Raw genomic sequence first — 43,018 nt, 5'->3', positions numbered from 1 at the left:
ATTTCACCGAGTAAAATGACTAAAATCAGCGAGTAAGGTTTGTTTTTTACAAATATTTCCATTACATTTGGAATGTATTTTGTAAAATCTCAAAATAAGATTCATCATTCATTAAAAATACCTAAACTGCTACTGCTATGAAAGTATCTGCATTGAAACTGAAAACTTGGAGCGAGGAGGTAATTTCGCCACTTGCTTGGCAAAGGATTGTTTTGAAGGCTTTGCCTACACTCAAAGAAATGGGCTTTGAGCTAAATACCTTGATGAATCCTTCTGAAACACTTATGCTTTCAGAGAAGGCTTTTGTAGTAATTGATGCAGTCGTAAAGGAGTTGTACCAAACCGAAGTTTTACCCGAACTTGTAACCGCTTAATAACAACAAAAAATGAATGCTCTCAAAATTAAAGAATGGTGTGATGCGAACATTACACCTATGGCTTGGCAAAGAATAGTGATGAAAAACCTAGACCTATTCAAAGCCAAAGGCTGGGGACTGGCAGAAGCCAATAGCCCCAATGCGGCAATGATATTGGATACAGCAATGGTAGAAGCTATCAAAAACTCTATCAAGGAAATGTATCAAATGGAACTTCCTGAAAGCGTACTCGCTTAAAGAAGTCTTCTGCAAGCATAGTTTCGTAATATTGGTTCTCACAGGAAGCATTTTCAAGAAATTGCTTCCTTTTTTGCTTTATATGTGAGGATACATTTTTCTTTTTTGTATTTTTGCCCAAAAACTTGCAAAATGGCTGAAATTATACCTTTCAGGGCTTGGCGATACGCCCCTCATTTACCTATTGATGAACTCACTTCCCCCCTTTTTGATGTCGTTTCTGAAAAGCAAATCAAGGCTTTGTATGCCCAAGAGTTCAATAGTATTCATCTTTCTGTACCTGCTATGGGTGTTAGCTATGAGGAAATTGCTATTCTACAAGAAAAGTGGAAAAAAGAGGGTGTGCTTCGCCAAGATGAATTGCCTGCTATTTATGTGTATTATCAATATTTTTCTTTACCCAATTCTAATAAAACTTTTTGCCGAAAGGGGTTTATTGCAATGGTACGCGTGTATGAGTGGAACGAAAACCAGATTTTAAGACACGAAAACGTACTACCCCACTCTGTTAGCGACCGCATAGAACTTCTGCGAGCTACTCATATGAATATTGCCCCTACTCACGGACTTTACACCGATGCCCTTCACGAACTTGAACCTTTTATGGACGAAAGTATGCTCGTCCCTCTCTATGAAACCGAAGATTATCAGGGTGTTAGAGATGTGCTTAGCGTAATACAAGATGCCAAAATAATTGCCAAATTTCAGGAAGTTATAGCTAAAACTAAAATTATCCTTGCCGATGGACATCATCGTTATACCAGTTCTTTGGAGTATGCCAAAGAACTGCGAAAGAAAAACCCCAGCCATACAGGCAACGAAATGTACAACTATCATCTGATGTATTTTACCAATACCGAAAGCGATGATTTGAAAATCCTGCCTACTCACCGATTGGTACAGGATTTGCCCAACTTCAACGAGCAGAGCCTTATTGATAAACTGCACCAATATTTTGATATAAAGCCTGTGATTGAACCCGAAACATTGGAAGAAGTTATTGCAGGTAAAACTTGGACTTTTGGCTTGCTTACGCAAAATATTTCTTGCAAAATTCGCTTGCGAGATGAAGTGTTCAAGCAAATGACTTGGCACTTTCCCGAAGTGGTAAAACGCTTGGATTTAACTATTTTACACTATTTTTTGCTTTACAAAGTATTGGGTATCAGCAAAGAAGAACAGCAACAAGGCAAGTATCTTTCTTTTGTTCGGAATTTTCACGAGTGTTTGGAAAAAGTTGAACATCAAAAAGCCCAAATCGCACTTATCACGCAAGGGGTAAGTATTGAAGAGGTCAAAAAAGTTTGCGAAAGTGGCTATACAATGCCCCAAAAATCAACTTATTTTTATCCGAAAGTAGTTTGTGGCTTTGTATTTGCAAGCATTGCCGAAAACGAAAATAACACTATGGCAGATAAGTTTTTTAGAAAAAACCCTTAAAAACCTTCTAAGTTGGTATGTCTGTTGCATTGATAGAAAAATATTTTCCTAACCTATCCGAAAAACAAAAAAAACGTTTTGAGGCACTTTTGCCGCTTTATCAGGAATGGAACGCCAAAATCAATGTGATTTCACGCAAAGATATGGACGAATTTTACACACATCACGTCCTTCATTCTTTGGGCATTGCCAAAATAATAACCTTTGAGCCTATGACAATGGTACTTGACGTAGGCACAGGAGGCGGCTTTCCGGGCATACCGCTGGCTATTTTACAAGAAAAAGTTGAGTTCCACCTGATTGATTCAATTGGTAAGAAAATAAAAGTGGTAGAAGGTGTTGTAAAAGAGCTTGGTCTTGAAAATGTGCAATATCGTCAAGTTCGTGCCGAGCAAGTGGAAAACAATATGTACGATTTTGTTTTGAGCCGTGCCGTAACGCAGGCTGATATTTTTTGGGAGTGGGTAAAAAATAAATTTAGTAAAAACGAATACAACCCGCTACGAAATGGCATTTTGCACCTCAAAGGTGGCGACTTGACCGAAGAGCTATCCAAACTCAAACGCAAGTATCAAATTTTCAATCTTTCCGATTTTTTCCAAGAAACTTTCTTTGAAACCAAAAAAGTAGTGTATATTCCAAGATTTTAATGAAATTTCAAAAACGCAAACAAGAAGAATGCACTTTACTTAGCCAATGCCATATTTTTTAGAATGATCTTTATGCTGAAAGTCTAAAAGGTAGGTTAGCCTCATTCATTAGCTCTAAAAGGTCTTGCAAATATTTTTTCTTTAATTCTTGGTATTGCTCCATAATAGAGGCACCATCATTGATTGACTGATGAACCCTAATGAGATTTTCGGTTCTTATTACCAAATCAAGAGTTTGATGTACAGCTTGTAATAGTTCCTCATAGTTCCATACTGCTTTTTCCATAAAATTAAAATTTAAGTTCCAAAAAGCCTTTGAATTGCACCGACTTTCTTTTATTTTGCAAAATTCCTTGAAGCTCACGCAAAAAAGCCTCAAAATTGCACCAAATTTCATTTCTTGCCTCATTCCACACCAAAATATCTTTCGCACTTGCCAAATCCGTTTCTATTGCCATAAATGGTTCTAAATAGCCTTCTGTGTTGAAAGTCATAATTTTTTTAACTCTTGGGAGCGTGGATTTTTTATGCTGAAAGTTTCAAAGGTATGTTCATTTTATTAAATATTTCAGCTAATTGTTCAAAATATTGCATTTTTAGCCTTTCGTAATTTTCTATGGAATTTGTATCTGGTTCAGAAGCCTGCAAGTGAAATGCAATTGCTTTGTTTGCCCTTTCTATCATTTCAAGCAAATTTTGTATTTCCGCAAGATACTCCATAAAGCTAAAATTTAAGTTCCAAAAATCCTTTTTTTTCTTTATTACGTGTTTTGGTAAATAAACTAAACCATTCTTTCGTATCAAATTCCTCAAATAACTTTCTTTCGTGTATTTCAGGATAAACTTTTACGAAATATACATCTAATTTTTGAATTTTCCTATACGAAAGTGTTTTGAATTTAGCAAGGTCTTTTTCGTTTGCTAAATACTCTTGAAAATCTATAAAAACAACCAAATCTAAATCATTAGGGATTTCTTTCTTGGTAGCAAAACTACCATTGAGCCAAATAGTAAAGGAACTTTGCAAAATCCCTTGAAGCTCACGCAAAAAAATCTCAAAATTGTCCCAAATTTCATTTCTTGCCTCATTCCACACCAAAATATCTTTCGCACTTGCCAAATCCGTTTCTATTGCCGTAAATGGCTCAAAAAAGCCTTCTGCATTGAAGTTCATAAATTTTTCTTGTAAAAAGGTTACAGAAACCTATCCCAAAATTACAAAAATTTTAACGAATTTTTGCAGAAAAACGGATAACTGCAAGTAAAAAAAAGCCCTTCAAACTGATGATTTTTTGAAAAAAAACGGAAAAACTGCAAGTAAAAAAAAGCCCTCCACGCTATCGTAGAGGGCTTTTTTGGCGGATTTTCGTTGCCCGAGCTGGATTCGAACCAACACACGCAGAACCAAAATCTGCAGTCCTGCCATTAGACGATCGGGCAATCATTTTTAGTGGTGCAAAGGTAATGGAAAAAATTATTCCAACCAAATTTTTAAGCAAAAAAATTTAATCTTGCTTAACAATTCCTTGATTTTCAAATCCAAAATAAAAAATTTTGCACAAGGTTTTTGCGAATTTGATTTTCTCCTAACTTTGCACTCCATAGTAAAAGACCAAACCCTCACGCAAACTTTTATTATGGCACAAGCAAAACATATTTTCGTAACAGGAGGTGTTACCTCTTCACTGGGTAAAGGCATTATCGCTTCCTCACTGGCTACCCTTCTGCAAGCACGAGGCTTTTCAGTAACTATTCAAAAATTTGACCCTTACATCAACATAGACCCTGGCACGCTCAATCCTTACGAACACGGAGAATGTTATGTAACCGATGATGGTGCCGAAACAGATTTAGACCTTGGGCATTATGAAAGATTTTTGAACATTCCCACCTCGCAAGCCAACAACGTTACTACGGGCAGAATTTATTACAACGTTATCACCAAAGAACGCCAAGGAGCGTACTTAGGCAAAACCGTGCAGGTAGTTCCACATATCACCGATGAAATCAAACGCAATATTCTTTTGCTTGACGAAACAGGCAAGTACGATATCGTAATTACTGAAATTGGCGGTTGCGTTGGCGATATTGAGTCGCTTCCTTTCATTGAAGCCTTGCGTCAGCTCAAATGGGAATTGGGAAGCAATGATGTTGTAGTCATTCATCTTACACTTTTGCCTTATCTTGCCGCCGCAGGCGAGCTCAAAACCAAACCTACACAACACTCCGTAAAAGCCCTTTCCGAAGCTGGTGTGCAACCTGATATTATTGTGTGCCGTTCCGAAAGACCTATCCCTTTGGAAATTAGGAAAAAAATTGCCCTTTTTACAGGGGTGAGCGTCAATTCGGTGATTGAAGCCATTGATGCTGAAACGATTTATGATGTACCCTTGCTGATGCGTAAAGAAAAACTTGATGAGCGAGTGCTTGCCAAATTACGCTATCCTTACAAAAAAGAACCCAACATTGAGGCTTGGAAAGAGTTTTTGGGCAGACTCAAAAACCCCACCGAAAATGTAGATATTGCTCTTGTAGGCAAATACGTAGAGCTACACGATGCTTACAAATCCATTGCCGAAGCCTTTACACACGCAGGAGCTTACAACGAATGTAAAGTAAAACTGCACTGGATACACTCCGAAAAAATTGACGAAAGCAATGTCAAAGATATTTTAGGGCAAATGCACGGCATTTTGGTTGCCCCCGGCTTTGGGGAAAGAGGTATTGAAGGCAAAATTACAGCTGTTCGTTTTGCTCGTGAGCAGAAAATCCCTTTTTTGGGAATTTGCTTGGGTATGCAATGTGCTGTCATTGAGTTTGCTCGCAACGTTTTGGGTTTAGAAAACGCCCATTCTACTGAAATGAACCCACAAACCCCCTACCCTGTCATTGACCTAATGGAAGAGCAAAAGAAAGTAACTGCCAAAGGCGGCACTATGCGTCTGGGGGCTTATCCTTGCAAGTTGCAAAAAGGTACAAAAGTACATCAAGCCTATGGTAAAACCCTCATTAGCGAACGCCACCGCCACCGCTACGAGTTTAATAACCAATTTTTAGAACAATTTGAAAAAGGAGGTTTGGTATTTAGTGGCTTTAACCCTGATAGCAATCTTGTAGAAGTGATTGAACTGCCCTCACATCCTTGGTTTGTGGGCGTGCAGTTTCACCCTGAGCTCAAAAGCACTGTTGCCAGCCCGCATCCGCTTTTTATGCGTTTTGTAAAAGCCGCTATGGAGCATAAAACAAGCCAGAAAATGATTTAAGCAAACTATTTCGCAACAAGATTTCTTTTTTTGCGTTAAATCTTGTAAGTTTGAGGCTTAAAACCGCAGTTATGTACGAATACACGAGCAGTGATACCGTAATACTCAAAGAGTACGGCAGAAACATTCAGAAAATGGTGGAATATCTCAAAACTATTCCCGATAGGCAAGAACGTACCGAAAAAGCCTATCTGGTAGTAGAAATGATGAAGCAAATCCACCCAAATTTCAAAGAATTTCAAGAAACACCAAGCAAATTTTGGGACGATTTGTTCATTATTGCCCAATTTGATTTAGATATTGATGCCCCCTACCCTATGCCCGAAAAAGATATGCTTGGCAAAAAACCCGAACGCGTAGCGTATAGCACCAATAATATCAAGTTTCGGCATTATGGGAAAAATATTCAGTTGCTTGTGCAAGCCGTAGCCCACTTACCCGAAGGCGAAAGAAAAAAAGAGTTGGAAGCACACCTTTTCAATCTGATGAAATCCTTTCATCAGGCTTGGCAAAAAGATAATATTGAAGATAGCGTACTCGTAGAGCAAATCAAAGACCTTTCTGACGGAGCTATCCAATGCAATCTTGACGAACTCTATGGCAACCCTATCGTGAGCAGTTCGCAAGAAACGAAAAACCTAAAAGCCACAAACACAAGCAGTAGCAATCATAACAAGAAAAACAAAAAAAATGCCTTCAATGGCAATAAAAAAAATAAAAACTGGAACAACAAAAACAAGGGGAAATATTAAGAGGTTCAAAAGGCTTAAGGGCTCAAAGTTTGAAAGTTCAAGGTTTGAAACTTTGACTACTAACCTCAATCTTCCAAACATACGTAAGTTTGCTCATCAATGTCCGATGCACTGATAATTATTCCTACATACAACGAAATAGAAAATATTGAGGCTATCATTCGTAAAATTTTTTCGCTTGTATTGCCTTTCGATTTACTTATTGTAGATGATGGCTCTCCCGATGGTACTGCCGAAAAAGTAAAAGATTTACAAAAAGAATTTGCAAGCAGGCTTTTTTTGGAACAACGTACAGGTAAGCAAGGTTTAGGCACTGCCTACATTCACGGCTTTCGGTGGGCTTTACAGAGAAGTTATGAGTATATTTTTGAAATGGACGCTGATTTTTCGCATAATCCCGATGATTTAGTACGCTTATATCAAACAGCCTCGCAAGAAGGTTACGATTTAGTGATAGGTTCGCGTTACATTTCGGGGGTAAATGTTGTGAATTGGCCTATGAAGCGAGTTTTGATGTCTTATTTTGCAGGAAAATATGTGCGTTTTATTACAGGTATGCCTATTTCCGACCCTACGGCAGGTTTTAAGTGCTATCGCCGAAAGGTTTTAGCAACCATTGACTTAGAGAAAATCAAATTTGTAGGCTATGCTTTTCAAATTGAAATGAAGTTTCAAACGTGGAAATATGGCTTTCGTATCAAAGAAATTCCTATTATTTTCACCGAAAGAGAGCGAGGTACTTCTAAAATGAGTTTCAAAATTTTCAAAGAGGCTTTTTGGGGAGTTATTTTCCTGAAAATCAGCAGTTTTTTCAAAAAATATCAAGCCCCACAAGTAACCTCAATTACTTTGAGCCAATAAGTACAACACTGCCATACGGATAGCTACCCCATTTTCTACTTGGTCTAAAATAATAGAATGAGAGCTATCGGCTACATCGCTACTTAATTCTATACCTCTATTGATAGGACCTGGGTGCATTATGATAATTTCCTTATCCAACTCTTCCAATAGCTTTCTGTTGATACCAAAATAAAGTGTATATTCTCGCAACGAAGGGAAATACTTGATTTGTTGCCTTTCCAATTGAATACGAAGCACATTGGCTACCTCACACCAACGCAAAGCCTCGCGTACATTGTAAGTAATTTTCACGCCCAAATCCTTGGCATATTTGGGAATAAGTGTAGCAGGAGCACAAAGCATTATTTCTGCCCCCAGTTTTTGCAAAGCAAAAATATTAGAAAGAGCGACACGAGAGTGTAAAATATCGCCAATAATTGCCACCTTTCTGCCTGCCACCGAACCCAACTTTTCTTGAATGGAAAAACAATCTAAAAGAGCCTGCGTAGGGTGTTCGTGTGTGCCATCGCCTGCATTGATGATATTGGCTTTGATATGTTTAGCTAAAAAATGAGGCGAACCCACGCTACTATGACGCATCACAAGCATATCTACTTTCATTGCCAAAATATTATTCACCGTATCCAGCAAGGTTTCTCCCTTTTTTACCGAACTCCCCGAAGCCGAAAAGTTGATAACATCAGCCGAAAGACGCTTTTCAGCAAGTTCAAAAGAAAGGCGGGTACGGGTAGAATTTTCAAAAAAAACATTGGCAATGGTTACATCACGCAAAGAGGGTACTTTCTTGATAGGACGATTGATAACCTCTTTGAAGGAACGAGCTGTTTCAAAGATTTTCTCAATATCCTTTTCCGTAATGTTTTTTATCCCCAAAAGATGTCTGGTGGAAAGCATACAATTTTCTACTTTTCCTTTTTAGGTTTGGGTTTTACTTCAACGGGTTCGGTGCTTAAAGGATTTGCCACCACTAACTTTTTATCTGCAAACTTCAAAATAGGCACGTATTGGTTATCCCTTTCACTTTCGGTAAAAAGATAGCCCCTGAAAGTTTTTTTGAAATCCTCACTTTCAACAACTTTTTTGAAAAAATCTCTTGGATAAAGATGCAGGTATTTCACAAAGGAAATCATCACATCATAGCCTTTGTGGCTGGCAACAGGTGGGGCAACCATATTGCTGTATATCTCTACAAATTTTACTCTTTGGTTGTATTCTACTCTGAAAGGCTCTCTATCGCCACTCAGACGCGTATAATCGGCATCTATAAAATGAACATTTTGCTTTTCTAAATCCGCAGGTTTGAGTTCAGGAATTTTACGCCACGCAAGCGTTGTAAGAATAGGCACATTGGGTAACTTTTCCTTCATTATTTCCATTATTTTTTCGGCGGCGGCTTGGCTGGAGCTCGTTACAAAAATATAATTTACGTCTTTGTATTCAGGATTGGAAAGTATTTGCTCAATTTGTGGTATAGTAGTAACAGAAATTTTGTGTTGGTACAAAATTTTACCTCCTACTTTTTCTAATTCGCTTTTATGAGCATTGAGCAATTTCATTTCTTCGGGCAATTCGCTATGAAAAATAATTACATTTTTACCAAAAGTACTTGCCGCAAACCGAGCCGACTGCTTGCCTTGGGTTTCTATGGAAGGTTGCAAAAAGTACGCATTTTTACTTTTCAAAAATTTGGGGTTAGTCAGAAAAGGGTTGATAATAGGAATATCCTTTTTTTCAGCGATTTCAAGGGCTTTGGCAAAATCTTCATCATAAAAAGGTCCTACAAACATATCAACTTTCACAAATTCATTGTTTTTGTACATCAGCTCTAAGGTATCGGGATTCTGATAGACATCATACACAATAAGGCGAGTAGGCTTTTTGAGCGTAGTATCCAAAATGCGTTGAGCTATTCGCATTCCTTGATAAAAATCAATGGAAAGATTGGTAGCAGGAGTACGCTTTTTGGGGTCTTTGTATTCTTTGAAATTGATTGGCAAAAATAAAGCAATATTCAAGGTATCTGACTTTCGGCGATAGACGTTCTTTTCTACCCTTTGCAAACGCACTTTTTCAGGCTTTTCCAAATTATACTTTTGTACAAGTTCTTCCAAATACTCCAAATCTTTGATATTATCAACTTCGGTGGCTAATTTATCCACTAAAATTTGAGCTATGGTTTTATCGTTGGGATACACAGCCTGCAAGTTTTTCAGCACCGCAATCTCTCTTTTACCCAAATAATGGGCTTTCATTGCTTCGGCTTTTGCTTTCAGCGAACCTTTTATTTTTTCGATATAGCTCAAAGCAATATTATCCTCTTTGCGTTCAAAAGCAATATTGGCTTGTAAGTATAAAACTTCTTGGTTTTTATCCCATTGCGGAAACTGCTCCGAAAGTTTTTCAAGCAATTTTTCAGCTTCTTTCCACTTTTTCAAGTAGAAATAACACAATGCCGAATAATAATGAGCATACTCCTGATAGATATTCCCTTTGGCTTTTTTCAGCAGAGGGTCAAAAGCTAAAATAGCTTCTTGGTAGTCTTTGTTATTGAGAAAAGTTTTGGCTTTCTGATACTGCTCTGTAAGTTTTTTGTTTTGGGCAACTACACACAGCGAAAAAAAGCTCAAAAAAAGAATAATTGAAAGTTTTTTCATTGGTTGAAAATTTATGGCTCAAAGTTACAACAACTTCAAAAAATTTGATAATTCTTTGAACCTAATTTTTCAAAATTACAAAATTTTGACAAATCCGAACAAAAAAGCTAATTTGCAAGAGTTTTCTTTGAGTTAATAGCCCTATTCTTGGTTCAAAACTGCACAAAAACTATGCAAAAATCTTTGTTTTTTTCGTTTTTCTTTGCTTGCTTTTTCTTATTAGGGAAAACTTTTTCGCAAGAAATAGAAGTTTTTTTACAAAATGCTGTTTCAGAAAGTAGCTTTCGGGGCTTGTGGATAGTAGATGAACAAGTGGTTTGGGCAAGTGGCACCAAAGGAACTATTCTCAAAACTACCAATGGCGGGAAAAATTGGCAAAATTTACAAATCAAAGGATTTGAAGACAAAGATTTTCGGGATATTGTAGCCTTTGATGAGAAACGGGCTTTTGTTATCAATGCGGGTTCGCCTGCTTATATTCTAAAAACCCTGGATGGGGGCGAAAGTTGGCAAGTTGTCTATCAAGATACTTCTAAAACTGCTTTTTTGAATGATATAGGCTTTTTTGGCGAAAAAATTGGCTTTGTTTTTGGCGACCCTGATGAAGAAAGAAATTTCACTTTGCTCAAAACCGAAGACGGGGGAAATACTTGGATAAATATCGGTAAAAATTTGCCCAAAGCTCAAAAAAATGAGGCAGGTTTTGCCGCAAGTGGTACGATTATGCGTTTTCGTGAGCCTTCGCATATCTGGATAGGCACAGGCGGTGGCGAAAAGGCTCGTATGCTTATTTCCACAGATTTGGGAAGCACTTGGCAAAGCGTAGAAGTGCCTATTTTGAGTGGAAAAGCCTCGCAAGGTATTTTTTCAGTTGTTTTTCAGGATTTGAAAAATGGCGTTGCCGTAGGCGGCGACTATACACAACCCAATTGGGCAGAAAAAACAGGTGTTTATACCTCAGACGGCGGAAAATCTTGGAAAATCGCCAAAATTCCTCCCAAAGGTTATCGGTCTTGTGTTTCGTACATACGCAAGAAAACCTATGTTGCCGTTGGCACAAGTGGTATAGATTTTACCAAAGATGGCGGAAAAAAGTGGAAAAATATTTCTACCGAGGGGTTTCATACGGTACGCTTTATCCGTGAAGGAAACATTGGTTGGGCAATCGGAAACAAAGGAAAACTCGCAAAACTTGTATTGAAGTAAAATGTTGATATTATGCAATTTGCAGATGTAAAAAACGATATTGCCTTTCGTAAAATTTTCGGGAACGAAAACAAAAAACAAATTCTGATTTCGTTCCTCAATGCGATTTTGGGGCTGGAAGGTGAGCGAAAAATTGCAGATGTGCAAATCCTAAACCCTTATCAAGTTCCCATAGTATTAGGAGCGAAATCTACCGTACTTGATGTAAAGGCTCGTGACGAAGCAGGTAAAGAGTATATCGTAGAAATGCAAGTTACGGATAAAATCGGTTTTGCTCAAAGAGTAGTGTATTATTCTGCCAAGAGCTATATTTCGCAACTCAATGCCAAAGAGGAATACTACCAACTCAAACCTGTAATTTTTATTGGTATTTTAGATTTTACCTTTTTGGAAACTCCTCATTACCTTTCCCGACATCTCATTTTGGACGAAAAAACCCAAGAACACAAACTCAAAGACCTTGAATTTAACTTCATTGAGCTACCCAAATTCAATAAAACTGAAAAGGAACTGCACACACTCACAGAAAAATGGGTGTTTTTTATCAAAAACGCAGAAAATTTAGAAGTTATTCCTGATAGTGTTGATGATGAAGGTTTGAAAACTGCTTATTTGGAAGCTGATAAGCACCTTTGGAGCAAAAAAGACCTTGAAGCCTACGAATATGCTCGTATGCGTGAAACTGATGAAAAAACCGAAAAAATGAAAGCAGAAGAAATGGGTATGTTGAGAGAGAAGCAATCCGTGGCTTTCAAAGCTATCCAAAAAGGTTTTGATAATGAAACTATCAGCGAACTGACGGGGCTTTCTGTGCAAGAAATTGAAAAATTACGAAAAGAAATTTCATAGGCTATGCAAAAAAGACCATTAGAAGGTATCAAAATTTTAGATTTGAGCAGGCTCTTGCCCGGTCCGCTGGCTACTATGCTTATGGCTGATATGGGGGCAGAAGTGATTAAAATTGAAAATCCTGTACAGCCCGACTATGTACGCAACTTTCCCCCTGTCTATGAAGCCGAAGGGAAAGAATTTTCAGCAAATTACTTAGCTTTCAATCGCTCCAAAAAAAGCCTAACATTAGATTATACCCAACCCGAAGGCAGAGAGATTTTTTGGAAACTTGTGCAAACTGCCGATGTAGTAGTGGAGCAATTTCGCCCAGGATATTTGGATAAATTGGGAATTGGCTACAACGAAGCCCAAAAAATAAATGAAAAAATCATTTACGTTTCTATCACAGGCTACGGACAAACAGGCTCTTATAGCCACTTGGCAGGGCACGACCTCAACTATTTGAGCTATTCGGGTATTTTAGGTTTGATAGGTGAAGCAGGCAAAGCCCCTACCCTTCCCGCTGTACAGCTTGCTGATATTGCGGGTGGCTCTTATATGGCAATTATCGGAACACTTGCCGCTTTGCAGGCTCGCACCCATACACACAAAGGGCAACACGTGGATATTTCAATGACTGAAGGGGTTATGCCCCTTCTGGTTGTACCTTTTACGCATTATCAGGCTACGAAGCAAGCTCAAAAACGTGGCGAAACGCCTCTTTCGGGAGCCTTCCCCAATTACAATGTGTATATGTGCAAAGATGGCAAGTACATCTCTCTTGCCACATTGGAGCCGAAATTTTGGATAAAATTCTGCAATGTAGTCCAAAAACCTGAGTTTTTAGGCTTTGCAATGCCCCAAGAACCCAAGCAAATGCAAGAAAATAAAGCCACCTTGCAAGCATTTTTTCTTTCAGAAGAAAGAGAATACTGGCTCAAATTAAGCCAAGAACACGATTTACTCATTAGCCCCATATACGAAATAGACGAAATTGAGCAAGATAAGCATTTGCAAGAACGAAATATGTTCCTCAAAATGCAACACCCCAAAATTGGAGAAATCCTTTCTTTGGGCTTCCCGATTAAGTTTTCTGCTACGCCTGCTATGCCTCAAAATATTGCCCCCGAGCTGGGTGCAGATACACAAAAGATTTTGCAAGAAATAGGATTTTCACACACCGAAATTGAAAAGCTAAAAAGTCAGAATATTGTTTGAAATGTAAAAAAAATTCAGCAGATATGAACTATTTTATTCACTTTTTCGTTTCGTCTATAAAAATACGCTTATGAAAAAAATCGCATTAGCTTTGTCCCTTTTCGCTTTGGTAAGTGGAACAGTAGTGGTGGCTTCAACTTTCAACAATGCTGAAAGCACCGAGTTTATCTTCAAGAAAAAGAAGAAAAAGAAAAAAGATTCTTGCTGTACAACTACCGAAAGCAAGGCTTCTTCTTGTAGCACAGAAAAGAAAGATGCCTCTGCTACTACTGAAACCAAAGACGGAAAATCTTGCTCTACTGCCACCACCGAAAAGAAAAGTGGTTGCTGTTCAAGCAAAAAAGTGCAGTAAAAAACTCAAAAACCTTCAAGTTTGAAGGTTTTTTTCTTGATAAGCAATGCGTTTTGCCTAAATTATTTTGACCATAACGCCGTTTTTTGGGTGGCAAGAGTTCAAAAACAAGCCTCAAAACCTCAAACTTCAAACTTTTTCACCTCTGCTTTCATCAATTTCGGATAAGTTCCTTGTATGCAAGATTTAAGCGAGCTTCAAACACTACTTAAACACTACTTAAACGTCCCTCTTTCCGAACTTCCTTTTGCTTTGCAGAAATATCCTACTTCTCTGCGTACATTGCTAATGCAACAAATAGAAGGTAGAAGGAAAATCCAAAACAAAGTCCCTCATTGGTACGAAAACTACGCATTAGTATTCCCTCCCGCCCTGAATTTGGAACAAAGTTCTTCCGAAAAAACAGCTTTTTTCAAAGCTCAATTGCTTTCAGGCAATACCATTCTAGACCTCACAGGTGGCTTTGGTGTAGATACTTGGGCATTTGCACAAAAATTCAAAAAAGTTTGGTATGTAGAAAAAAATCCCGATTTGTTTCAAATCGTCAGGCAAAACTTTGAAGCAATGCAACTAAACAATGTTTCCCTGCACAATGCAGAAGCTCAACATTTCTTACAAAACTTTTCCGAAGCCGTTGATTATATTTATTTAGACCCTGCTCGCCGAAATTTACAAGGGAAATCTATTGCCCAAATCACTGAAACCGAACCGAATATTTTACAGCTTCTGCCACTGCTTTTTGATAAAACAGAAAAAATTTTGCTCAAAACCTCACCTATGTTTGAAATAAAAGAGGCTCTGAAAATTTTGCCTAATGTGGCAGGTGTTTATGTGGTAAGCGTTCAGAACGAGTGCAAGGAAGTGCTATATCTTTTAGAAAAAAATTTTTGCTCCGAATGGCAAAACATTCCCATTTACACTTACAATTTGCTTGAAAATAACTCACAGATTTTTACAAGTACCTTCGCTGAAGAAAGCAAAGCCAATGTTCATTTAGCCCCTTTGGTGCAAGAATATTTGTATGAGCCAAATAGTTCTATTCTCAAAGCAGGATTTTTCAGGAGCATAGCAGAAAAATTCAACTTATACAAACTGCACAGCAACTCGCATCTATACACGCAAGGCAAATTATTGGAAAATTTTTCGGGTAGAGTTTTTAGAATAAAAAAAGTTTTGCAAAATCCGCAGAAAGAACTGCCCGAAATGGGTTCTGTCTTTAATATCATTGCCCGAAACTATCCGCTTTCAGTGTCTGAAATTTGTAAAAAATACAAAATCAAAGAAGGTGGAAAAGATTTTTTGATAGCTACCACTCTTGCCAGTAATCAGAAAGCAATCATTTGGGCTGAAAAATTGTAAGCTATCAGAAGTACCCTTCTTTTTTTCTATCTTCCATAGCGGTTTCGGAAATTTTGTCGTCCATACGCAAACCTCTTTCCGAAATGGCAAGACTTTCAATTTCTGCAATAACTTTTTCAATGGTATCGGCAGTGCTTTCAATAGCGGCGGTGCAGGTCATATCGCCTACGGTGCGAAATCTGACGTTTTTTTCTGCCAAAATGTCGTTATTATCGGTAAAAATAAAATCGGCATAAGGCAAAATTTGCGAGCCTCTGATGATGCACTTGCGTTTATGGGCAAAATATAGCGAAGGCAAAGCGATATTTTCTCGTAAAATATACCGCCAAACATCTAATTCTGTCCAGTTGCTCAAAGGGAAAACACGCATATTTTCGCCTTTGTGGAGCTTGCCGTTGTAAATATTCCATAATTCAGGACGCTGATTTTTAGGATTCCATTGTCCAAATTCATCGCGAGGCGAAAAAACTCTTTCTTTGGCACGGGCTTTTTCTTCGTCGCGTCTGGCACCTCCTATGCAAGCATCTAACTCGTACTTTTCAATGGTTTCCAGTAGTGTAACACTTTGCAAAGTGTTTCTACTTGCTCCTTTTCCCTTTTTTTCTACTACCGTGCCTCTATCAATAGAATCCTGAACATAGCCTACTATCAGCTCGGCACCAACATTTCTAACCAAATTATCACGAAAAACAATAGTTTCAGGGAAATTATGCCCTGTATCTATATGCACAAGCGGGAAAGGGAAGGGCATAGGATAAAAAGCCTTGCGTATCAGATGAACCAAAGTGATAGAATCTTTACCACCTGAAAAAAGCAGTGCTGGTTTTTGAAATTGCCCTGCTACTTCTCTAAGTATGTGAATAGCTTCTGCTTCTAAAATATCTAAGTAGTTCCAAGTGTTTGGCATAATGTTTGTTTTTACAAAAGTAGAAATTTTTTTACAAAAAAAATTCTCAAAAAAATTTGTTTGTCTGAAATAAAATTTGCAAGATTGCCAAAAAAAGAAAAGAAATGTTAAAACGCTGTAATCATATTGCCGAAAGTATTTACAAGACTTCAAAACGTGAGGTGCTTGTGCCTTTTGGTTCGCCCTTTGGTTCAGGAAATTGCTGATGTATTTGGAATAAAAATCTTTATTCATAAAAGCAAACCTGAACCGCTCAAAGTTCAGGTTTTTTTGTTTCACCCTTAAATGTTACCGCTATGGAAAACTTAATCAAAACCAACAAATGCCCTACAATTTGGCTCGGTGTGGATACTATGGTACAAAACCAAGCACATAGCGAAGCCCTTATCGTAGAAACTCGCCCCGATTTAGATGATAACAATCTAGATACATCTATTGAGGGGGGAGATGGCGAAAAGGAAATAGCCTGCTTAGAAAGTAAAGTATAGATGGATTTGCAATAATAAACTAAAAGGTCGCTGTTATAGCGACCTTGTAACTTCTTGAAAAAGTTTAAGATTTTTAACTTTTGAACTCTTGAACCCAAAAACAAGAGCCTGTTAAATATCATCTTCGGCTTCGTCAAGCAACATATCTTCAAAATCGTCATCATTTTCAAGAAAGCCTGTATCTTGCTTATTCATTTTTTTACGAAACTTTTGGCGTTTTTCTATTCTTTGTCTCATACGCTCTTTTTGCTCTTGTTTAAGTTTTTCGTATTCAACTTTTTGTTGGGCATTGAGCGTAGTAGAAATGCTTTGGTCTCTTTGCTGATTTAATTCTCTGATTTGTTTGGCATAAAAACCTTTTTCAGGTTTTTCACCTCTTTCACGCTTGGCTTTGACTTCGGCACGGAGTTCATCAACTCTTTGGGCAGTTTGCAAATTTACTTTGTAAATTTGTTGCTTTTGCTCGCCGTTTAGATTTAGGCGTTTCGTAAGTCTATTGGTAATAGCGGTAGCTCTCTGTTCAGGCGTTTTGGGTTCTCTCATTTTTCTTTGACGCATAGGGCTTCTTTGGGCTTCTGCGAAAAGTAAAAAGGCAAAGAATACAAGAAACAAACTAAAAATTTTCTTTTTCATAAAATTAGATGTTTGGTGAATGTATTGCTTTGACACCACAAATTGACAAAGGTTTAATCAGGCTTTTCTAAAAAATTAGCAAGTGGCAAGGAGGCTACTCTTACAACAAATCTTTACCAATATCTCGGCGGAAGTATTTGTTTTCAAAACTGATACATTCAGCGGCTTTTTGGGATTTTTCAATAGCTTCGGGTAAAGTTTTGGCAAGGGCAGTCAGAGCCATTACCCTACCACCATTGGTGAGCAGTTTCTCATTTTCCAACTTTGTACCTGCGTGAAAAATCAAAGCATTTTCAACTCTATCCAAATCCTTTATCTCCTTGCCTGTTTCGTAGGTTTCGGGATAGCCTGCCGATACTACAATCGTTGTAACAGCCGTTTCAGGCTTAATTTTTAGTTCTACTTCGTTAAGTTTTTGAGTAGCGGTAGCCAAGAGCAGTTCTACGAGGTCGTTTTCAATTCTTGGGAAAACTACTTGGGTTTCGGGGTCGCCCATTCGGCAGTTAAATTCAATCACATAAGGTTCATTTCCTACCTTCATCAGACCAATAAACAAAAATCCTACATAAGAGATATTTCTTTTCTGCAAAGCCTGCAAAGTAGGAACAATGATTTTCTGCTCTACTTTTTGCATAAAAGTCTTATCGGCAAAAGGCACGGGGGAAACTGCACCCATTCCACCTGTATTCAAACCTGTATCGTTTTCGCCTATGCGTTTGTAGTCTTTGGCTTCGGGCAAAATTTTGTAGTTTTTGCCGTCAGTGAGTACAAAAACTGATAGCTCAATACCTTCTAAAAATTGCTCAATCACGATTTTTTCACTTGCTTTGCCAAATTTTTTATCCAAAAGCATTTCTTTAAGAGCCTTTTCAGCTTCTTTGTACGTGGGGCAAATTAGTACGCCTTTGCCTGCGGCAAGCCCATCAGCTTTGAGCACAATAGGCAAAGAATGATTGTAAATGTATGCAATAGCTTTCTCAAAATCCTCCGCCCAAAAAGAATGATAACTTGCCGTTGGAATTTGATATTCAAACATCAGTTGCTTGGCAAAATCTTTACTGCCTTCCAACATAGCTCCTTCCTTTGAGGGAGCTATGAGATGTATCTGTCCTAAATCCTTTTGCTCCCTGAAAAAATCCCAAATACCCGCTACAAGTGGCTCTTCATTGCCAACTACAAGCATTTGTATATTTTTTTCTCTGCAAAAAGAAGCCAAAGCAGAGAAATCTGTGGGTTTGATAGCTACATTTTCAGCAATTTGGGCTGTACCTGCATTGCCTGTGGCAACAAACAACTTCTCACAAAGAGGGCTTTGAGTTATTTTCCACGCAAAAGCGTGTTCTCTCCCTCCTGAGCCTAAAAGCAAAATGTTCATAGTAGTACAGAGTAGTTAGTAATGAGTAATGAGTAGTTAGTAATGGGTAATCAGTTAATTTGACCAAAGTTTGCGAAGCCACTCGCTAAAAAATACATTCAAGACTTCCACTAAAATCAGAATAATGATAATCCACTCCAAACGAGAGCTTTCTCGGTGTTGGAGCAGGTCGGTAAGCAGAACCAAATTTTCCTCTACAATTCGCAGGCGGTAGTCCAAATCACGAAAACGCGGACTAATATCAAAATTATCTTTGAGCTGTCGGTGCAGGCGTTGCAGTTCCTCATTATCCCAAACAATATTAGGGTCATCAAGAATGTAAAGGTTATCAATGATGCTATTTTTTATATTTTTAACCTTCCCGATAAATTTCAGCAAATCACGCTTGGAAATTTTCACTTTGCCAAACTCCTCCAATTGGTCAATATAGACTTTACTGGCATTGAGAATTTCAAGGCTAATGATTTCGTAATAATCCATCGCCACCGATTGAGCAACATTGAGCGTAATAATGCGAATAGCATCTAACTGAATTTGCGGAAGTGTAATGGAATCATTTTTTACAAGTGCCTTGGGCAAAGATTTATCTACTAAAAGCGTGAAATAGTCATTTACATCAAGATTAACGGGGTTTTCGGCGTATTTTTTAATAAAATCCAGCAAATTGCTCTTGCTCACGGCATCATAGCCTACAAAAACGACTACTCCATAGCTAAAAACGTGCAAAAAGCGTTTCTCTTCTTCCTCTACATAAAAAATATCCCAACTGCTGGCGTGAGCAGGCTCGTGTAGGAAGTCGTTACGAAAACGCTTCAAGTGAATAGTTTCAGCTATTTGGTAGGCATCAATGAGCATAAATCATTGGTTTGAAGGTTGAATGGTTTGAGCAAACAAAGATACATAAGATATTTTTAAAACCTTAACAAAGCTAAAAATTAGCAAAATTGAGCGTAGTTTGAACAGATAAGTTCTTTTGGAGCAATATTTTTTTGCTATCAATTTTGAAGTTGGCTATAAAAATTTCTTTGCCTAATTGCTTTGAAACTGCCGATTGATTTGGCTTTGCCGAACTCACATTACGCATACCATACGTTAAATTCCATTCTAAAATATGAGCAAAGGAAAATAAATTTTTGATATAATCACTATTATCGTAGGTTATTAGCCATTTATGATTGCAATTTTTCATTACTTCGGCAAATCTTTCGTGGTTAAAACTTTTGTGTAATTTACCATTTTTGCCATAAAGTGCTGATTTTGTAGCAGAAAAATAAGGTGGGTCAAGGAAAATAAATACATTTTTCCCTTCCGCCTTTACTACTTCTTCATAATCTAAATTGGTTATTTTTATATCTTTGACAACACTTTCCAAAAGCCCTAAACGCTCAATGCTACTTGTTGTAAATCTTTTTTGAAAGGCTTGCTCCGAAAACCCGCCTGCTTCTGTTGTGCCTGAAAATGTAATTCGGTTGAACACAAAAAAAGCACTTGCTATTTTCAAATCATCAAAACCATTTATATTTTCAATTAAGAACTTGTGTAGTTCTTTTCCATTATCAAAATCTTTTTTCCATGCACTTACTTGTCTGATAATGCCTTGCAAATCTTTTTGTGTATATTCCCAAAATTTATACAATTCAAAATATAAGTCGTTAATCCAATATTTTCTTTCGGGAAAAAGTTGTTTTAATGCCAAAAATACCGAACCACCCCCAACAAAAGGCTCTCTAAATTCTTCAAAATAAGGAATTAAGGGCAATATTTGCTCTAACGCCTTGCTTTTTCCTCCTGGATACCTTAACGGACTTTTTATCATTATGTTATACTTTTTTCAAAGTTACCAAAAAGCCATTTGTGTTAGCTTCTTCAAAAAGGTTTTTTAGGAAATTTTGTTGAGTTTTATTCAACTTATTTTGGTCGCAAAATTTTTCAAACTCTACATTACTTGTTTTTGAGTTTAGTTCTGATTTCAATTTTGAGGAGGTCAAAAGTAAAATAGGCATTGGATTTTTAGGTTTATCATTTACTTTTGTATCTTTCAAATTGGTATATAGAATCATTTTCAGCAAACCATCTTTAATATCACTTTTACTTGGTAAAATACCTGATTTTGAATGTTTCCCTTCTATCAAATACACTTCTTTATGCTCTATATGTACTTCATCAACCGTCAAGAAATACTGTCCACCCAAATAGTTTGTAATCGCAATTTTTGCCTTCGTCAAAGAGGATAAAACCTCCTTAGGCTGTACAGTTACAAACTCTCTGCCTTGTGCCTCTCTTGCTTTCTGGCGTGAGAACTCCATAAATTCCCTAACATTTCTACTAATTATCTCCACAAAATCATCTATGCTTTTCTCGCTGTGCATTCTTACATTGGTTTTCTTACTAATTTTTGCATAACTATCTTTTGCTTTTACAATAACGTCTAAAAAGTTATTATTTAACTCTTGCAAATTCCAGTGTAAAGCTGAACTATGATAAGTTGAAATTTCTTGAATTTTCTCCAAAACATATTGATTATCAAACTTCTGATTAGTAATCTTATTATCATAGAGGTTGTTTTTTTCTGCATCATTATAGTATGCCAAAATCACATACACATCAAGTAAAGACATCATAGAAACTGTATCCCACTGAATAAAGTCCCTATCACCATCAAGACCTTCATCTTTTACAACGGGAATGATTGTTATCTTTTTACCACTCGCCAACGTATTATAAACCCTTTCATAAGGGTACGACCTTGTACGCTTTGGTGAAATCCATTTTGAAATAGCAAAAGTTTGTTTGTTGTTAGTGAAAATACAACAGGAAGGACAGGTGTTAATATCAAAATCACTGCTTTCAATGATTGGGAGTTCATCAGCCAGAAATATTTTGTATTGTAATCCTGTTATTTGAGCACTAACTTGCATTATTAGATTTCTTGAAAAAGCAACTACAATTCCCCTAAATTTTTACTAATAGCCAAGCAAGTAAGCCCTCTGCGGGCAAAGCCTGCTCTTGTAAAAGCAACTTCATAACCTTTTACCCTGAAAGCCAAACCTCCCGAAAAACCTGCCAGTGCCGTTATATCCTTAAATTTGAGTTCTTGGTTACGTAAATGATTGTATCCTATCCGCAAGTGAAAGTTTTTGTGAAATATAACTTCTGTACCAAAAACAAAGTGACGGAATAGGTTATTGGCGAAGCTAATTTTTCGTGTTTGTGTTTGCCCCGTAAAAGGGTCGGTGGTAGTTGCAAAGGCAGGGTCGTTGTAAGAAATATTCCAACGATACAAATGATAAGCCGTAACCGAAAAGCGGAAAGGCATTTTGTAGGGTTTGAAAGATAGCCCCAAACGTACATCAAAAGGCATTCGCAAAGCATAATTGGGCAGATATTTTTTGAAAACACCCCCTAAGTTAGCTATTACCAAACCTGCTCTAAAATCCCTTTCAGGGTGCTTGAAACTTACGCCCAAATCGGTAGCTACGCCAAAAGCATTGTAAGAGGCTATTTGTGAGCCAACTAATTTCAAATTTACTCCAAACCGAAAATTATCAGCCTGAAAAGATTTACCCATCGTAAGGGCATAATCGGCGGCTAAAAACTCGCCTATAACGTTACCCGCTTCATCAGTTTCCTGAATTTTACCATAACGAATATACTGCAAACCTGCACCCAGCACGCCTATTTTGCCGCCAAAATCGTGGGCATACATGAGCAAGAAATGGGGTGTTCTGCCAAAAAAAGGGCTATAATTCAGTGAGGCAACGCCTGCCATTGAGCTATCCAATACAGCAGGATTATTGAGAAACATATTCACATCTTCCTGAGCCAAGCTCACGTTTGCTCCTCCTAATCCCATTGTACGCGGATTAGCAGAAATATCTAAAAACTCAAAAGATGTTCTGCCCCCAATTTGTGCTGAAAGCGAATGTATGCCAAAAGTTATCAGCAGAATCGTGAAATAAGTCTTCAAGGTTTTCAAGCAATTTTTTGTCAAAGATACAAAGAACTTGCAAAATTTTGCCAAACCTTGAAGCAAATTCTATGAATTTGTATTTTCTTGCAGGGCTTCCCAATACTCTACGGCTCTACGAAGATGTGGAATCACTATCGTTCCGCCTATGAGGTTGGCTATGGCGAAAACTTCAAAAACCTCTTGGGTACTTAATCCTAATTCTTTGCATTTGCCTAAATGATACCTCACGCAATCATCACAACGCAAAACCATAGAACAAGCCAATCCAATCATTTCTTTGGTAGCTACGCTCAATGCTCCATCAGCATAGCAATTCATATCCAAATTAAAAATCCGCTTGATAACCAAGTTATCGGCATCAAGGATTTTTTGGTTCATTTTGCTTCGGTAGGCGTTGAATTCTTCTACTAATTTGCTCATAGCTGAAAAAAGTTTTTAGGTCAAAGTTTAGACTAACGAAAGTTATTCTTTTTCTTCGGCAATTACTTGCATCATCAAATCCAATGCTTTGGGTTTGGTAGTGCGTTCTAAAACCATTTGTCGTAGTAGTTCTATCCAAGTGGGGCTATCGTTTAGGCTTTCTACAAGTTTCCAATGCTCGCCGCCGTATTCTTCAAAGAGTTCTTTGTACTCCTCCCCTACCTCAATGGTCGTTTCCAAGCAATCGGCAATGAAAGAGGGTGAAAAAGCCAGTACATTTTTTTTGCCTTCTTGGGCAAGTTTTTTTACAACATCTTCTGTGTAAGGTTGTATCCAAACGGCTTTTCCCAAACGCGACTGAAAAGCCGTACTATAACTGCCTTCGGGCAAATTTAGAGCTTTTGCCAGCAGTCTTGTAGTAGCAAAGCACTGGCTTCGGTAACAAGCGGCATTTTTCTCTTGTAGCAAACTACAACAGCCTATTTCGGCTGGGTTAGCGTGTGTAAGGCAATAATTATGCCTATCTGCCTTACGAATTTGCCTTTCGGGCAAGCCGTGATAGGTAAAAAGATAGTGGTCGTAAGGGTGGGCTTCAATATATTTTTTGCCAAGTTCGGCAAATGCCCTGATAAAAAGCGGGTGCTGATAAAATTGTTGCACAAATTCTACCGCAGGAATAGTTTGCCAGTGGCTCAACTCTTTCATTACGGCTTCTTTTACCGAACCTGTGGTAGCCGAAGCATACTGCGGAAACAAAGGAATCACAATGAGCTTTTCCCAATGTTTGCCCTCAAACTCTTTCAAAACTGCCTTGATACTTGGTTTTTGATAACGCATTGCAAGCCTTACAAAATATTCTTCGCCCAAGGCTTCTTGTAAAAGCTCTTGGGTACGAAAGCCGTAGTACTTGAGTGGTGAGCCTTCCTGAGTCCAAACTTTTTGATAAACTTTGGCAGATTTGGGGGCTCTAAAATTGGCAATTATCAGATTTACCAGTAGCCAACGAGAAAGCAAAGGAATATCTATGACACGCTTATCCATCAGAAACTCACGTAAATACCTGCGTACATCAGGCACACGTGGCGAATCGGGAGTGCCTAAATTAACCAACAATACACCATAGCGAGGGGTAGAATACTGCATAAATGCTCCGTAATTTGAGGTTTGAAGTATCTTGTTCAAAATTATTGAAAGAAGGTTTGAATGGTTTGAAGTTCAAAATTTTGAGGTTATAGTTTGAACTTTGCAAACCTTTGCACATTAAAGCCTTAAACTTTCTTGAATTTGAACAAAAAACCACCTTTCTGCAAAGAAAGTTTGCAAAAAGATGATTTTTGAAAAAATATTACCCAAAAAATTAGAAAGGCAAATCGTCGCTGGGGCTACTTTCTACGGTAGGAGGTACATAAGGGGTATTATCTTCTTGGCTATTGGAAGAAGTATTTTCGGTATTTGGCGTATTGCTTCCACCCAAGCCACTCCCCAAAAGTGTGAGGTTTTGTCCTATCACTTCGGTAATATAACGAGTTTGCCCATCTTTTTCATAAGAGCGGGTAGCGAGCTTACCTTCAATAAAGACTTGTTTTCCTTTTTTTACATATTTTTCAATAACATCAACCACAGGCCCCCAAAATACAATATTATGCCATTCAGTTTTTTCCACAGGTTTGCCTTCGCGGTCTTTGTATTTTTCGGAAGTTGCCAGCGGAAAGGTTGCTTTTCTACCTGAATCAAAAGAAATAATATCAGGGTCTTTGCCTACATTGCCAATCAAAATTACTTTATTTACGCCTGCCATACATATTGATTTTTTTGAACTAAATACAAAACTTCATAAAGTTATACATAATTTGCTTTTTGGCAAAATTTCGCAAATTTTTTTTTTGAAAATGGCTTTTCTGTTGTTATTCTAACAAAGGATTTTTATTTTTGTAAAAATTGGGATTCAATGTTTCGTTATATCGGGTTATTTTTGCTTCTGCTGATAGGTTTTTCGGCTTGTATGAAACCTTGTAAAGTACAAGGTTGTAAAATGATACACGACCACGTGCATTTTTTCGGTGCTGAACGTGGCGATGGTAGAATGGCTACCAAAGAAGAAGCCTTGCAAGAAGGGAACTTACAAGTGGTTTCGGGTATGCCTTGGTATCGTAGGCTTTTCAAGAAAAATTATTATACCGAAAATGGTTTGAAATACAAAAACTTCAATTGGCATCAGCACCGAGCCCGAAACAAAGAAGATTGGCATACTTTCTCAGGAAAAGCCAAATATCCGGGCAAAGAAAAAACTATGAAAGAGTAAATCGGCTTATGAGTGTTTTACAGGTAAATGGTCTTTCCAAAAATTTTGGAAAAATTCAAGCATTAGACCAAGTTTCTTTTGAAGTACCCCAAGGAAGTGTTTTTGGCATACTCGGGCCCAATGGAAGTGGGAAAACTACCCTATTGGGCATTGTAACAGACGTTTTGAAAGCTACCGCAGGCAATTTTCTTTGGTTTGGTAGGGCTACAAGTGCCGCTATTCGTAAGCAAATAGGCACGCTTTTGGAAACACCGAATTTTTATCCTTATCTTTCGGGTTATGATAATTTGCTTTTGCGTCAAAAAATCCACCAAAGAGGCTCACCCAAAGAAGTTCAAGAGGTTTTGGAAGTGGTAAAACTTTCTGAAAGAGCCAAATCGCCTGCCAAAACATACAGCTTGGGAATGAAACAAAGACTTGCCATTGCCGCCTCTCTGCTCGGCAAACCCCAAGTTCTCATTTTAGATGAACCCACCAATGGCTTAGACCCCGTAGGCATTGTAGAAATCCGTGATTTGATTTTAGAGCTTCGTAAGCAAAACTACACCATTATTTTAGCAAGCCACTTGCTTGATGAAGTTGAAAAAGTTTGCACCCATACTGCCATTCTCAAACAAGGCAAATTGCTATCTTATGGCAAAGTTGCTGAAATTTTAGGTAAAGGTCTGACAATTGAAGTGGCAAGCAGTTCGCTGACAGAATTAGCAAATTTTTTGCAAAAAAAATTCCCGCAAGCCGCTATCAAGAAAGAAAATGAGGTATTGCATTTAGTCCTTGAATCCGATAGCATTGATTTAGCTTCCTTGAACCAGTCTTGCTTTGAAAATGGCATCATATTGCATCATCTTGCTTTGCGAAGAAAAACCCTTGAAACAGCATTTTTGGAACTTACAGAAAACTAAACTATGTTAAGATTTTTACAACTTGAATGGTACAAAATACGCACCAACAGGGCATTTTGGGTTATTTTACTCTTAAATTTACTTGCTTTTGTGGGTTTTTTGCAAGTTATTGCCAATTCTTATCGTTCTGTAACCCACACAAAAGAGGAAAATGGTAAATTAGAGGTGCTAAGACCATTTTTTGAAAAACCATTCAATTACCCTGAAATTTGGCAAACTTCGGCTTTTTTCCTCTCATTTCTTGTACCGCTTTCGGCTATTTTAGTGATTTTGAATATCAACAACGAATGGAGTAGCAAGATGCTTCGTCAGCATATCATAGAAGGTCTTAGCAGAAAAGAGTTTTTGCTCTCAAAATTTATATGGCTTTTGGTGCTTACATTGGTATTCACTTTTTTCTATGTGCTTGCCAATTTATTTGTAGGTTCAGGAGAATGGGAAATTTCCAATACAATTTTTTATTTTGCCCTTTTGGTTTTTGCTCAATTAAGCATAGCTTTTGCATTAGGTTTATGGATAAAACGTTCCGTACTGGCAGTAACAATATTTATTGCCTATATGCTTATCGCCGAACCGCTACTTATATGGTTTTTGAAAAAATATAGCTTGGATTTTCTTGTGCCTTTTCTACCTTTTGAAGTTTCAGATAGGCTGATTTTACCGCCCGAAGTTTTTAAGTTTTTTTCCCCCGAAGATTACAAGCAAAGAAGTGAAGCCATTCAAGCACAAATGCTTTACACAATACTTGAAAGCACCTTGCTTTGGGTATTTACGTTTTGGAAATTTGAGAAAAAAGATTTGTAAATCAGATATTTTTCTTCCGATTGCGTTGGTAATCTTCAAAAATGTAGTGTCCAAGTCCTTTCAGAGAGCTATAATAGGCTCTTCCCTGATTTACTTGCGTAAATTCTCTGACAAACTCTTGCAAGTAGGGGTCTGAGGCAATCATAAAAGTAGTGATAGGGATTTTAAGCCTGCGACATTGAGCCGCTAAATTGAGTGTTCGGTTCAAAATTTTTCTATCCAAGCCAAAACTATTCTTGTAGTATCGCAAACCCTCTTTCAGGCAAGTAGGTTTGCCATCGGTTATCATAAAAATCTGTTTGTTGGCGTTTTTGCGTCTGCGGAGCAAATCCATTGCCAGCTCTAAACCCGCAACGGTATTGGTATGATAGGGACCCACTTGCAGATAAGGCAAATCTTTGATAGAAATCTGCCAAGCATCATTTCCAAATACAATAATATCCAAAGTATCTTTGGGATATTTGGTGGTAATGAGTTCGGCAAGAGCCATAGCCACTTTTTTGGCAGGTGTAATTCTATCTTCGCCATAGAGTATCATAGAGTGGGAAATATCTATCATAAGCACCGTAGAGGTTTGTGCTTTGTATTCTGTTTCAATAATTTCCAAATCTTCGTGAGTAAGGAAAAAATCCTCGTAACCGTGATTGATTTGAGCATTGCGAATGGACTCCGTAAAAGCGATATTATCCAATTCATCACCAAACTCAAAATTTCGCCTATCTACCCCTTTCTCATCACCCACACCCGATTTTTTAGTTTGATGGTTGCCCGGTTTGGCTTTTTTGAGCTTTCCAAAAATTTCTTCCAAAGCATTACGGCGAATATTCTGCTCGCTTTTGGGGGTAATTTGCAAAACACCTGCTTTTTGCGGATTTTCTTCTATGTAACCTTTTCGCTTCAAATCTTCAATAAAATCGCCTATGCCGTAGCTATCATCGGTGAGTTGGTATTTTTTATCTAAATTGTTGAGCCAAGCCAGAGCTTCGGCTACATTGCCCCCTGTCATACTGACAAGTTCTAAAAAAAGTTTGAGCAAAGATTCAAATTTGGCTTTGCCTTGCTGTATTTGCTCATCAGGGGTATATTCGGTAAAACGATAGCCAATCATTGGATTTGCTGTTTGGGTGAGTGATTTCTCTGCTATTAAACACTCTTTACAAGAAAATGGTTTGAGCCGAAAAGGTTAAATTTCAAACTTCAAATCGTTCATACATTTGAAATGTTTTTTAGGGCAGGTGTGTTTGCCCAAACGAGAACAAGGACGACAATTCAGACTTTTATTTTCAATAATTTGGTGGGGCGTTTGATAAGGGTAAAGCCCCAATTCGGGAGTGGTACTGCCGAAAATCATATATACTTTTTTCTGAAAACAAGCGGCAATGTGTGTAAGCCCTGTATCGTGTCCATAGACCATTTCGGCTTGGCTCACTACCCAAGCCGATTGCATCAGATTGAGCTTTCCACATAAATTCCACACCAGATTAGTTTTGTTTGTTAAAAAGTACCTCTCAATTTCCTCACCTGCGGCTTCATCTTCTTTGCCGCCTATCAGAACAACGGGCAAAGGCATTTGCTTACAGAATTCTATGATTTTCGTGTTAGGCATTTTTTTAGTGGCATAGCTTGCCCCAATGACAAAAGCAATAAATTTTTCCTGAAAAGCGGGTGGAAAAAAATCTTTACTCAAATGATACTTTTCAGGAATATGCAATTCCAAGCCTTTGCTATCAGGCTCTATGCCCAAAGGTACAATGGTTTCAAAATATCTATCTACAACGTGGCTATGAGGCATTTTATTTATTTTGAAATTTACGAGTAGCCACTTTTGCCAACGCAACTTCCGATAGCTTCTTGCAGGTACATTCCAAAGGGCAAGTTTGATATAAAAAGTTCGCAAGTTGTTGTGCAAATCAATGATATAGTCAAATTTTTCTTTACGCCAAAGTCCGATAAGTTCTGAAAGGCTTTTTTCGCCAAGCAAATGCAAAGTATCAATGTTAGGATTTGCCTCAAAAAGCGGTGCGTATTGTTTTTTGGTTACAAAATGCACCTCACAGGCAAGTTGTGTTTTCAGGCATCGTAAGATGGGCGTTACCCAAATACAATCTCCAATAGACGAAAAACGAATAACTAATACTTTCAACGCTACTTTTTGCCTGCAAGTTAAGATTTTCTGCTATTTCAGCCAAATGCTTTACATTCGGGCTTGGGCTTCTTGCGGATAAGTAGGAGGCGTTGGCGGGCTATGTAAGCGAGGTTTCGGGGTGGGTTGGGGCGGTTTGTTTTGCTTTTTTACAAGCACAGGCGTTGGTGCAGGAACAGGTATTTTTTCTTCTTTTTTGGTAATGGCAGGTTTGTTTTCTTTTTTGGGTACAGAAAAGGTACTGCGTGGCGTGCCTGTGAGTTTGCGTTCAAAATCTTGTACTTTTTTCACCATATCCGAAAAGTTACCCAATTCGGGGTCATTTGCTTGTTTTACTTTGATTTGCAAAACGTGGAAATGGTTTTGGTCGTGTTTGTAGTCTTCCCCTTCAAACAAATTTACACGTTTGACGTGTTTGGGCAAACGATTGAAATGTATTTCGCAGGTAAAAATCTCGTTGGCTACGATGTCTTCGTAATCTAGCTGCTTACTGCCTGCAATAGAGGTTGCCATTAGCCTACCATTGCGGCGAATATTTTTAATATCAATGAAATGAAAAGCCTCGTCAGGGTTAAGATGATTTTCCAGATACCATTTTTCACGATGATATTTGCCAAAAAAAGTAACTTTTGTAATGGTATAAAAGTTTTTGAATAAGGATTTGGATTCTTTGGGCATAGAATTGGCTACATAGCGAAAATGAATAATCATTCGGTTTTCGGTATAATCAATTTTATCAATCATATAATCGGGGTGCCATTTCTTGTATTCGGGCTTGTAGTCGGTATAGCTACTTTGAGCCCGAATGGTTGAATAGCTTAAAAGAAAGAAAAATATGGTCAGATAATTTTTCAGCATTGTTTCTGATTTCAGCAAAAGCTTTGTTAATTTTATGTGCAAAAATCGCACCAAAGTTAAACCAAAATTAAGACGATTTTCTGGTTTTGATATTTGATTAAAATGATTTTTTAGCGTAATTGTTTAGGTATAGTTTGCTGTAAGGAAACAGGATTATAGAAAATAGATGTCCGAAAGAAAAAATGAGAGATAAAGCCCTTAAAAACTTAAATATCAAACATTTAACTTTTTGAACGTAAATAATTACTTTTTAGCAATTTGTTTTTATTGAAATGCAAAATCCGATAGTGCTTTTTGATGGTGTTTGCAACCTTTGTGAGGGTTCGGTGAAGTTTCTTATCCAAAAAGATAAGAAAGATATTTTACGTTTTGCTTCTTTGCAGTCGGAGGCGGGGCAAAAACTTTTGAAAAAGTTTAATTTACCTACGCAAAAGTATGATTCTTTTGTGCTGATAGCAAATGAAAAGATTTACTTACGCTCTTCGGCGGCACTAAAAGTGTGCAGTTATTTGGGAGGAATTTGGCAATTGTGGGGGATTTTTTGGCTTATCCCCAAGCCTTTGCGAGATGCCGTGTATAATTTTATTGCAAGAAATCGTTACAGGTGGTTTGGCAAAAAAAGCGAATGTATGCTCCCTAGCCCTCAAATAAGAAAAAAGTTTTTGGAATGAAAAAAGTCGGTGTTTTTCACCGACTTTATTTTTATACCAGTTCTAAAAGTAACAAGACTAAACCAATAATCGTAAAAATAACTCCAACAGGCCAGAATACTATGAGGAGTATAATACCAACAATGATGAGAATCAAACCAACAACACCCAACTTACCCAAACCCAATTTGCTTTCCTCACTTTGATTGCTTGGTTTTAAGTTCTTTTTAATTCTTTCGCCCTTTACAACTTTATTGGTAGTGAGAGGAGCGTTAGAAATTTCTATTGGAGCAGTTTTTTCCAAAGGTTTTACGGTGCTTACTGAGTTGCTAAGGGTAGCTTTTTCAGGATTTGCTTTTTCCATAGCAAGGTTTTCACTTGTCATTGCGTCCATACGAGCCGCACCTTCAATGTTTTGGGCTATTGTTTGTCCTACAAACAAAAACATTAGCAAAATAGCGAAAAGAAAATGGCTTTTTCTCATAAGAAATCAAGTTTTATGGTTTAACATTTTTGCAAAACTAATGTTTGTTTGCTTTTTTCCAAATTTTATTCAAAAAATTATTCTTACAAAAAAAAAATCCTGAAAGATTGTTCTTTCAGGATTTTGGTAGAAATTGCTTACTGCTTTATCAGTTTCCGTGCTACTCGCTCTCCATTGGTTTCTATGAGCAGTATGTAAGTGCCTTTTTCAAGTCTGCTCAAATCTACGTTCATTGAGCCATTGAACTGAGGTACTTGATAAGTTTGTACCGCTCTACCCGAAACATCATAGACCACTGCACTGATATTGTTGTAAATGGGATTATTGATTTTTACATTAAAAATACCATTGCTTGGGTTAGGACTGATGTGAAGTTCTGCATCATTCAAATCCAAGGCAGAAACTACTCCACCTGCCGATACCAAGAAACGGAAAGTAGGTGCGTTGGCGGCATTGGAACGAATAATTACGGTATCTATTTTCGCTCCATTAGCAGGATTAAAACTTACATTGAAATCTGCTGTACCACCATTTGCGGCTACAGAAGTAGGCACTCCTGAAGCAGAGAAGGCTGAGCCGCTAGGGAACGTAATACTATTGATAGCAAGATTCTCATTTCCGTTATTCGTAATAGTGAAAGTTGAAGTTAGGTTGTTGCCTACCCCCAAGAAAGTTCCATCGCTTGCCATTGTAAGGGTTTTGTTGTTAGGAATATTATTACCTAAGCCCGAAACAGCAATGGTAGGGGCAGTAGCCGTTCCTGTTACACGGAAAGTGTAAGGTGTTTTACCCGGTACATTATTCACTATGCTAATGGTAGAATTGAATGTACCAAATGTAGTAGGTTGGAAACGCACCGTAAAGGTAGTAGTACCCGCTACTACAGGAGAGGAAGGATTGGTTTGGATAACAAAATTCGCATTAGAGGAAGTTACAGAGCTAATGTTCAAGGGTTGCGTACCAGGGTTAGCAATGGTGAAAGTTCTATCCAAGAAAGGTGTAGAAGCTACCGAAATAGTACCAAAGTCTGTACCATTTACAAGCGATGTAACTACACTTCCATTAGGAATTACGCTGTTATCAATACCACGTACTTCAATATCAGGAGGAACAATAATATTGATTTCATCTAAACCAATATCTGTAACTCCAAAATCTGATGTTGCTCTGAAGCGGATTACTGTTGTAGGGGAGTTACTTGTAATGGTAGCTGTTACAAGAGTCCATTGTGTTTGCACCACTAATGGGTTCGCAGGGCTTGTAACCAAAGGAGTGAATGAAAAACCTCCATCGGTAGAAATAAGCACTGCCAAATTATCTGTTCCGCTGGTATTGATGTAATAAAAACTTAGAGCTTTACTTAGTGTTGTAGAACTCAAATTGATGTATAAATCCAAAGTACCTTGTGTTCCTGATGAAGCCCCGTAAGTGTGGAAACGAGCAGAACGGGAAGTTCCATTAGCCCCCGTAGGTGAGTACAATCCGTTACCTGTAAAAGTCCAACCAGAAACAGAAGCTATATCTCCTCTGTTATCTTGTCTCCAAGACTGGTTACCTGATGAGGGTGTATTTACCCAGCTATTATCGGGGCGGTCTTCTGCAATAGGTGCGGTAACACAAGCCGAGCTTTGCCAAGTAGCCTCAAAGTTTTGTGTATAAGGCAATGTAGCATAAGTAGGTGCCCCCGTAGGCGATACTGCTGAAGTTGTAGTAGAAGGTGTAGTTTGAGCAGAGTTGGTACAAGTTACCAAACAACGAAACACAGCACTTACAGCAGGCATTGAAGTTGTTGAGTTGGCAGAAGTCGCTCCTGTAATATTATTCCAAGTTGAACCACCATCTGTACTATATTGCCACTGATAAGTAATGTTGAGAGCCGAAACTGGAGGAACACTCAGCGAAATAGGAGAACCTACACAAGCAGAAGTAGGAGATACGGAAGCAGTTAAAGTTGGTGGTGTTCCAGTGCAAGGAGCAGGAGGAGCCCAAATAAAAGTAAGCCCAGAAGCTGGAAAAACAGTTGCAGTCAATGTCATTGTTGCAGTATTAACTGCCCCTGCTGTACTTGCCGCCCAATTGGTGGTAGTTGTTCTATTGTTGAAATCAGCATTAGTAGTTCCTCTCAAACCTACTTGTGGATGCACAGGAGAACCAGGAGGAGTCGTGGGCGGAGTGTAGGAACCATATACTACTCTAATTTCTCCAGTACCGATATTTAATCTTACCTGAAAATTAATAATTTCCCCATTGTAGGAAGTACCAAACCTTTTAACATTCGTCCATTGAAATATTAACTCACTTCCTATTTGCTGGTATCTAATTTCCCCCCCAGTAGCATTTTGTAAATCCCTACCCATTGGAGCAATAATACCAGTAGCTACATTAGTTGATGAAATGGGATTGTAATTAGTCGCACTTCCTGTTCCTCCAAACTGAAGCCATCCATTCGAACCAACAAATACAGAAGTAAAAGGACTACCATTAAAAGTAAAAGAGGGAATAGCCTGTGTATAAAAAGCATCATCAAAGGTACCAGTTGCTAAAACTGTTCCTCCCGTTATGGGCGTATAAGTCCCCGTAGCTTGGGAAAAGATATAAGTAGAACTCACCTGCCCCCAGCTTGCCGAAGCGGTAAGCAGTAAAAGCCACGTCCAAAAGTAGTTTTTCCAACTTGTAAAGTATTTGTGTCGCATAATCATAGAGTTTTTATGTGTGAAACCAAAACAATGCAGAAGTTTTTTACTAAATGCCAAAGCTAAAAGATTTTTTGGAAATACACAAAAAAAAGCAAACAAATTTTTGTTTGCTTTCACAAAAGAATACATTAAGTCCCTCAAAATAAATATTTTAGGAGATTTATTATTGAAACAGGTAATTTTGTTCGATTTTTTGGCTCAGATGTGTTCTGTTCAAGCTCTGTTGCATATAAAACAAGGATTCCATTAGCTAATGAAATCCTTGTGAATTATTTTCTAATTTTCCAGTTCATCGGGGTATTTCCAAGCGAGTTTATCTTCCAAAAACTCTTCGGTAGCAAGCGTAGTGGGTTTGGGCATTTTTTCGTAAAATTTGGAGATTTCTATCTGCTCACGATTTTCAAAGATTTCTTCCAAGTTATCAATAGGAGAAGAAAAATCATTGAGTTTGGCTGTTAGTTCTTCTTTGGTTTTGGCAGCAATTTGCTTGGCTCTTTGAGCAATAATATACACCGACTCATACACATTTCCTGTTTTTTGGGTTATCTCACGCATATCACGTGTAATGAGCGAAGCTGAAATATTACTGGGTACAGGCTTTTTTTCGTTTTTTTCCACAACTTGGTTTTTCGCAATACCGTTGTTTTTGCTTTTCAGTTTCATATTTTTGGGTTTTAATGTGAATGCTAATTCCTTTGATGTTCAAATTTCCCCTTTTAATTTTGTTGAGAATTATCTACTTTATTCAGTTCAGAAATTTGGCGGCTCGCCGAAACAGAAATATCTTGCACCTCTTTCAAATACTTACTTTGCGGAAATTTGTCTTTGTATTCATCACAAAGCTCTAAGGTTTCTTGCAATCTTTCTTTTTGCTTGCTAAAAATACTTTCACGAGCGAGGTTGTAGGCACTTTCTATACGTTTGTATAGAATTTCCTCCATATAAGCCGAATCGGGAAAATCTTTCTGAAAGTTAGTCATTGCCTTGATAGCGGCTTTGTAATTGCTATTTTTATAGTAGAGCAAAGCTTGCTCATAAGCCTTTTTTTCTAATTTGCTACGCAGTTCTTCTATGATTTTATTTGCCTCTTCCGTTTTAGGACTTTGCGGATAGGCATTCAAATATTTTTGAATAGACTGAATTGCCTCCAAAGTAGGTTTCTGGTCCAATTCGCTTTCAGGAGACTGGCTGTACAAAGAAAAAGCGTGCATATACAAACATTCCTCTGCCCATTCGCTACGCGGATAGGTTTCATAAAAGCGTTTGAATGTATAAGAAGCCATTTCGTATTCTTTATTTTTGAAATAGGCTTGTGCCATCAGATATTGAGCTTTTTCATACTCTTTTTTGCCTCGCAACAAAGGCTCGGTTTCTTCTAGCAAAATTAAGGCTTTGTCGTAAGACTTTTTTTCATAATATTCAATAGCGGCATTGTACTTTTCCAGCGGGTCTTTGCTTTTACGAATTTTGTTGAATTTGCTACAAGCCCCCAAAAGCCCCGCCAAGAGTAATAAGCCTAAAAGAGATTTTTTCATAGAAATTTTGTAACTATTTACGTTCAAAAAGTTCAGCGTTTGGAGTTCAAAAATCTTGTTTCCTGTTTCCTTACTACGATTAGAGCTAAAAAACACAAAAACTTTTACAGCCATTATGCTTTTGTATGGCTGAATAAAAATTTTTGCAAAGGTAGAAAAATTTTTAATGACTGACAAGTAATTTTTTGGTAGCCACGTTTTTACCATCTAAAACAAGGCTGTACAAATACATACCTGTTTTTAGCTCGGAGGTAGAAATGGTAAGACGATTGTTTTCGGCAGAAAGACGATAAGAAGCTACTTCATTGCCCAAAACATCATATAGTACTACCCGAGCCTCAATATTTTGAAAGAGTTGATACTGAAAAGTTACGTTTTCGTTGGCTGGATACGGATAAGGCAAAGAAATGCTTATCTGATGGTTTTCATAAAACTTACCTGTTTGTGGAGGAGTAATCTCTACAACCTTGCTGGCACAGGCTACCAATACATTCAAAATAAAAAATAAAACCACAGGAACAACTTTTTTCATAGCACAAAAGTTTATTTTGCAATACTACAAATTTTATGCAAATTTTTCAAATCTTAAACGCTTTTTTTACAAAAATTATTGAGTTTTTACGAAAAAAATCTTACATTTGAGGGTTAAACTTTCATTTTCTATGAAAAAACTTTATTGCTCATTATTCTTTCTGCTTTACCTTATTTCAAGTTCTTGGGCTACTCATATTGTAGGTGGCGAGGTGCAAATGCAGTATTTGGGTTCGGGCAATCGTTACCGATTTATCGTTAATTTGTATTTTGATGAAATCAATGGTAACCAAGAAGCCGAAGATGCCAATATTACTTTGGGAATTTACAGACGCAGAAATAATACTTTGGTGCAAAGTTTTACTTTACCCAAAACTTCACAGACACAAGTGCAATATCAAAATGATGCTTGTCAAAGCCAATTTTTGCGAACTCGCCTGATACGCTACAGCCTTGATGTGGATTTATCGCCTACGAACTACAACGACGACCAAGGCTACTATGCCATTTGGGAACGTTGTTGCCGAAACAACGTCATCAGTAATATAGCCAACCCCGGAGCGGCAGGTAGCGTGTTTTATTTATGGTTTCCTGCTATCAACATTGGTGGCTCTGCTTTTCGCAATAACTCTCCTGCGTTTAGCATACCCAATGGCGATTATTTATGTTTAGGACAAGATTTTGTTACAACCAACTTTTCAGCTACCGATGCCGATGGCGACCAGCTCGTCTATTCAATGGTTACCCCCTTCAATGGCTATTCCAGCAGTAGCAGTCCGAATCCTTTTGCTTCGGGAGTGCCATCTTCCTATGGCTTTCCACCACCTACTATCAATTGGCTTCCAGGATTTTCGGCTAGCAATGCCATTACCAGCAGTGTAGGTATGCCATTAAGCATTGATAGCAACAATGGCACTTTGAGTGTCAATCCGAACCGAACAGGGCTTTTTGTGTTTGCAATTCGTTGCGAAGAATTCAGAGGAGGTGTAAAAATAGGCGAAAGTCGCCGAGAGTTTCAGTTTTTGGTGCGTGAATGTAGAACTAACTCGCCCCCTACGGTATCTTTACCTTTGCCCAATAACCCTTCTCAAAACTACGTAGAAGGCGATACGCTCACCATTGATGCCAGCAATGATGCCAATTTGTGCTTTAATTTCAAAATTACTGATAGCCCCAACGAAAATATCAGCAAAATTACAGCCCGCAAAATTAGCGGTAATTTTAACTTCCGTAGCAATCCTTTCAAGGTAACCACTACACGAACCAATGGACAAGGGGTCGCTTTTGTAGAGTTTTGTTGGATAAAGTGCCTTTACAGCCGAAATGCTGACGATATTTTTGTGTTTGAAGTCATTGTACAAGATGATGCTTGCCCACGCCCTGGTGCCGATACACTTCTTGTAAAACTTCGCGTATTGCCGAAAAATAATGCCCCCCCTATTCTAAACATTTTGCAAAGCACGCCGAATGTCAATATTTCCCAAAAAATCATTCGGGCTCAGGTGGGGGAACTTGTTGAAATTGTTTTGCAAGGAACTGATGCCAACAACGATGAACTGGTTTTAGAGATGCTTATCAATGGCGATACTACCAATATTTTAGGCTTTACTTTGGCGGATAGCATTCGCCGTAATGGCTTTTTGATTTCAAAATTTCGCTGGCAACCCGACTGCCGAACTATTAGCCAAAATGGGGAAATACAAAACTACGATATTGACTTCATTTTGCGAGAAAAAAACAATGAGTGCGATAATGCAAACGATAAAATTTCTTTCAAACTCATTTTAGAAGATAAATCCGTAGATTTAAGTAACTTTCTGCCTGCTAATATTTTCACACCCAATAACGACGGCGTGAATGATGAATATTTTCTACATAACTTACCCGAAGAAAATTGCTATTATCGTTTTGCATCTATTAAAATTTACAACCGCTGGGGAAAAAAGGTTTTTGAATCTTCGGACAAAAATTTCCGCTGGAATGGAGAAAACCTGCCCGCTGGTGTATATTTTTACCTCATAGACTACCAAAATACAACTTACAAAGGTACCCTAACAATAATGTATTGAAGTTTCAAGAATAAGAAATAAAAATCCGAAATTTCGCTATCTTTGAAGCCAATTTTTGAGCAATGAGTAGAAGTTTAGCGAAAGCAATTAGTTGGCGAATTACGGGTTCAATAGATACGTTTGTAGTAAGTTGGATTTTTACCCAAAATATCCCTACGGCTACGGCGGTTAGTATTATTGAGTTCGCAAGCAAAATTTTTTTGTACTATTTACACGAAAAAATCTGGGAAAAAATTCTTTGGGGCAAGAAAGAATTTGGCGAAAGCCATACAAGAAGCCTTGTGAAGGCTTTTAGTTGGCGTATAGTAGGTACGCTGGATACTATGCTGATTTCGTTTTTGCTTACTCAAAAACTTATTTGGGCAATTCAAATTGGAGTAGTAGAGTTTTTTTCAAAAATCTTTTTGTATTACTTGCACGAAAGAGTTTGGCAGTATTTTTTTCGTAAAAAACTAATATCACAAAAAAAAGAAGGCTTTACCAGTTCGGTATAAAGCCTTCAATTTGATTTTTAGTCTTTTACTACCTTTTTGGAAAGATAAAAATCTACGAATTCGTATTCAGTATTTGCAAGACGCTCGTTCATCTCATCAAGGGTTTTAGGAGGAGGGACAATTACCTTATCACCGGGTTGCCAATTCAGAGGAAGCGAAACTTTATGCTTATCAGCAAATTGTAAAGCCTTCAAAGCACGCAAAATTTCGTCCATATTACGACCTATATTCAAAGGATAATACATAATCAGACGAATTTTCTTTTCGGGGTCAATGAAGAAAACAGCCCTCACTGTGGCAGTTTCGCTTTCATTGGGTTGCAACATTCCATAAAGTTTGGCAACTTTCATATCCAAATCAGCAATGATAGGGAAATTGAAATACACGCCTGTTTTTTCGCGTACATTATTTACCCAAGCCAAGTGCGAATGGATACTATCAATGCTCAAACCGATAAGTTCCGTGTTGAGGGCATCAAACTCGGCTTTGCGTTGAGCAAATCCGCTCATTTCGGTAGTACACACAGGCGTAAAATCCGCAGGGTGTGAAAACAAAATCACCCATTTGCCTTTGGCAAAATCAGAAAATTTGATTTTTCCCATAGTGGTTACTGCCTCAAAATCAGGAGCGTTATCGCCTATACGAGGCATAGCATAAACTTTTTCTTGTGCTTCCATATACATATATTTTTTTGTTGATTTGTTTGCAAAAATAATAGGCGTTTTTACATTTTGCAAATTTATTTTTTCAATCGTTTTAATAGATACTATCTATAAAGATAAGAGTTTTTGAGCTTTTTCCAACACTTTGCCAATTCCACTGCTATCGCTACCGCCTGCTGTGGCAAAGAAGTTTTGTCCGCCTCCCCCGCCTTTGATTTCTTTGGCAAGTTCCTTGACTATTTTGGAGGCATCAAGACCCTTTTCTTGTACTAAATTTTCGGAAAGCATTACTGCAATCTGTGGCTTTTCGTTGATGTTTGCCACCAAAATAGCTACCAAATTTTCTATCTGATTTTTGAGTTCAAAGGCTATTTGCTTCATCAAATCGGCACTTGCCACCTGAATTTGAGCAATAAGTAAATGAATATCACCAATTTTTTGCAGATTTTCTTTCAAAATTCGCTGTTTTTCGGCTTGAGCTTGTGTTTGTTCATAACTTTCCACTTTCTTTTCAAGCCAATTTTTCTGCTCTGCAAGTTGCTGAATGGCTTTGAGCAAATCTTTGGGATTTTTGAGCATTTCACGAATTTGCTCTAAAAGCTTTTCTTCGTTTCGTACCCAATTTTCAGCCTCCAAAGCAGTAATGGCTTCAATACGCCTCACTCCCGCCGAAATAGAACTTTCTGAAATGATTTTGAAAAATCCTATTTCGCCTGTGGCAGTGGCGTGAGTGCCGCCACAAAGTTCTCGTGAAAATCCCTCGTCAAAAGTAATTACTCGTACAAAATCGCCGTATTTTTCGCCAAAAAGAGCCGTAGCTCCCAATTTTTCGGTGGCTTCTTTGAGCGGAACATTGCGGCGTTCGTCAAGAGCAATATTTTCACGGATTTTCTCATTGACAATATGCTCAATTTGCTCAATTTCGGCATCTGTAAGTTTGGCAAAGTGGGAAAAATCAAATCGCAGTAGCTTATCGCTTACCAATGAACCTTTTTGCTGTACGTGGTTGCCCAAAACTTTACGCAAAGCGGCGTGAAGCAAATGCGTAGCCGAATGATTTTTACGTATCAGCAAGCGTCTGCTTTCATCAATCTGTGCGGTAATTTCTGCAAGAGGATTTTGCTCTAAAAATTGAATAAATTTTTCGCAGTTTTTATCTTCGGAAATATGAATGATAAGGTCATTTTCCTTTTTGGTATCTTGAATGAAAATTTTTTCTTGGGTATTGGGCAGGGCAAATGTTCCTGAATCGCCTATTTGCCCGCCGCTTTCTGCATAGAAAGGCGTTTTATCCAATACAAAGTGGTAAAGTGTCTTGTTTTTCTCTTTTACTTTACGATAACGCAAAATTTTAGCAGTGCTTTGCGTGTAATCGTAGCCAATAAATTCTACATCAGCCTGATTTTGAGCTAAAATCACCCAGTCTGAGGCTTCTTGAGCTTGGGCTTTGCGGGAGCGTTCTCGCTGAATTTCTAACTCTTTTTCAAAACCTTGTGTATCAATGGAAAGTCCTTTTTCTTTGGCAATCAGGGCAGTCAAATCCACAGGAAAGCCGTAGGTATCGTAAAGCTCAAAAACAAGTTTTCCTTCCAAAATTTTACCATCTTTGAGATTTTCACCTTTGGCAAGAGCCTGCGAAAGCGTTTGCAAGCCATTTTCCAAAGTACGTAAGAAAGATTTTTCTTCTTCTAAAATTACATTTTGCACAAACTTTTCTTGGGCTTTGAGTTCGGGGAAAACCTCTTGGAACTGCTCGGCAAGCAAAGGCACAATTTCATTGAAAAATGGCTCTTTGAAGCCTAAATAAGAATATCCATAACGCACTGCTCTACGCAAAATACGGCGAATCACATAGCCCGCACCCGTAGCGGCAGGCAATTGCCCATCGGCAATGGTAAAGGCTACGGCTCGGATATGGTCGGCAATTACACGCAAGGCTACATCAGTTTCTTTATTTTTGCCATAACTGGTATGAGCCTTTTGGGCAACAAAAGTTATGATAGGCTGAAAAATATCGGTGTCGTAATTGGATCTCTTACCCTGTATAGCCATACAAAGCCGCTCAAAACCCATACCTGTATCTACGTGCTTGGCAGGCAAAGGCACTAGCGAGCCATCGGCTTTGCGTTCGTACTGCATAAAAACGTTGTTCCAAATTTCAATCACCAGCGGATTATCTTTATTTACAAGCTCTCTGCCTGCTACTTGCTGAATTTCAGTTTCTTCTCGCAAATCAATATGAATTTCAGTACAAGGTCCGCAAGGTCCTACTTCGCCCATTTCCCAAAAATTATCTTTCTTGCTTCCAAACAAAATTCTCTCTTCGGGCAAATACTTTTTCCAAATTTCGTAGGCTTCGGTATCTTTGGGCAGATTTTCTTTTTCATCACCCTCAAAAACCGTTGCATAGAGCCTTTCTTTGGGTAATTTATAGACTTCGGTTAGCAGTTCCCAAGACCAAGCAATGGCTTCTTCTTTGAAATAATCACCAAAAGACCAGTTTCCGAGCATTTCAAAGAAGGTATGATGATAGGTATCGTGTCCTACATCTTCCAAATCGTTGTGTTTGCCTGTTACACGCAAACATTTTTGCGTATCGGCAATGCGAGAAGCGGTGGGTGGCTTAGTACCCAAGAAAAAGTCTTTGAATTGAGCCATACCCGAATTGATAAACATTAGGGTAGGGTCGTTTTTGAGTACAAGCGGAGCCGAAGGCACAATCAGGTGTCCTTTATTTTTGAAAAAATCTAAAAATTGCTGGCGAATTTCGTGGCAAGTCATAAAAAGTAATTGGTAGTTTTGGGAGGCAAAGGTAAAACTTTTGCGATTGAAAAGCAAAGTAAAATTTTATAGAGAAAAGGAACAAAAAGAAGTTTTTAGAAGTTTTTTGCTATATTTGCACAAATTTTTTAGCAGGAATGTTGAGCGTATCTACACAAAAAACCTATACCATCAGCAAAGCAAAGGCTTATTGGTTGCTTTTGAAGCCTCGTTTGTCGTTTTTGGTAGCTTTTTCGGCATCTTTTGGATATATTTTTGGGAAAAAACCCCCTTTCGATTGGCTTTCTTTTCTTGCTCTTACCTTAGGAGGTTTTTTGGTTTCGGGGGCTTCGGTAACTATCAATCAGATTTTAGAAAAAGATTTGGATAAGATAATGACTCGCACTCAGAATCGCCCTTTACCGCTGGGGGCTTTGCAGATAGGCGAAGCTATTCGCTTTACTATATTTACGCTTTTGGTGGGTATTACGCTACTGGCAACTTTTACCAATACGCTTACGGCACTTTTATCGCTTCTTTCGGTTTTTTTGTATGGCTTTGTTTATACACCGCTCAAACGCAAAGGCTCTTTTGCAGTATTTGTAGGGGCTATTCCCGGAGCCTTGCCCCCACTTTTAGGCTGGACAGCGGCGACCAATCAAATTTCCTTTGAGGCTCTGATTATCTTTGCTGTGCAGTTTATTTGGCAATTTCCTCATTTTTGGGCAATTGCTTGGGTTTTGGACGAAGATTATCAGAAAGCAGGATTTCGCTTGCTCCCCTCGCGTGAAGGCAGAAGCCTTAATTCGGCTATTCAAATAATGATTTATACGCTTTTCTTGATACCCATTAGTTTGCTACCTGCTTTATTCGGGCTTACAGGTATCAAATCGGCAATTGTAGTTACGGCGGCGGGTTGTCTGTTTGCGGCTCAAAGTTTTGCTCTGATGAAAGACCAAACCCCACGCTCGGCTCTACGCATTATGTTTGGTTCATTTCTTTATCTGCCCATTGTACAAATTGCTTATTTGCTGGATAAAGTTTAGGGGTTTCTACTTTTTAGAGCATAATTCAACGTGAATTATAAGTCTAACTTATTGTTTTCAAGGGATTTAAATAAAAAAACTTAGGG

Annotated in this window: 46 protein-coding genes and 1 tRNA gene; 20 read left to right on the top strand and 27 right to left on the bottom strand. The window is 38.0% G+C overall.

The annotated features are described in order from the left end of the window. The first annotated feature begins 137 nt into the window (after positions 1-137). The 4 genes from ACWITO_RS06170 to rsmG all read left to right on the top strand — a co-directional run bounded on the left by ACWITO_RS06170 (position 138) and on the right by rsmG (position 2,704). The gene (locus ACWITO_RS06170; RefSeq protein ID WP_448529124.1) at positions 138-374 is read left to right on the top strand and encodes a hypothetical protein; all 237 of its coding nucleotides are present in this window, start codon (positions 138-140) and stop codon (positions 372-374) included. A gap of 12 nt (positions 375-386) precedes the next feature. After that, complete coding sequence (locus tag ACWITO_RS06165) at positions 387-614, top strand: hypothetical protein (protein ID WP_448529123.1); 228 nt, start codon at positions 387-389, stop codon at positions 612-614. 132 nt (positions 615-746) lie between these two features. Continuing rightward, on the top strand, positions 747-2,054 hold the full coding sequence (locus ACWITO_RS06160) for a DUF1015 domain-containing protein (protein WP_448529122.1): 1,308 nt from the start codon (positions 747-749) through the stop codon (positions 2,052-2,054). A 17-nt stretch (positions 2,055-2,071) separates the two neighbouring features. Beyond that, positions 2,072-2,704: a 16S rRNA (guanine(527)-N(7))-methyltransferase RsmG gene (rsmG, locus tag ACWITO_RS06155; RefSeq protein ID WP_448529121.1), complete on the top strand. Its 633-nt coding sequence runs from the start codon at positions 2,072-2,074 to the stop codon at positions 2,702-2,704. A gap of 70 nt (positions 2,705-2,774) precedes the next feature. Here rsmG and ACWITO_RS06150 read toward each other — a convergent pair whose 3' ends face one another. The 5 genes from ACWITO_RS06150 to ACWITO_RS06130 form a co-directional block, all read right to left on the bottom strand. Further along, complete coding sequence (locus ACWITO_RS06150; protein WP_448529120.1) at positions 2,775-2,990, bottom strand: hypothetical protein; 216 nt, start codon at positions 2,988-2,990, stop codon at positions 2,775-2,777. A gap of 4 nt (positions 2,991-2,994) precedes the next feature. Next, positions 2,995-3,198 (bottom strand): hypothetical protein, encoded by a 204-nt coding sequence (locus ACWITO_RS06145; protein WP_448529119.1) that lies wholly within the window; start codon positions 3,196-3,198, stop codon positions 2,995-2,997. A gap of 31 nt (positions 3,199-3,229) precedes the next feature. Beyond that, on the bottom strand, positions 3,230-3,424 hold the full coding sequence (locus ACWITO_RS06140) for a hypothetical protein (RefSeq protein WP_448529118.1): 195 nt from the start codon (positions 3,422-3,424) through the stop codon (positions 3,230-3,232). A 4-nt stretch (positions 3,425-3,428) separates the two neighbouring features. Then, entirely contained in the window at positions 3,429-3,878 is a 450-nt protein-coding gene (locus ACWITO_RS06135; protein WP_448529117.1) for a DUF6932 family protein, read from the bottom strand. Between the two features lie 195 nt (positions 3,879-4,073). Then, positions 4,074-4,144 (bottom strand) — tRNA-Gln (locus ACWITO_RS06130). A 197-nt stretch (positions 4,145-4,341) separates the two neighbouring features. Here ACWITO_RS06130 and ACWITO_RS06125 point away from each other — a divergent pair. The 3 genes from ACWITO_RS06125 (at position 4,342) to ACWITO_RS06115 (ending at position 7,580) form a co-directional block, all read left to right on the top strand. Beyond that, on the top strand, positions 4,342-5,967 hold the full coding sequence (locus ACWITO_RS06125; RefSeq protein ID WP_448529128.1) for a CTP synthase: 1,626 nt from the start codon (positions 4,342-4,344) through the stop codon (positions 5,965-5,967). 71 nt (positions 5,968-6,038) lie between these two features. Beyond that, positions 6,039-6,719 carry a DUF4290 domain-containing protein gene (locus ACWITO_RS06120; RefSeq protein WP_101357917.1) on the top strand — a complete coding sequence of 227 codons (681 nt, stop codon included), beginning with the start codon at positions 6,039-6,041 and terminating at the stop codon, positions 6,717-6,719. A 99-nt stretch (positions 6,720-6,818) separates the two neighbouring features. Next, on the top strand, positions 6,819-7,580 hold the full coding sequence (locus ACWITO_RS06115) for a polyprenol monophosphomannose synthase (RefSeq protein WP_448529116.1): 762 nt from the start codon (positions 6,819-6,821) through the stop codon (positions 7,578-7,580). On the opposite strand, the gene ACWITO_RS06110 is transcribed toward ACWITO_RS06115, so the two are convergent. Together ACWITO_RS06110 and ACWITO_RS06105 are read right to left on the bottom strand one after the other, a co-directional pair. Beyond that, positions 7,560-8,477, bottom strand: a complete 918-nt coding sequence (locus ACWITO_RS06110) for an aspartate carbamoyltransferase catalytic subunit (protein ID WP_448529115.1) — start codon at positions 8,475-8,477, stop codon at positions 7,560-7,562. The genes ACWITO_RS06115 and ACWITO_RS06110 overlap by 21 nt on opposite strands. Before the next feature lie 8 nt (positions 8,478-8,485). Continuing rightward, positions 8,486-10,237, bottom strand: a complete 1,752-nt coding sequence (locus ACWITO_RS06105) for an ABC transporter substrate-binding protein (RefSeq protein ID WP_448529114.1) — start codon at positions 10,235-10,237, stop codon at positions 8,486-8,488. 171 nt (positions 10,238-10,408) lie between these two features. Here ACWITO_RS06105 and ACWITO_RS06100 point away from each other — a divergent pair, with 171 nt between their 5' ends. The 5 genes from ACWITO_RS06100 (at position 10,409) to ACWITO_RS06080 (ending at position 15,203) form a co-directional block, all read left to right on the top strand. Next, the gene (locus ACWITO_RS06100) at positions 10,409-11,443 is read left to right on the top strand and encodes a WD40/YVTN/BNR-like repeat-containing protein (protein ID WP_448529113.1); all 1,035 of its coding nucleotides are present in this window, start codon (positions 10,409-10,411) and stop codon (positions 11,441-11,443) included. A 12-nt stretch (positions 11,444-11,455) separates the two neighbouring features. Beyond that, positions 11,456-12,292, top strand: a complete 837-nt coding sequence (locus tag ACWITO_RS06095; RefSeq protein ID WP_448529112.1) for an Rpn family recombination-promoting nuclease/putative transposase — start codon at positions 11,456-11,458, stop codon at positions 12,290-12,292. 3 nt (positions 12,293-12,295) lie between these two features. Then, a complete protein-coding gene (locus ACWITO_RS06090; RefSeq protein ID WP_448529111.1) occupies positions 12,296-13,492 on the top strand; it encodes a CaiB/BaiF CoA transferase family protein in 1,197 nt (398 codons plus the stop codon). Between the two features lie 70 nt (positions 13,493-13,562). Next, a complete protein-coding gene (locus ACWITO_RS06085) occupies positions 13,563-13,844 on the top strand; it encodes a hypothetical protein (RefSeq protein WP_448529110.1) in 282 nt (93 codons plus the stop codon). Positions 13,845-14,021: 177 nt separating this feature from the next. Then, positions 14,022-15,203 carry a THUMP-like domain-containing protein gene (locus ACWITO_RS06080; RefSeq protein WP_448529109.1) on the top strand — a complete coding sequence of 394 codons (1,182 nt, stop codon included), beginning with the start codon at positions 14,022-14,024 and terminating at the stop codon, positions 15,201-15,203. A gap of 4 nt (positions 15,204-15,207) precedes the next feature. On the opposite strand, the gene cysD is transcribed toward ACWITO_RS06080, so the two are convergent. Then, on the bottom strand, positions 15,208-16,110 hold the full coding sequence (cysD, locus tag ACWITO_RS06075; RefSeq protein WP_448529108.1) for a sulfate adenylyltransferase subunit CysD: 903 nt from the start codon (positions 16,108-16,110) through the stop codon (positions 15,208-15,210). A 296-nt stretch (positions 16,111-16,406) separates the two neighbouring features. Between cysD and ACWITO_RS06070 the strand changes: the two genes are divergently transcribed. Then, a complete protein-coding gene (locus ACWITO_RS06070) occupies positions 16,407-16,598 on the top strand; it encodes a hypothetical protein (RefSeq protein ID WP_448529107.1) in 192 nt (63 codons plus the stop codon). A gap of 111 nt (positions 16,599-16,709) precedes the next feature. On the opposite strand, the gene ACWITO_RS06065 is transcribed toward ACWITO_RS06070, so the two are convergent. From ACWITO_RS06065 to ACWITO_RS06025, 9 genes are all read right to left on the bottom strand, one after another. Continuing rightward, positions 16,710-17,231 (bottom strand): hypothetical protein, encoded by a 522-nt coding sequence (locus tag ACWITO_RS06065; protein WP_448529106.1) that lies wholly within the window; start codon positions 17,229-17,231, stop codon positions 16,710-16,712. 100 nt (positions 17,232-17,331) lie between these two features. Next, positions 17,332-18,606: a phosphoribosylamine--glycine ligase gene (purD, locus tag ACWITO_RS06060; RefSeq protein WP_448529105.1), complete on the bottom strand. Its 1,275-nt coding sequence runs from the start codon at positions 18,604-18,606 to the stop codon at positions 17,332-17,334. A 54-nt stretch (positions 18,607-18,660) separates the two neighbouring features. Next, on the bottom strand, positions 18,661-19,461 hold the full coding sequence (locus ACWITO_RS06055; protein WP_448529104.1) for an RMD1 family protein: 801 nt from the start codon (positions 19,459-19,461) through the stop codon (positions 18,661-18,663). A gap of 73 nt (positions 19,462-19,534) precedes the next feature. After that, on the bottom strand, positions 19,535-20,422 hold the full coding sequence (locus ACWITO_RS06050) for a DNA adenine methylase (protein WP_448529103.1): 888 nt from the start codon (positions 20,420-20,422) through the stop codon (positions 19,535-19,537). A gap of 4 nt (positions 20,423-20,426) precedes the next feature. Then, positions 20,427-21,524, bottom strand: coding sequence for a hypothetical protein (locus tag ACWITO_RS06045; protein WP_448529102.1), 1,098 nt, complete (start codon positions 21,522-21,524; stop codon positions 20,427-20,429). Positions 21,525-21,547: 23 nt separating this feature from the next. Beyond that, entirely contained in the window at positions 21,548-22,573 is a 1,026-nt protein-coding gene (porQ, locus tag ACWITO_RS06040; protein WP_448529101.1) for a type IX secretion system protein PorQ, read from the bottom strand. Between the two features lie 69 nt (positions 22,574-22,642). Further along, complete coding sequence (locus ACWITO_RS06035; protein ID WP_448529100.1) at positions 22,643-22,996, bottom strand: carboxymuconolactone decarboxylase family protein; 354 nt, start codon at positions 22,994-22,996, stop codon at positions 22,643-22,645. 42 nt (positions 22,997-23,038) lie between these two features. Continuing rightward, the gene (hemH, locus tag ACWITO_RS06030) at positions 23,039-24,139 is read right to left on the bottom strand and encodes a ferrochelatase (RefSeq protein ID WP_448529127.1); all 1,101 of its coding nucleotides are present in this window, start codon (positions 24,137-24,139) and stop codon (positions 23,039-23,041) included. A 214-nt stretch (positions 24,140-24,353) separates the two neighbouring features. Then, positions 24,354-24,794 carry a single-stranded DNA-binding protein gene (locus ACWITO_RS06025; RefSeq protein ID WP_448529099.1) on the bottom strand — a complete coding sequence of 147 codons (441 nt, stop codon included), beginning with the start codon at positions 24,792-24,794 and terminating at the stop codon, positions 24,354-24,356. Between the two features lie 150 nt (positions 24,795-24,944). On the opposite strand from ACWITO_RS06025, the gene ACWITO_RS06020 reads away from it, so the two are divergent. The 3 genes from ACWITO_RS06020 to ACWITO_RS06010 are packed head-to-tail and all read left to right on the top strand — an operon-like array spanning position 24,945 to position 27,004. Further along, the gene (locus ACWITO_RS06020) at positions 24,945-25,298 is read left to right on the top strand and encodes a hypothetical protein (RefSeq protein ID WP_448529098.1); all 354 of its coding nucleotides are present in this window, start codon (positions 24,945-24,947) and stop codon (positions 25,296-25,298) included. Between the two features lie 8 nt (positions 25,299-25,306). After that, positions 25,307-26,200 carry an ABC transporter ATP-binding protein gene (locus ACWITO_RS06015; protein WP_448529097.1) on the top strand — a complete coding sequence of 298 codons (894 nt, stop codon included), beginning with the start codon at positions 25,307-25,309 and terminating at the stop codon, positions 26,198-26,200. Between the two features lie 3 nt (positions 26,201-26,203). Next, positions 26,204-27,004 carry an ABC transporter permease subunit gene (locus ACWITO_RS06010; RefSeq protein ID WP_448529096.1) on the top strand — a complete coding sequence of 267 codons (801 nt, stop codon included), beginning with the start codon at positions 26,204-26,206 and terminating at the stop codon, positions 27,002-27,004. A gap of 1 nt (position 27,005) precedes the next feature. Here the strand turns inward: ACWITO_RS06010 and ACWITO_RS06005 are convergent, their stop codons facing one another. The 3 genes from ACWITO_RS06005 to ACWITO_RS05995 form a co-directional block, all read right to left on the bottom strand. Next, positions 27,006-28,112, bottom strand: a complete 1,107-nt coding sequence (locus ACWITO_RS06005) for a vWA domain-containing protein (protein ID WP_448529095.1) — start codon at positions 28,110-28,112, stop codon at positions 27,006-27,008. A 75-nt stretch (positions 28,113-28,187) separates the two neighbouring features. Further along, the gene (locus ACWITO_RS06000; protein WP_448529094.1) at positions 28,188-29,147 is read right to left on the bottom strand and encodes a glycosyltransferase family 9 protein; all 960 of its coding nucleotides are present in this window, start codon (positions 29,145-29,147) and stop codon (positions 28,188-28,190) included. Between the two features lie 51 nt (positions 29,148-29,198). Then, the gene (locus tag ACWITO_RS05995) at positions 29,199-30,023 is read right to left on the bottom strand and encodes a hypothetical protein (protein ID WP_448529093.1); all 825 of its coding nucleotides are present in this window, start codon (positions 30,021-30,023) and stop codon (positions 29,199-29,201) included. 254 nt (positions 30,024-30,277) lie between these two features. Between ACWITO_RS05995 and ACWITO_RS05990 the strand changes: the two genes are divergently transcribed. Then, complete coding sequence (locus ACWITO_RS05990) at positions 30,278-30,676, top strand: thiol-disulfide oxidoreductase DCC family protein (protein ID WP_448529092.1); 399 nt, start codon at positions 30,278-30,280, stop codon at positions 30,674-30,676. A gap of 31 nt (positions 30,677-30,707) precedes the next feature. On the opposite strand, the gene ACWITO_RS05985 is transcribed toward ACWITO_RS05990, so the two are convergent. From ACWITO_RS05985 to ACWITO_RS05965, 5 genes are all read right to left on the bottom strand, one after another. Then, on the bottom strand, positions 30,708-31,139 hold the full coding sequence (locus ACWITO_RS05985; protein ID WP_448529091.1) for a hypothetical protein: 432 nt from the start codon (positions 31,137-31,139) through the stop codon (positions 30,708-30,710). A 137-nt stretch (positions 31,140-31,276) separates the two neighbouring features. Beyond that, the gene (locus ACWITO_RS05980) at positions 31,277-33,832 is read right to left on the bottom strand and encodes a choice-of-anchor D domain-containing protein (protein WP_448529090.1); all 2,556 of its coding nucleotides are present in this window, start codon (positions 33,830-33,832) and stop codon (positions 31,277-31,279) included. Between the two features lie 279 nt (positions 33,833-34,111). Further along, positions 34,112-34,390: a DNA-directed RNA polymerase subunit omega gene (locus ACWITO_RS05975; protein ID WP_448529126.1), complete on the bottom strand. Its 279-nt coding sequence runs from the start codon at positions 34,388-34,390 to the stop codon at positions 34,112-34,114. Between the two features lie 161 nt (positions 34,391-34,551). After that, positions 34,552-35,370 (bottom strand): outer membrane protein assembly factor BamD, encoded by an 819-nt coding sequence (locus ACWITO_RS05970; RefSeq protein ID WP_448529089.1) that lies wholly within the window; start codon positions 35,368-35,370, stop codon positions 34,552-34,554. 163 nt (positions 35,371-35,533) lie between these two features. After that, positions 35,534-35,902: a T9SS type A sorting domain-containing protein gene (locus ACWITO_RS05965; RefSeq protein ID WP_448529088.1), complete on the bottom strand. Its 369-nt coding sequence runs from the start codon at positions 35,900-35,902 to the stop codon at positions 35,534-35,536. Between the two features lie 130 nt (positions 35,903-36,032). Here ACWITO_RS05965 and ACWITO_RS05960 point away from each other — a divergent pair, with 130 nt between their 5' ends. Both ACWITO_RS05960 and ACWITO_RS05955 read left to right on the top strand, forming a co-directional pair. Beyond that, the gene (locus ACWITO_RS05960) at positions 36,033-37,970 is read left to right on the top strand and encodes a gliding motility-associated C-terminal domain-containing protein (protein ID WP_448529087.1); all 1,938 of its coding nucleotides are present in this window, start codon (positions 36,033-36,035) and stop codon (positions 37,968-37,970) included. Positions 37,971-38,032: 62 nt separating this feature from the next. After that, positions 38,033-38,464, top strand: a complete 432-nt coding sequence (locus ACWITO_RS05955; RefSeq protein WP_448529086.1) for a DUF2061 domain-containing protein — start codon at positions 38,033-38,035, stop codon at positions 38,462-38,464. A 17-nt stretch (positions 38,465-38,481) separates the two neighbouring features. On the opposite strand, the gene ACWITO_RS05950 is transcribed toward ACWITO_RS05955, so the two are convergent. Both ACWITO_RS05950 and alaS read right to left on the bottom strand, forming a co-directional pair. Then, positions 38,482-39,141 (bottom strand): peroxiredoxin, encoded by a 660-nt coding sequence (locus ACWITO_RS05950; protein ID WP_448529085.1) that lies wholly within the window; start codon positions 39,139-39,141, stop codon positions 38,482-38,484. Between the two features lie 93 nt (positions 39,142-39,234). Next, entirely contained in the window at positions 39,235-41,907 is a 2,673-nt protein-coding gene (alaS, locus tag ACWITO_RS05945; protein ID WP_448529125.1) for an alanine--tRNA ligase, read from the bottom strand. Positions 41,908-42,044: 137 nt separating this feature from the next. On the opposite strand from alaS, the gene cyoE reads away from it, so the two are divergent. Further along, complete coding sequence (cyoE, locus tag ACWITO_RS05940; RefSeq protein ID WP_448529084.1) at positions 42,045-42,932, top strand: heme o synthase; 888 nt, start codon at positions 42,045-42,047, stop codon at positions 42,930-42,932. The last annotated feature ends 86 nt before the right edge of the window (positions 42,933-43,018 follow it).

The organism is Raineya sp., assembly GCF_053497555.1.
This window is presented reverse-complemented; position numbering and strand designations above follow the sequence as displayed.

What these genes read in the sequence shown, in the direction of transcription:
- ACWITO_RS06170 (WP_448529124.1), top strand. Translation starts at nt 138, where the DNA reads ATGAAAGTATCTGCATTGAAACTGAAAACTTGGAGCGAGGAGGTAATT.
- ACWITO_RS06165 (WP_448529123.1), top strand. Translation starts at nt 387, where the DNA reads ATGAATGCTCTCAAAATTAAAGAATGGTGTGATGCGAACATTACACCT.
- ACWITO_RS06160 (WP_448529122.1), top strand. Translation starts at nt 747, where the DNA reads ATGGCTGAAATTATACCTTTCAGGGCTTGGCGATACGCCCCTCATTTA.
- rsmG (WP_448529121.1), top strand. Translation starts at nt 2,072, where the DNA reads ATGTCTGTTGCATTGATAGAAAAATATTTTCCTAACCTATCCGAAAAA.
- ACWITO_RS06150 (WP_448529120.1), bottom strand. Translation starts at nt 2,990, where the DNA reads ATGGAAAAAGCAGTATGGAACTATGAGGAACTATTACAAGCTGTACAT.
- ACWITO_RS06145 (WP_448529119.1), bottom strand. Translation starts at nt 3,198, where the DNA reads ATGACTTTCAACACAGAAGGCTATTTAGAACCATTTATGGCAATAGAA.
- ACWITO_RS06140 (WP_448529118.1), bottom strand. Translation starts at nt 3,424, where the DNA reads ATGGAGTATCTTGCGGAAATACAAAATTTGCTTGAAATGATAGAAAGG.
- ACWITO_RS06135 (WP_448529117.1), bottom strand. Translation starts at nt 3,878, where the DNA reads ATGAACTTCAATGCAGAAGGCTTTTTTGAGCCATTTACGGCAATAGAA.
- ACWITO_RS06125 (WP_448529128.1), top strand. Translation starts at nt 4,342, where the DNA reads ATGGCACAAGCAAAACATATTTTCGTAACAGGAGGTGTTACCTCTTCA.
- ACWITO_RS06120 (WP_101357917.1), top strand. Translation starts at nt 6,039, where the DNA reads ATGTACGAATACACGAGCAGTGATACCGTAATACTCAAAGAGTACGGC.
- ACWITO_RS06115 (WP_448529116.1), top strand. Translation starts at nt 6,819, where the DNA reads ATGTCCGATGCACTGATAATTATTCCTACATACAACGAAATAGAAAAT.
- ACWITO_RS06110 (WP_448529115.1), bottom strand. Translation starts at nt 8,477, where the DNA reads ATGCTTTCCACCAGACATCTTTTGGGGATAAAAAACATTACGGAAAAG.
- ACWITO_RS06105 (WP_448529114.1), bottom strand. Translation starts at nt 10,237, where the DNA reads ATGAAAAAACTTTCAATTATTCTTTTTTTGAGCTTTTTTTCGCTGTGT.
- ACWITO_RS06100 (WP_448529113.1), top strand. Translation starts at nt 10,409, where the DNA reads ATGCAAAAATCTTTGTTTTTTTCGTTTTTCTTTGCTTGCTTTTTCTTA.
- ACWITO_RS06095 (WP_448529112.1), top strand. Translation starts at nt 11,456, where the DNA reads ATGCAATTTGCAGATGTAAAAAACGATATTGCCTTTCGTAAAATTTTC.
- ACWITO_RS06090 (WP_448529111.1), top strand. Translation starts at nt 12,296, where the DNA reads ATGCAAAAAAGACCATTAGAAGGTATCAAAATTTTAGATTTGAGCAGG.
- ACWITO_RS06085 (WP_448529110.1), top strand. Translation starts at nt 13,563, where the DNA reads ATGAAAAAAATCGCATTAGCTTTGTCCCTTTTCGCTTTGGTAAGTGGA.
- ACWITO_RS06080 (WP_448529109.1), top strand. Translation starts at nt 14,022, where the DNA reads ATGCAAGATTTAAGCGAGCTTCAAACACTACTTAAACACTACTTAAAC.
- cysD (WP_448529108.1), bottom strand. Translation starts at nt 16,110, where the DNA reads ATGCCAAACACTTGGAACTACTTAGATATTTTAGAAGCAGAAGCTATT.
- ACWITO_RS06070 (WP_448529107.1), top strand. Translation starts at nt 16,407, where the DNA reads ATGGAAAACTTAATCAAAACCAACAAATGCCCTACAATTTGGCTCGGT.
- ACWITO_RS06065 (WP_448529106.1), bottom strand. Translation starts at nt 17,231, where the DNA reads ATGAAAAAGAAAATTTTTAGTTTGTTTCTTGTATTCTTTGCCTTTTTA.
- purD (WP_448529105.1), bottom strand. Translation starts at nt 18,606, where the DNA reads ATGAACATTTTGCTTTTAGGCTCAGGAGGGAGAGAACACGCTTTTGCG.
- ACWITO_RS06055 (WP_448529104.1), bottom strand. Translation starts at nt 19,461, where the DNA reads ATGCTCATTGATGCCTACCAAATAGCTGAAACTATTCACTTGAAGCGT.
- ACWITO_RS06050 (WP_448529103.1), bottom strand. Translation starts at nt 20,422, where the DNA reads ATGATAAAAAGTCCGTTAAGGTATCCAGGAGGAAAAAGCAAGGCGTTA.
- ACWITO_RS06045 (WP_448529102.1), bottom strand. Translation starts at nt 21,524, where the DNA reads ATGCAAGTTAGTGCTCAAATAACAGGATTACAATACAAAATATTTCTG.
- ACWITO_RS06035 (WP_448529100.1), bottom strand. Translation starts at nt 22,996, where the DNA reads ATGAGCAAATTAGTAGAAGAATTCAACGCCTACCGAAGCAAAATGAAC.
- hemH (WP_448529127.1), bottom strand. Translation starts at nt 24,139, where the DNA reads ATGCAGTATTCTACCCCTCGCTATGGTGTATTGTTGGTTAATTTAGGC.
- ACWITO_RS06025 (WP_448529099.1), bottom strand. Translation starts at nt 24,794, where the DNA reads ATGGCAGGCGTAAATAAAGTAATTTTGATTGGCAATGTAGGCAAAGAC.
- ACWITO_RS06020 (WP_448529098.1), top strand. Translation starts at nt 24,945, where the DNA reads ATGTTTCGTTATATCGGGTTATTTTTGCTTCTGCTGATAGGTTTTTCG.
- ACWITO_RS06015 (WP_448529097.1), top strand. Translation starts at nt 25,307, where the DNA reads ATGAGTGTTTTACAGGTAAATGGTCTTTCCAAAAATTTTGGAAAAATT.
- ACWITO_RS06010 (WP_448529096.1), top strand. Translation starts at nt 26,204, where the DNA reads ATGTTAAGATTTTTACAACTTGAATGGTACAAAATACGCACCAACAGG.
- ACWITO_RS06005 (WP_448529095.1), bottom strand. Translation starts at nt 28,112, where the DNA reads ATGATTGGCTATCGTTTTACCGAATATACCCCTGATGAGCAAATACAG.
- ACWITO_RS05990 (WP_448529092.1), top strand. Translation starts at nt 30,278, where the DNA reads ATGCAAAATCCGATAGTGCTTTTTGATGGTGTTTGCAACCTTTGTGAG.
- ACWITO_RS05985 (WP_448529091.1), bottom strand. Translation starts at nt 31,139, where the DNA reads ATGAGAAAAAGCCATTTTCTTTTCGCTATTTTGCTAATGTTTTTGTTT.
- ACWITO_RS05980 (WP_448529090.1), bottom strand. Translation starts at nt 33,832, where the DNA reads ATGCGACACAAATACTTTACAAGTTGGAAAAACTACTTTTGGACGTGG.
- ACWITO_RS05975 (WP_448529126.1), bottom strand. Translation starts at nt 34,390, where the DNA reads ATGCGTGAGATAACCCAAAAAACAGGAAATGTGTATGAGTCGGTGTAT.
- ACWITO_RS05970 (WP_448529089.1), bottom strand. Translation starts at nt 35,370, where the DNA reads ATGAAAAAATCTCTTTTAGGCTTATTACTCTTGGCGGGGCTTTTGGGG.
- ACWITO_RS05965 (WP_448529088.1), bottom strand. Translation starts at nt 35,902, where the DNA reads ATGAAAAAAGTTGTTCCTGTGGTTTTATTTTTTATTTTGAATGTATTG.
- ACWITO_RS05960 (WP_448529087.1), top strand. Translation starts at nt 36,033, where the DNA reads ATGAAAAAACTTTATTGCTCATTATTCTTTCTGCTTTACCTTATTTCA.
- ACWITO_RS05955 (WP_448529086.1), top strand. Translation starts at nt 38,033, where the DNA reads ATGAGTAGAAGTTTAGCGAAAGCAATTAGTTGGCGAATTACGGGTTCA.
- ACWITO_RS05950 (WP_448529085.1), bottom strand. Translation starts at nt 39,141, where the DNA reads ATGGAAGCACAAGAAAAAGTTTATGCTATGCCTCGTATAGGCGATAAC.
- alaS (WP_448529125.1), bottom strand. Translation starts at nt 41,907, where the DNA reads ATGACTTGCCACGAAATTCGCCAGCAATTTTTAGATTTTTTCAAAAAT.
- cyoE (WP_448529084.1), top strand. Translation starts at nt 42,045, where the DNA reads ATGTTGAGCGTATCTACACAAAAAACCTATACCATCAGCAAAGCAAAG.